Source organism: Sphingomonas gilva (assembly GCF_003515075.1).
Lineage (GTDB): Bacteria > Pseudomonadota > Alphaproteobacteria > Sphingomonadales > Sphingomonadaceae > Sphingomonas > Sphingomonas gilva.
In genome coordinates this window covers 504,683-560,940 of the sequence record NZ_QWLV01000002.1, presented here as the reverse complement: position 1 = coordinate 560,940, position 56,258 = coordinate 504,683, and the positions used below count along the sequence as shown (strand labels likewise).

The following is a 56,258-nucleotide window of genomic DNA, read 5'->3' as shown; positions in this document are numbered from 1 at the left end:
AGACGAGATTGGGGAAATGTTCGAGCGTGCGGGCCATGATCTCTCCTGTCGGCGGGCTCTGTGCGGCCTGCTCTCGTCCTATTGTTCCAGCGACGTGCCGATGCCGCGCGGGTCTGCGGCGCCGCGCCAGCCGTCCGCGGTGCGCTCCACCGCGTTGACCTTCGATCCGAGGTCGGAGGCGATCACCGTTCGGCCGAAGCGGGCGAGCTCGGGCAGGCGCTCGGCGAGCGGGGTGCCCGCCTCGACCTGCACCGCTTCCCCGGCGAAATAGATGTTGGGCAGCGCGATCGCCGCTTCCGCCGGCAGGCCCCAGTCAAGCACGCCGATCAGCGTCTTCGCCACATGCATGATGATCCGCTTGCCCCCCGCCGAGCCGAGCGCGAGGATCGGGCGGTTGTCCGCATCATAGACGATCGTCGGCGACATCGAGGACAGCGGCCGCTTGCCCGGCTGGACCCGGTTGGCGACGGGCGCGCCGTTCAGCTCGGGCGCGGCGGTGAAGTCGGTCAGCTCGTTGTTGAGCACCAGCCCGCGCGCGACGAGCTGGCTGCCGAACGGCCCTTCGACCGTCGAGGTCATGCTGACGACATCGCCCTCGCCGTCGACCGCGACAAAATGGGTGGTGCCGGGGACGTCGGGCTGGACCGCGGCGGTGCGCGGCTCGGCGCCCGGCGGCGTGCCGGCGTCATAGCTGGCGAGCGAGGTCTTGCGGCCGATCAGCTTCGATCGCTTCGCCATGTAACCGGGATCGAGCAGCCCGGCGACGGGCACGGGAACGAAATCGCGGTCGCCCAGATATTTCTCGCGATCGGCATAGGCGAGCATCATCGCCTCGGCGATCAGGTGCCACGCCTCGGGGCTGTCCTTGCCCAGCGCCTTCATGTCGAAGCGCTCGAGCATGCCCAGGATCTGGAACACCGTCGTCGCGCCCGATGAGGGCGGGCCCATGCCGCAGAGCTTGTACTCGCGGTAGCGGCTGCACACCGCCGGCCGGTCCTTGGCTTCATACGCAGCAAGATCGGCGAGCGTCATGTCGGCCCGGTTCATCGGCGCCTCGGCCACCGCCTCGACTATCTCGCGCGCGGTCTCGCCGGTGTAGAAGGCGTCGGGGCCGTCCTTTGCGATATCGCGCAGCAGATCGGCGAGCGCGGGATTGCGGATGCGCTGGCCCTGGCGAAGCGGCCTGCCGTCATCGGTGTAGAGCCTGGCGATCTCGGGGAAGTCCTCCCACTGCTTCACCCCCCAGGCGCTGATCCCGGCGAGCGGGCGGGTGACCTCGAACCCCTGATCGGCCAGGCGGATCGCCGGCTGGAACAGCGCCGCCCAAGGCAGCTTGCCCCAGCGCGCATGGACTCGCTCCATCAGCCGGATGTTGCCGGGGACGCCGACCGAAAGGCCGCCGGGGTAGCGATCGGGCCAGGGGATCGGCGTGCCGTCGGCGCGCAGGAAGCGTTCGGGCGTCGCCGCCATCGGCGCCTTCTCGCGCCCGTCCACCGTATCGGTGAGGCCGGTCGCGGCGTCGTGATGGACGAAGAAGCCGCCGCCGCCGATGCCGCTCGATTGCGGTTCGACCACGGTCAGCGCCAGCATCATCGCCATCGCCGCGTCGGCGGCGCTGCCGCCCTGGCGCAATATCTCCTGTCCTGCTTGCGTCGCGCGCGGATCGGCGGAGGAGACGACCCCCTGCGCGGCGAGCGCGGAGGGGAGGAGAAGCGCGAGGAACGCGAGCAACAGGCGGATCATGCGCGAGACACTATCGGCGCGCACGCCGTCCGCAAGCCGTTACGTCGTGCCCGCCTTGCGCCGGAACGGGACCAGCTCCCCGCGCCACGCCTTTTCGTGGAAGAAGAAGGCGACGGCGTTGAGGACGGGCTCGATCAGCGCGATGCCGCCGGCGATGGCGACCGAGCCGGTCAGCAGATAGGCGAGGCTGAAGGCGATCGTCAGATGGATCGCCAGATAGCTGAGCGTCTTGAACAGGTCGCGTGACATCGGATTCACCTTCCGCGCCATCAATGATCGAGCCGGTGCGATCGATCCATCCGATTATCGTAGAGACAGAGATCGCCGTCAGCGATGAGCAAGCCCGTGCGCGATCCGGCCGGCGAGGCCGGGGCCGTGGAACACCAGCGCGCTGTAGAGCTGGACCATCGCCGCGCCGGCGTCGATCCGTGCGCGCGCCTCGTCCACGCTGTCGATTCCGCCCGCCGAGATCAGCGGCAGCGCGTCGCCGGCGATTTCGCGCGCTTCGCCGAGCTTGGCCCGGGCGAGCGGCTTGAGCGGCGCCCCCGACAGCCCGCCCGCCTCGCCGGCGTGCCGCGATGCGAGCGGCGGGCGTGAGACGGTGGTGTTGGAGACGATCAGCGCGTCGACATGATGGTCGATCGCGGCGGCGATCGCGCCTTCGAGGCCGGCGCGGTCAAGATCGGGCGCGACCTTCAGGAACAGCGGTTTGCGCCGGCCATCCACGTGGCGCGCGGCGTCGCTCGCCGCAAGCAGATCGTCGAGCGCGGGGCGAGACTGCAGGTCGCGCAGACCGGGGGTGTTGGGCGAGCTGACGTTGATCGTGACGTAATCGGCCTGTCGGGCGGCCTTGCCGACGCCAAGCGCATAATCGGCGACGCGATCGGCCGAATCCTTGTTGGCGCCGACATTGATGCCGAGAACGCCCTTGCGCCGGGCGCGCGCCACGCGGGTAAGCGCCGCGTCGATTCCGCCATTGTTGAAGCCCATGCGGTTGATCACCGCCTCGTCCTCGACCAGTCGGAACAGCCGCGGCCCGGCATTGCCGGGCTGGGGCAGCGGGGTCAGCGTGCCGACCTCGACGCTGCCGAAGCCCAGGGCGAGGAAGCCGTCCACCCCCTCGGCGTCCTTGTCGAGCCCCGCGGCGAGGCCGACCCGGTTGGGGAAGGCGAGGCCGCCGATGGTGACGGGGTCATGCGCGCGGGCCGGGGCGAAGGGCGCGCCCGCCGTGCCCCAGGCGGCGACCAGCCGCACCGTCGCACGGTGAGCTGCCTCCGGATCGAGCGCGTACAGAAGGGGACGGGCAAGCGAATAGACGGTCACGGCGGCGCGGCTATGGCAGCGCCGGGCGGCGGGGTCAAAACCGTTCCATGACGGGCGATTTCATTGCAATTTTCTGACACTTACAAAATGTCGATTCCATCCAATACGAATCACCTAAACCGGTTCAAATCCCGACTTGCGACCCGAAGGGCTCCTTTTTCAACAGGGGGTTCTTTCACTTACGGCCACACCGGACTGCAAAGTCCGGTGTGGCCGCTTTTCTTTGCCCCCGGCGTGCGGTACAGTCGAGCCAATAGGGGCGCTAAGACAATGAGCGAGATCGCACTCGACTATGCGGTGCCGCCCGCCGATCTGGCGGCGTTCGTCACTGCCTTTTACCTTTTTCGCGCGGATGTGCCGCATTTCGAGGACATGGAGCGCGCCGACCACGCGCAGTTCCGCTTCAAGCTCGACGGCGGCGTCGCGAGCTATCGGTTCGCCGACGGCACCGAGCAGCCCGGGCCCGAGGTGCAGATCATCGGCCCCACCACGGGCGCGACGCGCGTTTCCGTCGAAGGCCCGGTGCGGGTGTTCGGCGCGGGGCTGCAGCCCGCGGGCTGGGCGGCGCTGATGCGGGTCGACGCGTCCGCGCTCGCCAACCGCGTGTTCGACGCGACCGAGGTGCTGGGACCGGCGGTGACCGCGATAGCCGACCAGCTGCGCGCGGAGACCAGGATCGAGGCGATGGTCGAGATCGCCGCCTGCCATGCGCGCGAGCTGCTCGCCGGGATCGACCGCACGCGCTTCGGCTTCGCCGAGGCGGTGGACGCGTGGCTCGCCGCCTCCGCCTCACCCGATGTCGAGGAGCTGGTGCGCATGACCGGCCTGTCGCGCCGCCAGCTCGAACGCAATTGCAAGGCGCTGTACGGCGCCCCGCCCAAGCTGCTCGCGCGCAAGTACCGCGCGCTGCGCGCCGCGCATGCGCTGGCGGCGGGAGCGCACCCCGCCGATCTGCTCGACGAGGGGTTCTACGACCAGTCGCACCTGATCCGCGAGGTCAAGCAGTTCACCGGCGCGACGCCCAAGCAGATGCACGATCATCCCGGCCTGCTCGCCCAGCTGACCATGAGCGGGCGCGCCGCGCTCGCCGGGCAGGTGCCGACATTGGTGAGCGACACCTGATGGAATAGCCAGGTTGACCGCGCGGCGCTTCGCCCCCACATGGCAATCGGACTGATTCGATCCGATTTGAGAACCGCTCGCAACAATGCGCCTGTCCAGCCTTGCCGACTATGCCGTCGTGATGATGACGGCCTCCGCGCGCCATTGCGGCGTCAGCGGGCGGCTCAACGCGACTCTGGTCGCGGGCGAGACCGGCATTCCGCTGCCGACGGTGCAGAAGCTGGTCAGCCGGCTTTCCGCCGCCGGGCTGATCGAAAGCACGCGCGGCACCGGCGGCGGCTTCCGCCTGTCGCGCCCGCCCGCGACGATCACGCTCGCCGACATCGTCGAGGCGATCGAGGGCCCGATCGCGATGACCGCGTGCGTCGATGCCGGCAAGCATGATTGCGCGATCGAGGCGGAATGCCAGGTCAAGCCGCACTGGAATGCGGTCAACGGCGCCGTTCGCGGCGCGCTCGCGGGGGTCAGCCTCGCCCAATTGTCTTCTGGAGCCACCCATGGCCACGCGTAACGCAGAGGCGCTCGCCGCCGCCAACAAGTCCTATGAATGGGGCTTTTCGAGCGACATCGAGCAGGAATTCGCGCCCAAGGGGCTCTCCGAGGACACCGTCCGCTTCATCAGCGCCAAGAAGGGCGAGCCCGAATGGATGCTCGACTGGCGGCTGAAGGCATACCGCGCCTGGCTGGAGATGGAGGAGGTCGGCTGGGCCAAGCTCGCCATCCCCGCGATCGATTTCCAGGACGCCTATTATTACGCCGAACCCAAGGCGAAGGAGAAGCTGGGCAGCCTCGACGAGGTCGATCCCGAGATCCTGCGCGTCTATGAAAAGCTCGGCATCCCGATCGAGGAGCAGAAGGTGCTCGCCGGGGTGGAGGGCGCGCGCAAGGTCGCGGTGGACGCGGTGTTCGACAGCGTCTCGGTCGCCACCACCTTCAGGAAGGAGCTGGAGGCGGCCGGCGTCATCTTCCGCTCGATCAGCGAGGCGATCCGGGAATATCCGGAGCTTGTCCGCAAATATCTCGGCTCCGTGGTGCCGCAGCGCGACAACTATTTCGCCTGCCTCAACTCGGCGGTCTTCTCCGACGGCACCTTCGTCTATGTGCCCGAAGGCGTGCGCTGCCCGATGGAGCTCTCCACCTATTTCCGCATCAACGCGGAGAATACCGGCCAGTTCGAACGCACGCTGATCGTCGCCGACAAGGGCGCCTATGTCTCCTACCTGGAGGGCTGCACCGCGCCGATGCGCGACGAGAACCAGCTCCACGCCGCGGTGGTCGAGCTCGTCGCGCTCGACGATGCCGAGATCAAATACTCGACCGTGCAGAACTGGTATCCGGGCGACGCCGAAGGCAAGGGCGGCATCTACAATTTCGTCACCAAGCGGGCGATGTGCGCGGGCGCGAACTCGAAGGTCAGCTGGACCCAGGTCGAGACCGGCAGCGCGATCACCTGGAAATATCCCAGCTGCATCCTGAAGGGCGACGGATCGGTCGGCGAATTCTATTCGGTCGCGGTCACCAACAACCATCAGCAGGCCGATACCGGCACCAAGATGGTGCATATCGGCAAGGGCACGCGCTCGACCATCGTCTCGAAGGGAATCTCGGCGGGCAAGTCGAACAACACCTATCGCGGCCTGGTGCGGGTGAACGCGAATGCCGAAGGCGTGCGCAACTTCACCCAGTGCGACAGCCTGCTGCTGGGCAGCGAATGCGGCGCCCACACCGTGCCCTATATCGAGGTGCGCAATCCCAGCGCGCAGATCGAGCACGAGGCGACCACCAGCAAGATCAGCGAGGACCAGCTGTTCTACGCCATGCAGCGCGGCCTGGATGCGGAAGGCGCGGTGGCGCTGATCGTCAACGGCTTCGCCCGCGAGGTGCTGCAGCAACTGCCGATGGAGTTCGCGGTCGAGGCGCAGAAGCTGCTGGGGATCAGTTTGGAGGGGAGTGTGGGATGACGATTGGTTTTCTGGCGTTGGCCTTGTGGGTCGGATCGGCGCAAGGCGTTGCTCTCGACATTCAGCAATCGGCGACGGCGCTCGCGAACGCCACGAAATTCAACCTTAGCTTCGAAGGCCGACGGGTGAATGGCTGTACCGTTACGGCTACAAGCGGCAATCCACAGGTAGATCATTATGTCTGTGAAGCGGCGCGATCCTGCGGCGACCGATATTCCAGCGAAGATCGCCGGGCTGACTGCATTTCCAGAAAGCGTGAAGAGCTTGCGGACCTGATCGTGAAATCCTCCAACCAAACAAAATGACATATATCATGCTCAAGATTGAAAACCTCCACGCCGAAGTCGACGGCAAGCCGATCCTCAAGGGCCTCTCGCTCACCGTGAACGCGGGCGAGGTGCACGCGATCATGGGGCCCAACGGCGCGGGCAAGTCGACGCTGGGCTATGTCCTCGGCGGGCGGCCCGGCTATGAGGTGACCGAGGGATCGGTCATGTTCGACGGGCAGGACCTCCTCGCCCTCGAACCGCACGAGCGCGCCGCCGCCGGGCTGTTCCTCGGCTTCCAATATCCGGTCGAGATTCCCGGCGTGTCCAACGTCCAGTTTCTCCGCGAGGCGCTGAACGCGCAGCGGAAAGGCCGGGGCGAGGCGGCGCTGTCGGGCGCGGAGTTCCTCAAGCTCGCCCGCGCGCAGGCGGACGCGCTGGCGATGCCGCAGGACATGCTCAAGCGCCCGGTCAATGTCGGCTTTTCGGGCGGCGAGAAGAAGCGCAACGAGATGGTCCAGATGGGCATCATCGGCCCCAGGCTGGCGATCCTCGACGAGACCGACAGCGGCCTCGACATCGATGCGCTGCGCGTCGTCGGCGACGGCATCAACCGCATCATGCGTGGCGAGGACAAGGCGGTGCTGCTGATCACCCATTACCAGCGGCTGCTCGATTATGTGAAGCCGGACTTCGTCCATGTCCTCGCCGACGGCCGCATCGCCCGCTCTGGCGGCGCGGAGCTGGCGCACGAGCTGGAGCGCGAGGGATACGGAGCGGTGGCGGCGTGAGGATGACCTTTCAATACCTCCCCGGAACGGGGAGGGGGACCATGCGAAGCATGGTGGAGGGGTTGTCCGGGCGGACAGCTTACCGCGCTCCAAAACCCCTCCACCAGCCTGCGGCCGGTCCCCCTCCCCGTGCCGGGGAGGTGTTGTCGTGACCACCCTCGTCCTCCCCGCGCGCAACGAGGAAGCCTGGCGCTGGGCCGACCTGTCCCGCTTGCCCGCCTTGGCCGAGGCCGCGCCCACGGCGATCCGCCCCGAGCCGCGCTGGATCGGGCTCGGCGGTCCGCACCTCGTCTTCGTCGATGGCGTGTTCGACGCCGCGGCCAGCGACCCCGGCCGCGTCGCGCTCGGCGCCGTCGATGCGGCGACCGGCCACCCGCTCGGCCGTCTCGCAACGGGCGAAGGCTGGACGCTGACCCTTGCCGCCGACGCCGTGGCCGATCCCGTCGAGATCGTCCACATCGCCACCGGCGGCGCCAGCCATCTGCCCGCCCGGATCGCGCTGGCCGACGATGCGGTGGCGCACGTGGTCGAGACCTTCATCGGCGCCGGCTGGTCCAACCGCCTCACCGCGATCAGCCTCGGCCGTTCGGCCCGGCTGATGCGGTCGGTGCGGTTGCTGCAGGATTCGGGCTTCGTCTCGCTCCGCGACGAGGTGCGGGTCGGCGAGGGCGCCAGCCACGTCGCGATCATGCTCGGCGCGGGCGGGGCCGACAGCCGCATCGACGCGCATATCGATTGCATTGGCGAGGCCGCCTTCGCCGAGATGGGCGGCGCGCTGCTTACCCGCGGCAAGCAGCGGCAGGAGGCGGCGGTGGTGGTGCGCCATTCCGAGCCTTCGGGCCAGTCGCGCCAGATCTGGCGCGCGGTCGCGGCGGACGCCTCGACCGCCAGCCTCGCCGCGCGCGTCGAGGTCGCGCGCGACGCGCAGAAGACCGATGGCGAGCAGAGCTTGCGCGGCCTGCTGCTCCAGCGCAGCGCGACGGTGAATTTGAAGCCCGAGCTCGAAATCTTCGCCGACGACGTGAAATGCGCCCACGGCGCGACGGTGGGCGAGCTCGACGCGCGCGCGCTGTTCTATCTCGAATCGCGCGGTATCGAACCCGCGCGGGCGCGGGCGCTGCTGACGCGGGCTTTCGTGGCGGATGCGCTCGACCGGATCGGCGAGGAGAAGGTGCGCGAAACCTTCGCCGCCGATGCCGATGCATGGCTGGCGGGGTTGTGATGGCCAAAACCTTTCCCAACCCCCACCGTCACCCCGGACGTGTTCCGGGGTCCATCGTGCCACAAGCGGCGATCCGTCGGGCGGACACGGAACAGGTCCGGGGTGACGAACACGGCGTTCATACATCGGCGCTGTCCTACATGGGCCGCATCCAGTATGATCCCGTTATGTTCTCGCAATCCTCCCGCCCCGCCACGCCTATTTTCCAGTCGCGGGGGTGGGGAAGCCAGGGTGTGCGTGTCCTCACTTTCCTCACCTTTGGAATGTCGGGTACGGCGCGACTCGGAAGCGGCGCATGACCGTCCTCACCGCCACCCGCCCGCTCGACACCCTCGCCGATTTCCCGGCGATACCCGATGGCTGGGCTTATCTCGACACCGCCGCCACCGCGCAGAAGCCGCGCCCGGTGATCGACGCGATCACGCGCGCCTACGACACGACCTATGCGACGGTGCATCGCGGCGTCTATGCGCGCTCGGCCGACATGACGATCGCCTATGAGGCGGCGCGCGAGCGGGTCGCGGGGTTCATCGGCGCGGCCTCGGCGAGCGAGATCGTCTTCGTGCGCGGCGCGACGGAGGGGATCAATCTCGTCGCGCAGGCCTGGGCGGCGAACCAGCTGAAGCCGGGCGACCGCATCCTCCTTTCGACGCTGGAGCATCATTCCAACATCGTGCCGTGGCAGCTGATCGCGGAGAAGATCGGCGTCGCCATCGACGTCGTCCCGCTGACCGACGATCACCGCATCGATCTCGACGCGATGGCGGCGATGATCCGACCCGATCACAGGCTGGTCGCGCTGGCGCATGTCTCGAACGTGCTCGGGTCGGTGCTCGATGCCCGCCGCGCGGCCGGCATCGCCCATGCCGTCGGGGCGAAGCTCCTGCTCGACGGCTGCCAGGCGGTGCCGCGCATGGCCGTCGACGTGCGCGATCTCGATTGCGACTTCTACGTCTTCTCCGGCCACAAGCTCTACGGCCCGACCGGCATCGGCGTGCTGTGGGCGCGGGCCGATCTGCTGGAGGCGATGCCGCCCTGGCACGGCGGCGGCGCGATGATCGACCGGGTGTCGTTCGCCGGCACCACCTACGCCCCGCCGCCCGCGCGGTTCGAGGCGGGGACGCCGCATATCGTCGGTGCGCTCGGGCTGCATGCCGCGATCGATTATGTCGAGGCGATCGGGCTCGATGCGATTCACGCGCACGAAGCCGCGCTGGTCGCCCGCACGCGCGACGCCTTGTCGCAGATCAATTCGGTGCGGCTGTTCGGGCCGGAGACATCGGCCGGCATCGTCAGCTTCGCGGTGGAGGGGGTGCACCCGCACGACATCGGCACCATATTGGACGAAAGCCAGGTGGCGATCCGCGCCGGCCACCACTGCGCCCAGCCGCTGATGGAGGCGCTGGGCGTCCCGGCGACCGCGCGGGCGAGCTTCGGGGTATATAACGGCGCGGCGGATGTGGATGCGCTGGTGCGCGGGATCGAACGGGTCACGAGGATATTCGGGTGAACGAGCAGACGAAAATTTCGGTCGAGGAAGTGGACGCCGTGGCGCCGCCGCCCAAGGCGCGCGTCGAGGACGCCCGTGACACCTTCGAACGCAAGCGCGACTATCTCGAAGGCTTCCTGAAGGCCAGGCCCGCCGAGCTGCCCGCCGGCGAGCCGGGCGAGGAAGTCTATGACGGGATCATCGCCGCGCTGAAGGACATCTATGATCCCGAGATTCCGGTGAACATCTACGACCTCGGCCTGATCTACAATGTCGAGGTCACCGACGCCGGCCATGCGGTGGTGACGATGACGCTGACCACGCCGCACTGCCCGGTGGCGGAATCGATGCCCGCCGAGGTGGAGCTGCGCGTCGGCGCGGTGCCGGGCGTCGGCGATGCCGAGGTCAACCTCGTCTGGGACCCGCCCTGGGACCCGCAGAAGATGTCCGACGAGGCGCGGCTCGAACTGGGGATGCTGTGAGGTTCGATCAAAGTGCTACTTTGATCGAGTTTGAAGAAGGCCGTTCGTTTCGAGCGAAGTCGAGAAACCTGTTCCTGGGCGCGGTGTCTCGACTGCGCTCGACACGAACGGGGAAGGATTGGGAATGACTACCGCCACCACGCTCCGCTCCCGCCCTGCCGCGATCATCCTGACCGCCGCCGCCGAACAGCGCGTGGCCGATCTGATGGCCAAGGCGCCCGCCGACGCGATCGGAGTGAAGCTCTCCACGCCGCGCCGGGGATGCTCGGGGCTGGCCTATTCGGTCGACTATGTCACCGCCGCGAACCCGATGGACGAACGGATCGAGACGCCGGGCGGCAGCTTCTTCGTCGATGGCGCGTCGGTCCTCTACCTCATCGGATCGACGATGGACTGGGTCGAGGACGAATTCGCCGCCGGCTTCGTGTTCAACAACCCCAACGCCAAGGGCGCGTGCGGGTGCGGGGAGAGTTTCACGGTTTGACGGCGCGGGAACGAATTGCCCGTCGCCCCTGCGCAGGCAGGGGCCGCTGTCGGCATACTCGGCGTTGATTGTGCCACAAATCCAGCGGCCCCTGCCTGCGCAGGGGCGACGAGATTGTGGCTATTCCTCCTCCGCCCGCTCGATCCGCACCAGCAGCGCCCCTTCGCTGACCTGGCCGCCGGTCTCCGCATTCAGCTCCGCGACGACGCCGTCGAACGGCGCGACGAGCGAATGCTCCATCTTCATCGCCTCCAGCGTGACGAGCTTCTCCCCCTTGGCGACCGAAGCGCCGGCCGCCACCTCCACCGCGATGATCCGGCCCGGCATGGGGGAGAGGATCGCGCCGTCGGCGGCGGCGCCGGTGGCGGTTCCAGCAGCGCGCGCTTCCGAAATCGCGAACACACGGCCATCGTTCACGCCGCTCAGGATCATATCGTCGGCCAGCTCGACCCATGCGTCCAACTGACCCCAGGGATTGTCGATCTGGACACTTTCAAGGTGCCCGTCGGCTAGCAGATGTATCACACGTTGGGGCACGGCATTGAGCCGAAAACCGAACGCACCTGTCCACGGTGTCGCCGCAGCGAGGTCACCGCCAATCAGCGTGTCACCAATCTGATGGGGAGTTACACCCAATGATCTTGTCGTGATCGCCATAGCGCCGGCCTGAAGGACGGCATCGGGAACGTCATTGGGCGGAATCAGCATCTCAGCACTGGCCGCCAGTAAGCCGGTATCCATCGTGCCTGCCAGAAACTGCTCATTGGCCAAGCAGCGGGCAAGAAAGGCGGCGTTCGTCTTGACCGGCCAGACGGCGGTCGTTTCACAAGCCTTCCTCAATCGATCGATGGCGGCGGGGCGATCGTTGCCGGTGGCGATAAGCTTCGCAATCATTGGATCGTAAAACGGCGTGACAGCGCCGCCTTCGTGGATGCCGGTATCAACGCGGACTTGGTGGTCCGGCAGCATCACATGCGTCAGCGGGCCAGTGCTAGGTAGAAAGCCGATTTTCGGATCCTCCGCATACAGCCGCGCCTCGATCGCCCAGCCGTCGATGCTGAGTTCATCCTGCCGCTTGGGCAACACCTCGCCCGACGCCACCCGCAACTGCCATTCGACCAGATCGACGCCGGTGATCTCCTCGGTCACCGGGTGCTCGACCTGCAGGCGGGTGTTCATCTCCATGAACCAGATGCGGTCCGCCCTCAGCCCATCGCTGGCGTCGGCGATGAACTCGATGGTGCCCGCGCCGACATAGTCGACCGCCTTGGCGGCGCGGACGGCGGCGGCGCAGATCGCCTCCCGCGTCGCCTCGTCCATGCCGGGAGCGGGGGCTTCCTCGATCACCTTCTGGTGGCGGCGCTGGAGGCTGCAATCGCGCTCGAACAGGTGGACGACGTTGCCGTGCGCGTCGCCGAACACCTGCACCTCGATATGGCGCGGCGAGAGGATGTATTTCTCGATGAGCACGCGATCGTCGCCGAACGAGGAGGCGGCCTCGCGCTGGCAGCTCAGGAGCGCATCGGCGAAGTCGGCGGCGCTCTCCACCCGCCGCATCCCCTTGCCGCCGCCCCCCGCGACCGCCTTGATGAGGACGGGATAGCCGATCGCGTCGGCCTCCGCCTGCAGCCGCTCGGGCGACTGATCCTCGCCGAGATAGCCGGGGGTGACCGGCACGCCCGCAGCGATCATGCGCGCCTTGGCGGCGTCCTTCAGCCCCATCGCGCGAATGCTGTCGGGGGCGGGGCCGACCCAGACCAGCCCGGCATCGATCACGGCTTGTGCGAAATCGGCGTTCTCGGATAGGAAGCCGTAGCCGGGATGGATCGCCTCCGCGCCGGTTTGCTTCGCGGCTGCGATGATCTTGTCGCCGACCAGATAGCTTTCGCGCGCCGGGGACGGGCCGATATGCACCGCCTCATCGGCCTGGCGCACATGCAGCGCCTTGGCGTCGGCGTCCGAATAGACCGCGACGGTGCGCACCCCCATCGCCCGCGCCGTGCGGATGATGCGGCAGGCGATCTCGCCGCGATTGGCGATCAGCAGCGATTGGATCACTGGCCGGGACAACCCGTCTTGCGCTGGGTCCAGGTGACGTTGAGTATCTTCCACGCACCGTCCTTGCGCACCAGGTCGAAATGGTTGGTGCCGCAGTGGGAGAATTTGCCGTCCAATGTGAACACATAGGGCGTCCACACCATCGCGATGTCGCCGTCGACATGGACGTGCGGATCGATGTTGCGCTCGACCGGAACGCCTTGGATCGCTGCGAGCCGCTTGGCGAATCCGGCCCAGTCGATGTGGCTGATGCGATGCTCGCCGGCATCGGTGCCGGTGGTGCCGGTGGCCTTCCCGGCCGGATCGGTGACGGCGAGGATACCAGCCTCGTCCTTCGCGGTGAGCGCGGCGAACATCGCGTCGATGGTCTTGAGCACCGCGGCGGAGTCCTCTGCCGAGGCGTGATCCTGCGCGGCGGCGGGGGTGGCGATGAGGAGGATAGGGAGGAGGAGGCTAAGGCGCATGACGCATTCCTTCTTCAATTCCTCCCCGAGCTTGTCTCGGGGAGGGGGACCATGCGAAGCATGGTGGAGGGGCTATTGCGATGTTCAAAGATGTTGCGCCGAAGCCGAAGCCGGGCGGCGTCAAACGGGCGCGGAAGTTTCGCAGAGAGATGACGTTGCCCGAGGTTCTTCTGTGGCGAGTCCTGCGCGAGCGGCCCGACGGGCTCAAGTTTCGCAAGCAGCATCCGAGCGGAAATTGCACGCTCGATTTCTATTGCGGCGACGCACGCCTGGCGATCGAGATTGACGGAGAGGCGCATTCGCGCGGCGACCGGCCGGTTCGCGACGCCGTACGCGATGCGTGGTTCGCGCAGTTCGGCATCGAGACGATGCGCATCCCCGCCCTCGAAGTTTTGCGAGATTTGGATTCCGTTGTACGAGGGATCGTGGCCAACGCGCGTTCGCGATTGCCCCTCCACCACCCGACTGCGCCGGGCGGTCCCCCTCCCCGAGACAAGCTCGGGGAGGAATTTTAGGATATGCTTCTCCATCACATCCGGAACACGCCGAACCTCGGCGTCTCGGGGATCGGCGCGTTGAGGCATGCCGCGAAGGCCAAGCCCAGAACGTCGCGCGTCTGCGCCGGGTCGATGATGCCGTCGTCCCACAAGCGCGCCGTCGCATGCCAGGGGTTGCCCTGGGCTTCGTAGTCGTCGCGGATGGGTTGCTTGAAGGCTTCGGCCTGTTCCGGCGTCCAGCCGTCGGCGTCGCGGTGGACCGTCGCGAGCACGCTCGCGGCCTGTTCGCCGCCCATCACGCTGATGCGACTGTTGGGCCAGGCGAACAGGAAACGCGGGGAATAGGCGCGGCCGCACATGCCGTAATTGCCCGCGCCGAAACTGCCGCCGATGAGGATCGTCACCTTGGGGACAGTTGCCGTCGCGACCGCCGTCACCAGCTTTGCGCCATGTTTGGCAATGCCTTCGGCCTCGTATTTGCCGCCGACCATGAAGCCGGAGATGTTCTGGAGGAACAGCAAAGGCACGCGGCGCTGGCAGGCAAGTTCGATGAAGTGCGCGCCCTTGACCGCGCTCTCGCTGAACAGCACGCCGTTGTTGGCGAGGATCGCGACGGGCATGCCCCAGATATGGGCGAAGCCGCAGACCAGGCTCGATCCGTAGAGCGCCTTGAATTCGTGGAACTCGCTGCCGTCGACCAGCCGGGCGATCACCTCGTGCACGTCATAGGGCGCGCGGACATCCTGCGGGATGATGCCGTAGAGGTCCTCGGCATCGAACCTGGGCGGGCGCGGGTCCTTGAGCGCGATGTCGGGCACACGGTTGGCGGGGAGGTGGCTGGCGATGTCGCGGACGATGGTGAGCGCATGCTCGTCATTCTCGGCGAGGTGATCGACCACGCCCGATTTCCTGGCATGGAGATCGCCGCCGCCCAAATCCTCCGCGCTGATCTCCTCGCCGGTCGCGGCCTTCACCAGCGGCGGCCCGGCGAGGAAGATGGTGCCCTGATTGCGCACGATCACGCTCTCGTCGCTCATCGCCGGCACATAGGCGCCGCCGGCGGTGCAGCTGCCCATCACGCAGGCGATCTGCGGGATGCCGAGCGCGGACATGTTGGCCTGATTGAAGAAGATGCGGCCGAAATGGTCGCGGTCGGGGAACACCTCGGCCTGGTGCGGCAGGTTCGCCCCGCCGCTGTCGACCAGATAGATGCACGGTAGCCGGTTGGCCTCGGCGATCTCCTGCGCGCGGAGATGCTTCTTGACCGTCATCGGATAATAGGTGCCGCCCTTCACCGTGGCGTCGTTGCACACGATCATCACCTGTCGGCCCGAGACGCGGCCGATGCCGGCGATCATCCCCGCGCCGGGCACCTCTCCGCCATACATGTCGCAAGCGGCGAGCTGGCCGATCTCAAGGAAGGGCGAGCCAGGATCGAGCAGCCACCCGACACGGTCGCGGGGGAGGAGCTTGCCGCGCGCGGTGTGACGTTCGCGCGCCTTGTCGTTGCCGCCCAGCGCCGCCTTTGCGACGTCGGCGCGGAGCTGCGCCGCCAGCGCGCGGTTATGGGCGGCATTGGCGCGGAATCCCTCGCTCTCGGCCGATAGCCTGGTATCCAGCACCGGTCCGCTCATGCCCTCTCCATTTGTTCGTTCTTGCGGAATCCGCCTAGCCACACGATCGGCGAAAGGAAAGGCGCTGGCCCGCACGCGGGTGCGGGTGTAGCGCTCACGTCACACACCTGTCGAGAAGGGTTTTCCCATGCGCCGTTCGTTTCTGCTGACACTATTTCTGCTGACCACCGCGCCCGTCTTCGCCCAGACCGGCACCGTCGGCGTCGACCTGGAAGGGCTCGACAAGACAGCGGAGCCGGGCGACAGCTTCGACATCTACGCCAATGGCGGCTGGCGCGAGCGGACCGAGATCCCGGCCGACCGCACCAGCATCGGCACCTTCGTCACCGTCGCCCAGCTGGTCGAGCAGCGCAACATCGACATCATCGCCAAGGGTGAGGGCAGGGCCGAGGCGGGCGCCGACGGGCAGAAGATCGCCGACTATTATGCCGCCTATCGGGACACCGCGGCGATCGAGCGGCGCGGCACCGAGCCGCTGAAGGCGCCGTTCGCCGCGATCGACCGGATCGCCGACCGGCGCGCGCTGTCGCTGGCGCTGGGCGCGTCGATGCGCGCCGATGCCGACCCCCTGAACGCCACCAATTTCTGGACCGAGAATCTGTTCGGCATATTCGTGTCGCAGGCGCTGCAGGACCCGACCGTGACGGTGCCCTATCTGCTGCAGGGGGGGCTGGGGATGCCAGAGCGCGACTATTACCTGTCCGATGCGCCCGAAATGGCGAAGGTGCGCGCCGCCTATCAGGGCTATGTCGCGGCGATGCTCAAGCAGCTCGGCTGGAGCGACGCCGATGCGCGCGCCGCGCGGATCATGGCGCTGGAGACGAAGATCGCCCAGGCGCACCTGCCCGCGGTCGAGGCGCAGGACGCGAAGAAGGCGGAAGGCTGGAGCCGCGCGGACTTCTCCGCCAAGGCGCCGGGGATCGACTGGGACGCCTTCTTCGAAGGGGCACGGCTGGGCGAGCAGCAGCAGTTCATCGCCTGGCACGCGGCGCCGACGACGAAGATCGCCGCGCTGGTCGGCAGGGAGCCGATCGAGGTGTGGAAGGACTGGATGAAGTTCCACATCGCCAGCCGCTTCGCCGGCGTGCTGCCCAAGGCCTATGACGATCTGCGCTTCGGCTTCTACGGCAAGGTGCTGTCGGGCGCGCAGCAGCCGCGCCCGCGCGACAAGCGCGCCATCTCCGCGACCAGCGGCGCGCTGGGCGACGCGGTCGGGCGGATCTATGTCGCGAAGCATTTCCCGGCGAAGTCGAAGGCGGACATCGAGGCGATGGTCGCCAACATCAAGGCGGCGTTCGACAAGAGGCTGCAGGGCATCGACTGGATGGCGCCGGCGACCAAGGCCGAGGCGCGGCGCAAGATCGAGACGCTGATCGTCGGCGTCGGCTATCCAGAGACGTGGCGCGACTATGCATCGTTCGAGGTCAAGCCGGGCGACGCCTTCGGCAACGCCTGGCGCGCGGGCGAGTTCGAGTATCGCCATCAGCTGGCGAAGATCGGCAAGCCGGTCGACAAGGCCGAATGGTGGATGTCGCCGCAGACGGTGAATGCGGTGTTCCTGCCGCTGCAGAACGCGATGAACTTTCCCGCCGGCATCCTGGAGCCGCCCTTCTACGATCCGGCGGCGGACCCCGCGTTCAACTATGGATCGATCGGATCGGTGATCGGCCATGAGGTGAGCCACAGCTTCGACAATCTCGGCGCCGATTTCGACGCCGACGGGCGCGTGCGCAACTGGTGGACCGAGGCCGACATGGCGCGGTTCAAGCAGGCGGGCGACGCGCTGGTGAAGCAATATGACGCCTATGAGGCGTTCCCGGGGCTCAACCTCAACGGCGAGCTGACGCTGGGCGAAAACATCGCCGACCTGGCCGGGCTGGCGGCGGCGTACGACGCCTATCACGCCTCGCTGGGCGGCAAGCCCGCGCCGGTGATCGACGGGCTGACCGGCGACCAGCGCTTCTTCCTCGCCTATGCCCAGAGCCGGCGCGAGAAGACCCGCGAGGCGACGCTGCGCGCGATCATCGCGGCGGACGGCCACTCCCCCGGCCGCTGGCGCGCGGAGACGGTGCGCAATCTCGACGCGTGGTACACGAGCTTCGGGGCGAAGCCGGGCGAGAAGCTGTACCTGGAGCCGGAGGCGCGGGTCAGGGTCTGGTAGGCTCACAATACCTCCCCGGCACGGGGAGGGGGACCGCGTCGCGAAGCGGCGTGGTGGACGGGGGCGGCCGCTGGCGCAGCGTTGATGGCGCTCCCCCTCCACCATGCTGCGCATTGTCACCCTCCCCATCTCGGGGAGGTATTTCGCTGCCTTCGTTACACCGCTTGCGCCCGAACCCCCGCATCGCCAGAGGCCGCCTCAGGCAATCCGGCGAGGCCAAGCATGACCACCTTCATCCTGCTGCTCATCTCCAACATCTTCATGACGATCGCCTGGTACTGGCATCTGAAAGGCGGGATGGAGAAGCCGATCCTGGTCGTGATCCTAATCAGCTGGGCGATCGCGCTGGTGGAATACTGCTTCGCGGTGCCGGCCAACCGCGTCGGCTATGCGAGCGGCTGGACGCCGGGCCAGCTCAAGATCACGCAGGAGGCGATCGCGCTGGTCGTGTTCGGCGTGTTCATGGTGACGGTGCTGGGCGAGCCGCTGCACTGGCGCCACCTGGCCGCCTTCGCCTGTATCATGGGCGGCGTCGGCTTCCTGTTCATTGGACGGTGAGCCGCTAGCCAACCGCCCCGATCAGCTCGCGGCCGATCAGCATGCGGCGGACCTCGTTGGTGCCCGCGCCGATGTCGAGCAGCTTGGCGTCGCGCATATAGCGTTCGACCGGCCAGTCTTTGGTATATCCCGCGCCGCCCAGCGCCTGGATCGCTTCCAGAGAGACCTTCACGGCATTTTCGCTCGCCAGCAGGATCGCGCCCGCCGCGTCGAAGCGCGTCGTCTTGCCGGCATCGCATGCCTTGGCCACCGCATAGACATAGGCGCGCGCCGAATTGAGCGCGACGTACATGTCGGCCACCTTGGCCTGGATCAGCTGGAAGCTGCCGATCGGCTTGCCGAACTGCTTGCGCTCGCGGACATAGGGCACGACCGTGTCGAGGCAGGCCTGCATGATGCCGATCTGGATGCCCGACAGCACGACACGTTCGTAGTCGAGCCCCGACATCAGCACCCCAACGCCGCCATTGGCCGGCCCCATGACGTTCTCTTCCGGAACCTCGCAATCGTTGAACACCAGCTCGGCGGTGGGTGATCCGCGCATGCCCATCTTGTCGATCTTTTGGCCGATCGAGAAGCCGGGCATGTCCTTTTCGATCAGGAAGGCGGTGATGCCGCGGCTGCCCTCGCCGGTCTTGGCATAGACCACCAAAGTGTCCGCATAGGCTGCGTTGGTGATCCAGAATTTGGTGCCGTTGAGGACATAGCCACCCTGGACGGCATCGGCCTTCAGCTTCATGCCGACGACGTCCGATCCCGCGCCCGCTTCGGACATGGCGAGGCTGCCGACATGCTCGCCGGAGATCAGCTTGGGCAGGTATTTGGCCTTCTGCTCGGGATTGGCCCAGCGGCGGATCTGGTTGACGCACAGGTTCGAATGCGCGCCGTAGGAAAGACCGACCGAGGCGGAGGCGCGGCTGACCTCCTCGACCGCGATGACATGTTCGAGATAGCCGAGGCCGAGCCCGCCATCCTCCTCCGGCACGGTGATGCCGTGCAGGCCGAGCGCGCCCATTTCGGTCCACAGATCGCGGGGGAACCAGTCCTCCGCGTCGACCTTCGCGGCGAGCGGGGCGATGCGATCGGCGGCGAAGCGCGCGGTCGTCTCGCGGATCATGTCGGCATTCTCGCCGAGCGCGAAATCGAGGTTCGCGGTCAATTGCGTCTCCTAAGTGATCGTCTCGTCTGTTACGAGCCGTCCTAAACGAGCGAACCGGGGGTGCCAATGTCCAGTCTGTTACGCCGCAAGACGATCACGACCGAGCCGGGGGAGGGCGAGCACGTCCTCGCCCGTACGCTCAGCTGGCCGCATCTGATCGCTTTGGGCGTCGGCGCGATCGTCGGCACGGGCATCCTGACGCTGATCGGCGTGGGCGCGGACAAGGCTGGGCCGGCGGTAATCCTCTCCTTCGCCATCGCCGGGCTGATCTGCGCCTGCGCCGCGCTCGCCTATGCCGAGATGGCGACGATGATCCCCGCGAGCGGAAGCGCCTATACCTACAGCTATGTCGTGATCGGGGAGCTGATCGCGTGGATCGTCGGGTGGAGCCTGATCCTCGAATACACCTTGGTGGTGTCGGCGGTCGCGGTCGGCTGGTCGGGCTATGCCGCGCCGCTGCTGCAGGCGTGGATCGGCGCGCCGATGGCGCTGATGCAAGGGCCAGAGCTGGGCGGCATCGTCAACCTGCCGGCGATCGCGATCATCGCGGTGGTCGCGGGCATGCTGATCCTCGGCACGCGGGAGAGCGCGACGGTCAACGCCATCCTGGTGCTGGTCAAGATCGCCGCTTTGGTGGTGTTCGTCGCGGTCGCGCTCCCCTATTTCGATCCGGCCAATTTCGAGCCGTTCAGCCCATTCGGCTTCGGCAAGAGCATCGCCGATGACGGCGTCGAGCGCGGGGTGATGGCGGCGGCGGCGATCATCTTCTTCGCCTTTTACGGCTTCGATGCGATCGCAACCGCGGCGGAGGAGGCGAAGAATCCCGACCGCGACCTGAAGATCGGCATCGTCGGATCGATGATTGCTTGCGTCGTCATCTACATGGCGGTCGCCGCGGCTGCGGTAGGCGCGGTCGCCTATACCCAGTTCGCCAACTCGCCCGAGCCGCTGGCGTTGATCCTGCGCCAGCTCGGCCAGCCGGCGGCGGCGACCTATCTCGCCGCCTCGGCGGTGATCGCGCTGCCGACGGTGATCCTCGCCTTCTTCTACGGCCAGAGCCGCATCTTCTTCACCATGGCGCGTGACGGAATGCTGCCCGCCGGATTGGCGAAGGTATCATCGCGCGGCACGCCGGTTCGGATCACGCTGTTCACCGCGGTCATCGTCGCGATCCTCGCAGGCGTGGTGCCGCTGGGCGAATTGGCGGCGCTGGCCAATGCCGGAACGCTGGCGGCCTTCACCGCGGTATCGGTCTGCATGCTAATCATGCGGAGGCGCGCGCCCGACGCCCCGCGCACCTTCCGCACTCCGCTGCCCTGGGTGGTCGGCGGCATCGCGATCCTCGGCTGCGCCTATTTGTTCATCAGCCTGCCGGTGAAGACGCAGCTGTGGTTTCTGATCTGGAACGTGGCGGGGCTGGCGGTCTATTTCCTCTATGCGCGGCGGCGGGCGCTGGCGACCTAAAGCGGATCGACATTTAGGCGCTGTGGCACCCGGACCATATAAATCTGCCGTCACCCCGGACTTATTGGAGGAGGCGTGAACGCCACGCTGGCGGCACGATGGACCCCGGAACAAGTCCGGGGTGACGGTGGAGAGAGCGGTGATTCCCTCCAAGAACGAAATGCCGATCCGGGCTAGAGCGGCCAAGAACGCCCGTCGACCCGGCGGACCTCGATCCCTTCGATCGCCGCCGGGTCTAACAGATTGGCGTTGATCCCCATGCGGTCCGTCGGCGTGTCGCCGATCGGCAGCCAATGGGTCACACAGCCGCACCGCGCGCATCGCCAGAGGGCCAGGCAGGGCGGCTCGATGTCGCTGCGGACATAGGATGAGAGGCCATCCTGCGGTGCATCGATTTCGACCTCATCGGGAGCGAAATAGACCCAGCGCGTGGCGAGCTTGGTGCATATCGAGCAATTGCAGACGGTCAGATAGGCGGGCAGGTCAGGGGTGGTTATGCGCACCGCCCTGCAATGGCATTGTGCCTCCATGAACCCGCCTTTCCGTTATGCCGCCAGCTTCCTCAACACATATTGCAGGATGCCACCGTTGAGGAAATATTCCAGCTCGTTGACGGTATCGATGCGGCATTTGGTCTGGAACGTCTCGACCGTGCCGTCGGCGCGGGTGAGGGTGACCTCGACGTCCTGACGCGGGCGGATTTCGGCGACCTTCATGATGGTGAAGGTCTCGCTGCCGTCCAGCTTCAGCGTCTCGCGCGTCACGCCGTCGGCGAACTGCAGCGGCAGCACGCCCATGCCGACCAGGTTGGAACGGTGGATACGCTCGAAGCTTTCGGTGATCACCGCTCGCACGCCGAGCAGATTAGTGCCCTTCGCCGCCCAGTCGCGCGACGATCCGGTGCCGTACTCCTTGCCGGCGATGACGATCAGCGGGGTGCCGTCCGCCTTGTGGCGCATGGCGGCGTCGTAGATCGGCATGGTCTCGCCCTTGTAGCTGGTCATGCCGCCCTCGACGCCGGGGACCATCTCGTTCTTGATGCGGATATTGGCGAAGGTGCCGCGCATCATCACGTTATGGTTGCCGCGCCGCGCGCCATAGCTGTTGAAATCGGCGCGGCTGACCTGATGCTCCTGCAGGAAGGTGCCGGCGGGCGAGTCCGCCTTGATGCTGCCCGCGGGCGAGATGTGATCGGTGGTGATGCTGTCGCCCAGGATCGCGAGCGGCTTCGCCTCGATGATGTCGCGCACCGGCGCGGGCGTCATCGTCATGCCTTCGAAATAGGGCGGATTGGCGATGTAGGTGGAGCCGGCGCGCCAGGTGTATGTGTCCGATCCGGCGACATCGATCGCGCGCCACTTGTCGTCGCCATTATAGACGTCGGCGTAGCGGGCGCGGAACATGCCCGAATCGATATTGGCGTCGATCAGCGCGCGCACCTCGTCGTTCGAGGGCCAGATATCCTTGAGGTACACGTCGGCGCCCTCGGTGCTCTGCCCGATCGGCGTCTCGATCATGTCCTCGGTCACCGTGCCCTTCAGCGCATAGGCGACGACCAGGGGCGGAGAGGCGAGGAAATTGGCCCGCACGTCGGCCGAGACGCGACCCTCGAAGTTGCGGTTGCCCGACAGCACCGAGGCGGCGACGATGTCGTTGCCGTTGATCGCGTTGGAGATCGGCTCGGCCAGCGGCCCCGAATTGCCGATGCAGGTGGTGCAGCCATAGCCGACCAGGTTGAAGCCGATCGCGTTCAGGTCCGCGGTCAGCCCCGCCTTGTCGAGATAGTCGGTGACCACCTGCGATCCCGGCGCGAGGCTGGTCTTGACCCACGGCTTGGGCTTGAGGCCGAGGGCCACCGCCTTGCGCGCGACCAGGCCGGCGGCGATCAGCACGCTGGGGTTGCTGGTGTTGGTGCAGCTGGTGATCGCGGCGATCACCACATCGCCGTCGCCGATGTCGTGCTCGCGCCCGGAGACCGGCACGCGCGCGGGCGCCTCCTTCTTGTAGAGCTTGGTCAGATCGCCGTTGAACACCTCGTCGACCTTCGACAGCGACACCTTGTCCTGCGGGCGCTTGGGGCCGGCGAGGCTGGGCTGGACGCTCGACATGTCGAGCTTGAGCGTATCGGTGAAGACGGGCTCGACGTTCGGGTCGGCCCACAGGCCCTGCGCCTTGCAATAGGCTTCGACCAGCGCGAGCGTCTCCTCGTCGCGGCCGGTCAGGCGCATATAGTCGATCGTCTTCGCATCGACCGGGAAGAAGCCGCAGGTCGCGCCATATTCGGGCGCCATGTTGGCGATGGTGGCGCGGTCGGCGAGGCTCAGCGCCGCCATGCCGGGGCCGTAGAACTCGACGAAACGGCCGACCACGCCCTTGGCGCGCAGCATTTGCGTAACGGTCAGCACCAGATCGGTCGCGGTGATGCCCTCGGCGAGCGCGCCGGTCAGCTTGAAGCCGACCACCTCGGGGATCAGCATCGAAACCGGCTGGCCGAGCATCGCCGCCTCGGCTTCGATCCCGCCGACGCCCCAGCCGAGCACGCCGAGCCCGTTGACCATCGTCGTGTGGCTGTCGGTGCCGACGCAGGTGTCGGGATAGGCGATCGTCGCGCCGTCCGCGGCGGTCGAGGTCCACACCGACTGGGCGATGTTCTCCAGGTTCACCTGATGGCAGATGCCGGTGCCCGGCGGCACGACCTTGAAATTGTCGAGCGCCTTCGATCCCCATTTGAGGAACTCGTAGCGCTCGCCGTTGCGCTGGTACTCCAGCTCGACATTGTCCTCGAACGCGCGCGGCGTGCCGAACTCGTCGACCATCACCGAATGGTCGATGACGAGATGGACCGGCACCTGCGGATTGATCTTGGCCGCGTCGCCGCCCAGGCTGGTGATCGCATCGCGCATCGCCGCCAGGTCGACCACGCAGGGCACGCCGGTGAAATCCTGCATCAGCACGCGCGCCGGACGATACTGGATCTCGCGGTCGCTGCGCCGCTCCTGCTGCCAGTCGATGATCGCCTGGATGTCGGTTTCGGTGACGGTCTCGCCGTCTTCGAAGCGAAGCAGGTTTTCGAGCAGGACCTTCATCGAAAAAGGCAGGCGGCTGACGTCGCCCAGCTTGGCCGCAGCCTTTTCGATGCTGAAGTAATCAAGGCTCTTGCCGCCCACCGAAAGCGTGGAGCGGGTGCCGAGGCTGTCCTGGCCGAGTGCGGTCATCGTGCGGGTCTTCCCTTCCAAAATGCCGGCGCGGCGGGGAGGCGGCGGGAGAGGGCCGCGCGGCGCACCGGAACGAATGCGAGATTCGGAGGCGGCCTTAGCAAGCGGCGCAGGGCGGGGGAAGGGGGCGGTCGGCGGCCGATCCCGCGGGTTTGCAGCACGCGAGTTGCGGCGTCTCATCGCGCGGAAGGCACGCTTCATCGCCGCCGCGCGGTTTTTGCGTTCGTTCATGCGCTATTCGGGTGCGCGCATTTATAACATATCTGTTAAGTTACGGAGAACGCTTGATGAAGTTGCTAATGACAGTTGCTTTCGGCGCATTGCTCACCGGCCCGCTGGCCGCGCAGACCGCCGCCCCCGCCCCGGTTGCCCAAGCGAGCACGCCGGCCAAGCCGACCCTCACCGTCGGCACCACCGTATATGACACCGCCGGCGGCGTCGTCGGCACGATCGAGGCGGTGAACGGCGATGCAGTCACGCTTTCGACGGGCACCGTCAAGGTTGCGATCCCCTCGGCGTCGTTCGGCACCAGTGAGAAAGGCACCGCGATCGGCATGACCAAGGTGGAGCTTGAGGCGGCTGCCCAAGCGGCGTCGGCCGACGCCCAGGCGGCGCTCAAGAGCCAGCTCGTCGCCGGCGCGCAGATCTACGGCCAGTCGGGCGCGACCCCGGTCGGTACGGTCAAGGAAGCGAGCGCCGACCTGGTGACCGTGACCACGCCGAAGGGCGACGTGCGCCTGCCCGTCGCAGCCTTCGCCGCGCGCGACGGCAAGATCATCATCGGCATGACCGCCGCCGAGTTCGACGCGGCGGTGGCCGGCGCGTCGGGCGCCAGCGCCGCTGCCACGACCACCGAAGCGGCGCCAGCGGCCGCAGCTGCGGACGGCGCTGCGCAGTAACGCCGCTGATCGGCAATGAGCGAGCCCGCGCCTCTTCTTGAGGTGCGGCTCGCTTCATATTGAGTGGGCGCGGCCGCTCAGACGGCCTCGTTCGCCCGGCGTCTGTCGAGGACGCCGGCGAGCGAGGTCCATTTCGCCATGCCGGCGCTGTTTTCGATCATCGCCTCGACGAAGGTCATCGTCCTGAGGCCGTCGGAAATCCCGGGAAACCAGCCTGCCACGCCGGGCGCGGGCGGGGTCGCTGTGCCCATCCGCACGGCGCGGCCGAAGCTCTGGTAAAGGTTGGCGAAAGCCTCGATATAGCCTTCGGGATGGCCCGCCGGGGTGCGCAGCCGCGCCAGCGTCCCCTCGCCAAGCCCCGGTCCGCCGGCGCGCACGATTTCCGCGGGCCGGTCGAGCCAGCGAAGCGTCAGCGTGTTGGGCTCCATCTGCGACCAGTCGAGCCCGCCCTTCTTGCCATGGATGCGCAGCCTGAGCCCGTTCTCGTCCCCTGCGGCGATCTGGCTCGCCTTGAGCACGCCGCGCGCGCCGCCTCCGAACCGGAGCAGCGCCGCCACGTCGTCGTCGAGCCGGCGACCCGGCACATGCGTGGTCAGTTCCGCGCTCAGTTCCTCGACCGCAAGGCCGGAGACATGCTCGGCAAGCTGAAAGGCGTGGGTACCGATGTCGCCCAGGCAGCCGCCCAGGCCGGCGCGCGCGGGATCGGTGCGCCACTCGGCCTGCTTGTTGCCGTCGCGATCGATCGGCAGGCTCAGCCAGCCTTGCGAATATTCGACCTGCACCAGCCGGATCGCGCCGAAATCGCCCCGGGCGACACGCGCCCGCGCCTCCTCGACCAGCGGGTAACCGCTATAGGTGAAGGCGAGGCCGTACAGCTTGCCGCTGCGCGCGACCGCGGCGTCGATCGCCAGCGCCTCATCGAGGTTGAGCGCCATCGGCTTTTCGGAAAAAACGTGAAAGCCGGCGTCGAGCGCCGCGATCGCCATCGGCGCGTGAAGGTGATTGGGCGTGACGATCGCCAACGCCTGCATCCGCTGATCCTCGGGCAACGCCGCCTCGGCCGCGAGCAACTCGTCGAGCGTCGAATAGGCGCGCGCGGGATCGAGGCCGAGCGCCTCTGCGCTTCGCCGGTTGCGCCCGGCATCGCTGCTGAACGTCCCGCACACCAACGCATAGTCGCCGTCGATCGCCGCCGCCATGCGGTGGACCGCGCCGATGAACGCTCCCTCGCCGCCGCCCGCCATGCCGTAGCGGATCTTCGACGTTACGCTCATGTTCATCCTGTCCATCCCATGTCTGATAAATGGTTGCGCCGTGCGCCCGTGAACGGTTACATGGGGCGACCGATCGTTTCCAGACCGGAGAGGATAATGAAATTTTTGATCGGGCTGCCGCCGGTGGCGGCGGTCGTGTTTGCGCTAACAGTCGCGCCGTCGCCATCCGTGCAGGCGCATCCCGTCGCCGATCCCGGCGCCCAGGCCTTCGCTGCATGCCGCGCCTGTCATACGCTTCAGGCCGGCGGCAAGAGCACCATGGGGCCCAATCTCCACGGTCTGTTCGGCCGGAAAGCAGGTTCTGCCGGCGGGTTCAGCTACAGCCCGGCGCTCAAGGCGTCGAACATCCGCTGGGATGAAAAGACGCTCGATCAATATCTCGCCGCGCCGACCAAGATGGTTCCTGGCACGCGCATGGTGATTCGGGTGCCGGACCCGGCGAAGCGCAAGGTGCTGATCGCCTATCTGAAGGCGCAGACGGCCAAGTGATGCGGGCATCTTCCGGGGGCGCCCGATGAAGGGGCCGGCGGTCTTCCTCGCCCAATTCATGGGCGATGCCGCGCCGTTCGACACGCTGGCCTCCGCCGCGCGCTGGATGGCGGAGGCGGGCTATGTCGGCGTGCAGATCCCCACCTGGGACAGCCGCTGCATCGATCTCGCGCGCGCCGCCGAAAGCCAGGACTATTGCGACGAGATCGCCGGCGCCTGCCGCGAGGCAGGGGTGGAGATCACCGAGCTCTCGACCCATCTCCAGGGTCAGCTCGTCGCGGTGCACCCGGCCTATGACGTGGCGTTCGACGGCTTCGCGCCGGAGGCGGTGCGCGGCAGGCCCGCCGAACGCCAGGCATGGGCGGTCGAGCAGTTGAAGCTCGCCGCCAAGGCCAGTCGGCGGCTCGGCCTCGATGCTCATGCGACCTTCTCGGGCGCGCTCGCCTGGCCCTTCCTCTATCCCTGGCCGCAGCGTCCCGCCGGGCTGGTCGAGGAAGCGTTCGACGAACTCGCGCGCCGTTGGCGGCCGATCCTCGATGCGTTCGACGACGCCGGGGTCGATCTGGCCTATGAGATCCATCCGGGCGAAGACCTGCACGACGGCGTGACCTTCGAACGGTTCCTGGCGGGCGTCGACGATCATCCGCGCGCCAACATCCTCTACGATCCCAGCCACTATGTGCTGCAGGCGCTCGATTATCTCGCCTTTATCGACATTTACCACGAGCGTATCCGCATGTTCCACGTCAAGGACGCGGAGCTGAACCCGACCGGGCGCTCGGGCGTCTATGGCGGCTATCAGGACTGGGTGAACCGGCCGGGCCGCTTCCGCTCGCTGGGTGACGGGCAGGTGGATTTCTCGGGCATCTTCTCGAAGCTGACCCAATACGGCTATTCGGGCTGGGCCGTGCTTGAATGGGAATGCTGCCTGAAGCATCCCGAGGACGGCGCGCGAGAGGGCGCGCCCTTCATCGCCGCGCATATGATCCGCAAGGCGGACAAGGCGTTCGACGATTTTGCCGGGGGCAGCGATCCGGCGCTCAACCGGGCGATGCTGGGCCTGAATTGAGCGCGCCGAAAACATAAGGGGAGCGGGAGTGGCGACGACATTGCACAAGGGACGGTTGTTCTGGCTGGGTGTGCTGGCCCTGTTCACCGCTGCGGCCAGCCTTGCGATCCGTGGCGCCATCGCCAGCGGGCTCAAGAGCGAATGGATCGATCCGATCGCGCCGCTGCAGGCGGGCGAGCTGCTCGCCGCCGCCCTGGGCGCGGCGTTCCTCAGCTTCGCGATCACGCTGTTCGTCGCCAGCGCGCTGCTCGACCAGATCGGCATGAAGCGGTGCCTGGCTGGAGCGGGACTGTGCTTCATCGTCGGGCCGTTGATGATCGTCACCGCGGGCAGCGTCGCGACCGGCATGACGATCTACACGCTGGTCTGGTTCGGCATGCTTTTGAGCGGCGTCGGCTGGGGGCTGACCGAGGCGGCGATCAACCCGTTGACCGCGCAGCTCTATCCCGAGGACACCACCCACCGGCTCAACGTGCTGCATGCCTGGTTTCCCGGCGGCATCATCGTCGGCGGGCTCGTCGGCTTCTTCTTCTCGGCGGCGTTGCCGTGGCAGGGCATCATGGCGCTGGTGATGATCCCGGCCCTCGCGACGGTGGTGATCGCCGCGACCACGACCTTCCCTCCCCCGCTCCGCAAGGAAAGCGGAGTCAGCTTCGGCGAGATGATGGGTGAGGTGTTTCGCCGCCCCAGCTTCTTCATCTGGTTCGGCGCGATGTTCCTCACCGCCGCGTCAGAGCTGGCGCCGGGCCAGTGGATCGACGTCGCCTTGTCGAACCGGGTAGGCATGCGCGGCATCCTGCTGCTGGTCTACGTCAACGCGCTGATGTTCGTATTCCGTCATTTCGCCGGCCGGCTGGCCAACCGGATCTCGAATCCGGGGCTGCTCTGGGTGTCGAGCCTGCTTGCCGCAATCGGCCTGTTCATGCTCAGCCAGGCGCAGTCGCCCGTCGCGGCGATCCTTGCCTCGACGGTATGGGGGCTGGGCGTTTGCGTGATGTGGCCGACGATGCTCGCCTCGGTCGCCGAACGCTATCCGCGCGGTGGATCCTGGGCGATGGGGCTGGTCGGATCGGCCGGCGCGCTCGCCAGCTTCTTCGTGCTGCCGCGGCTTGGTGCGATGTTCGACCAGGCCAAGATCGAGTTCGCCGGAGGCCCCGAGGCGTTTGCGGCGCTAACCGGCGCGGCGAAGCTGGCGGTCGAGGACGCGGCTGCGTCGGTGTCGTTCCAGCGGCTGGCGATCCTGCCGGTCATCCTGCTGGTGGTGTTCGGCTTCATCTGGCTGCGCGAGCGCGGCAAGTCCCGCGCGGCGCTCGCGGGCGAGACGGCATGAGCGTATCGCGTCGCACGGTGCTGGCGGGCGGCGCGATTGCCGCCGCGGTCGGCGCGACGACGGTGAATGGCGCCGCGCCCGCGCAGAACGCCGCGCGCTTCTCGCTCGGTTACGCGCCGCACGAAGGCAGCTTCAAGAGCCGCGGCGGCAGGCTCGAACAGATCGCCTATGCCGCCGATCAGGGCTTCACCGCCTGGGAGGACAATGAAGCCGCGGCCCGATCGGTCGCCGATCAGACTGCGATGGCGCGCGCGCTGCAGCAACGCAACATGACGATGGGCGTGTTCGTCGCCAGCATGCCGAAATGGGCCGATTTCCGTCCACTCCTGGGTGGCGATGACAACGCTGACCGGGAGGCGTTCCTCGCCGATATCCGCGCGTCGATCGAAGTCGCCAAGCGGTTGAACGTCAAATGGATGACGGTCGTCCCCGGCTTCCTCGACCGCAAGCTGCCGGTCGAGATCCAGACCGGCCGAATCGTCGACACGATGCGCCGCGCCGCCGATATCGTCCAGCCGCACGGGCTGGTGATGGTGATGGAGCCCTTGAACACGCTGGTGAATCATCCCGGCGTATTCCTCCGGACGATCCCGCAGGGTTTCGCGGTCGCCAAGGGCGCGAACAGCCCGGCGGTAAAGGTGCTCGCCGATCTCTATCACGAACAGATCCAGGCGGGGCACCTGATCAAGACGATGGAGACCTGCTGGGACGAGATCGCCTATATCCAGTTCGGCGACAATCCCGGCCGCAAGGAGCCGGGCACGGGCGAGATCAACTATCGCAACATCGTCCGCTGGCTGCGGGCGAAGAAGTTTGCCGGCGTGATCGGCATGGAGCACGGCAATTCGATCGACGGCCGCGCCGGCGAGGAGCGGCTGGTCGCCGCCTATCGCGAGATCGACGCGGCATGAAGGAGAGAAGGGTGAAGCGTATCCTATTGGCCGCCGCCGTCGCGGCGTCGGCGGGGAGCGGAGGCATGGCGCAGGAAAAGCCCGGTTTCCGCGACACGCCGATGCTGCCCGATGGCAAGTGGCGCGTGCATGACGCCGATCGGCCGCATCCGGCGGTGGTCACGCCGGGCGCGGAGCCGGGCGCGCCGCCGTCCGACGCGGTGGTGCTCTCGCCCGATGCGTGGACGCCGACCGGCAAGCCCTGGATCGTCAAGGACGGCGTGATGACCGTGCCGCCGCGCGCCGACGGCGAAGGCGAGAATGCGCTGGTCAGCAAGCGCAGCTTCGGCGACGTCCAGCTCCACCTCGAATTCCGCTCGCCCAATCCGCCGGAAAAAAGCTCCCAGGATCGCGGCAACAGCGGTATCTGGTTCATGCAGCGCTACGAGCTCCAGATTCTCGATGGTTATGAGAACCCGACCTATGCCGACGGCACCGTCGGCGCGATCTATGCGTGGAAGCCGCCATTGGTGAACCCCTCGCGCCCGCCCGGCGAATGGCAGAGCTACGACATCATATTCGAACGCCCGCGTTTCGCCCCTGATGGCAAATTGCTGCGTCCTGCCTATGCGACGGCGTTTTTGAACGGCGTGCTGGTGCAGAACCGCCAGCCGTGGCTGGGCAGCACGGTCTGGCGCAAGGTCGCCACATATGAAGCGCATGGCGACGCCGCGCCGATCCAGCTGCAGGATCACGATTCGGCGGTATCTTTCCGCAACATCTGGGTGCGCCCCCTGCCCGAAGCGGCGCTCAGCCATGACGCGACAGGAGGCGTCCAGTGATAGACCGTAGAACCGCCCTTGCGGGCATCGTCACCATGTTCGGCGCCACGCTATTCGCGCCGATCGCGCGCGCCGCGTCGGCCCAGGCCACGCCGATCAACGACGGGCCGCCAAGCGTCGGCGTCTTCACCGCCGAGCAGCGCGCATTGGTCACCGCACTCAGCGATCGGGTGATCCCGACCACCGACACGCCGGGCGCGGTCGCGGCTGGCGTTCCCTATTTCATGGAAAAGCTGCTCGCCGACTGGGCGCTGCCCGAGGACAAGGCGCCGATCCTTGCCGGCCTGGAAGCGATCGAGGCGCGAAGCCAGAAGGATTATGGAGCAGCCGCCGCAGCCGCCACGCCCGAGCAGCAGGACACCCTGCTGACGCTGGCGATGAACGACCAGCTTCCCGGCGGCGCGGACTTCTTCGACAAGTTCCGCCAGCTCGTCATCACCGGCTATTACACGTCGGAGATCGGCATCACGCAGGAGCGCGAATATCTGCCCGTGCCGGGCCAGTATGACGGCGCCTTCCTCTATTCCAACGTCAACAAGGTCTATTCGTCATGATGGTGAACCGGCGGCAATGGATGGCGGGAGGCGCGGCCTTGGCGACGACGCTGGCGGCGGGCCCGCTGATGGCAAGGCCCAGATTGGGGCCGATCGGCCTCCAGCTCTACACGGTTCGCGCGATATTCGAGCCCGATCCGATGGGCACGCTCGAGAAGGTGGCGGCGATCGGCTATCGCGAGGTCGAATATGGCGGTGGCGGTTATGACAAGATGGACCATGCCGCATTGCGCAAGGCCATGGACCGGCTGGGGCTGGTCTCGCCATCGATCCACCTGGGCTACGAAGCGCTCGCCGCCGATTTCGACGGGTCGGTGAAGATGGCGAAGACGCTCGGCGCCGATACCGTCATCGTGCCCTATATGGGCGAGACGCATCGCACCGCGGAGGCCTGGAAGAAGGCGGTCGCCGATTTCAACCGCTATGCCGAGCGGCTGAAGAAGGCGGGGCTCGACTTCGCCTATCACAATCATGATTTCGAGTTCACCGTGAAGCCCGGCGGGACCAGCCTGTTCGACACGCTGGTGGCCGATGGCGATCCGGCCCTCATAAAGATCGAGCTCGACCTGTTCTGGGCGATCGCCGCGGGCGAGGACCCCAAGGCGATCATCAAGCGCCTGCCGGGGCGCATCTACGCCTATCATGTCAAGGATCGCACCGCCGACGGCAAGATGACCAGCGTCGGCAAGGGCGTGGTCGATTTCGCCGACATCTTCACGCTCAACCAGACGGCGGGCGTGAAGCATTTCTATGTCGAGAACGACCAGTCCCCGGCGCCCTATCTGCCGGATATCACCACCAGTTTCACCACGCTCAGCCGTCTCGGCGCGTAGCAGGCATTCGAGGATCAAGATTCCATGGCAGCGACGGATCAATTCGACGCAATCGTCATCGGCTCCGGCGTAAGCGGCGGCTGGGCGGCGAAGGAGCTCACCGAAAAGGGACTGCGCGTCCTGATGCTCGACCGCGGCGTGATGGTCGAGCATGGCGAGGATTATACGTATGACGGCAAGGCGCCGTTCGAGATCCCCGCGCGCGACATGATGCCCAAGGGGCTGGTCGAAAGCGATTATTTCATCGCCAAGCACGGCTATATCTCGCCCGGCAACCAGAAATTCTACAACAATGACCGGCTCAATCCCTACGCCTATGACGAAGGCGAGAAATTCTACTGGATCCGCCCCGGCGCGGTCGGCGGCAAGTCGCTGATCTGGGGGCGCTGGTCGTTCCGCTGGAGCCCCGAGGATTTCGAGGCGAACAAGCGCGAGAATGTCGGGATCGATTGGCCGATCCGCTATGACGACCTCGCGCCGTGGTACAGCTATGTCGAGAAATATGCCGGCGTATCGGGCAGCCGCGAGAACCTGCCGCAGCTGCCCGACAGCGAATTCCAGCCGCCGATGCCGATGAACATCGCGGAGAAGTGGGTGAAGGAAAGGCTCGAGGCGACTTCGCCCGGCCGCAAGCTGATCCACACGCGCCTCTCCAACATGACCGAGGACAAGCCCGAACAGGGGCGGTCGAAATGCCAGTTCCGCTCGCAGTGCGGCCGCGGCTGCTCGTTCGGCGCCTATTTCTCGACCCAGGCGGTGACGCTGCCCGCGGCGCGCGCGACCGGACGGCTGACGCTCCGGTCGGACGCGGTGGTCAGCAACCTCGAATATGATCCCAAGAGCAAGCGGGTCACCGGCGTCCGTGTTGTCGACACCAAGACCAATCAGGCGGAGGTCATCCCGGCGCGGCTGGTGTTCCTCTGCGCCTCCGCCATGGCATCGACGCAGATCCTGATGAATTCACGCTCCGACGGCAGCGGCCGCAGCCATTTCAATACGAGCGGCACGCTCGGCCGCTATGTGATGGACCATATCTTCCGCGTCGGCGTCTCGGGCGAAATCCCCGGCATGACCGAGTATATCGAATATGGCCGGCGTCCCGGCGGCGTCTACATCCCGCGCTTCCGCAATGTCGGGGGCGAGGAGGGCGTCGGCTTCAGGCGAGGCTACGGCTATCAGGGCAGCGCGCGCCGCGATCCGGCTCCGCCGCAAGGCTTCGGCGCCGCGATGAAGCAGGGGATGCGGCAATATGGGCCGTGGAAGTTCGGCATGGGCGCGTTCGGCGAATGCCTTCCTTACGAGGATAACCACGTCTCGCTCCACCCCGACAAGGTCGACCGGTTCGGCATTCCGCTGATGCGTTTCGACGTCACCTTCCGCGACAACGAGATCCGCATGATGGACGACGCGCTGGTCGAGGGCGAGAAGATGCTCAAGGCCGCCGGCCTCACCAATGTGACGAGCGGGCGCAGCGAGCATGTGCCCGGCGATGCGATCCACGAGATGGGCGGCGCGCGCATGGGCGCCGATCCGCGCCAGTCGGTGCTCAACAAATGGAGCCAGGCGCATGACGCGCCCAATCTGTTCGTCACCGATGGCGCGCAGATGGCTTCGGTTTCATGCGTGAACCCGTCGCTGACCTTCATGGCCCTCACCGCCCGCGCTGCCGATCATGCGGTCAAGCAACTGAAGGCGGGCACGATCTAGCTATGCGTGCCACCGCCTTGTCGTGGGTCGCCGCGCTGCTGGCGGCGAGCGCGTGCCAGGCGCAAACGCCGCGAGACGAATCGGGACCGCTCGCTTTCCGCGACGTGACCGACACCCATGTGCCGCGCGCGCCCGACCTGCATGCGCTCGATATCGCACTGGCCGATTTCGACGGCGACGGTGATCTGGATGCCGCGCTCGCGGTAGAGGGAGACGTCAACCGGCTGTACCTGAACGACGGGCAGGGACGGTTCGCGTGGCGCGAGGGCGCGTTCGGAGAGCGCCCGCACGACACCGAGCATGTCCGCGCGGCGGACTTCGATCGTGACGGCCATATGGACGTGGTGTTCGTCGCCGAGGACGATCAGGTGCACCAGCTGTTCCTCGGCCGGGGCGACGGGCGCTTCGTCGACGCCAGCGACCGGCTGCCGGCGAAGAGCGAGGGCAACGGGCTGGCGGTGGGGGACGTGAACGGCGACGACCTGCCGGATATCGTCGTCGGCAATACCGGCATGCAGGGCGAAAAGGATGCGCAGGGCGGCCTCAATTTCCTGTGGCTGAACGAGCCCGGCCGCCCAGGGTGGTTCCGCGACGCCACCGCTTCGCATTTGCCCCCGATCGCCAACAAGGCGCAGGGTGTGGCGCTGGCCGATCTCGACGGCGACGGCGATCTGGATATGGTGGTCGCCACCGAGGCGCCGCCCACCCGGTTGCTGATCAACGACGGCAGGGGCCGTTTCGCCGAAGCGTCGGACAGGCTCCAACAGGTCACGCCGCTGGAAACGCGTGAGGTCCACGTCTTCGACGCCAATGGCGACAAGCGCCCCGACATCCTGCTGCTCAATCTGACGAGCAATGCCGGAGAGTGGGAGAAGGACCCGCAGGCGCGGCTGCTGATCCAGGACGGATCGGGCCGCTTCGCCGACGAGACCGCCGAGCGGCTGCCCGCCAACCGTTTTTCCAGCTGGGGCGGCACGATCATGGATTTGGGTGGCGATGGTCATCCCGACATGATCGTCGGCGCCATCGCGGTCCCCGGCTTCGAACCGCTCCAGGTCCGCGCCTATGCCAATGACGGCAAGGGCAAGTTCCGCGATGCCACGGCGGCGACGATCCCCGATGCAACCGTGGGCCGAAGCTGGAGCATGGCGGTGGGCGACGTGAACGGGGACGGCCGCGACGATCTGTTCATCGGCGGCTGGGGCACGCAGGCGCGGCTGCTGCTGGGACGGTGAACGCGGCCAAATAGCCGGACGGCCCGATGCGGCAAGCCGCGCTGCCATTTGGCGCGATCCAGCCTTGCCGGACCGGCGCACGGCGCGATTGGAGCGGGTGAAGGGAATCGTGTGTTACCATACCTGGCCGAAGGCAAGAGTATAGTGGCCTTATTGAGAGGCCTACAGTACTCGAGTGGAAAAGGGCATACCGCAGAATTGGACGGGGATATTCGATGGTCGTCGGAGCGGCACCTCTGAGGAAGGTCGATCGCGTGCGCCTGGATCGGTATTTCCATATTGGCCATGTCCAGTCGGCGGATGATCGCAATTAGAAGGTGAGCAAGTGGCCGTCTTCAGAGGCTAAAAGGTCTTTGAGCATTGCATCCCAGCCCTCGACACCTGCTGCCGTGAACCGCGAAGCAAGTTGCTCATCATATCGTGCATGGATTTCAAAGTGTTGGCCGAATAAGGCGTCGCAATGGGCGCAGCCGTTGCTCACATATGAACGAGCCAGCGTCCCGCTGTATCGCGACTTAAGCGCTCCAATATCTATCCTGCTCCGCAGGCTTGCCTCGATCGGCCGTATGAGCTGAGGGTAGGCGGTAAAGTCCGATACAGCGCACACAGCGCTAGTGTCGTTGCGGGATAGCTCGATCGATGAGACGATGCTCGTCTCGGCCCCGCAGGACCAGCAGACTACCGGCGCCGTTCGAACGAGGATGAGTACGTCTTCCATTCGGACCGGAATAAGCGTTGCGCATTTGCTCGCCAACCAATCAGATTATGGGGCTACAGGAATGGCTTCCTCTGGAGCCCATCGGGAGACTCCCGCAGGATCAAGCTCCCCCAATGGGAAAAACATATCCAGCGTCTCGGCGTCAATCTCCGGAACTAAGATCTTCTCGAAATCGAATATTTCCCGTCCGTTCAAAAAAAGCTTGCCGGATTCTGCGTTTGGCCAGCGCACCGCGATCTCGAGAGTCTTCAAATAAGGGTAGATTTTGAAGAGCTGCGGTGTGCCGCCTATCGGGCATTTCAGCGCCGCCTTCCAGGCTGTAAATTCTGAGTCGAGCAGCATCGTCGCCAAAGCAGAAAACGGCTCCATGTCGAATACAGTGCTCGAATCGTAGTCGATAAGCTTGCCAAGCGTGTCGTAGTAGCGGTTACTGATATCGCCGATGAGCGCGAATTGACCCGCTTTCTTGAGGCTATGGCTTTTCGAATTTGGAAATCGCGAAGATGCGGCAACGTACTTCTTTGGCCCCCCATCGTAGACGATTTTATTCACAATCGGACGCTGAACTTCCAGGGATGACTGCGATGATGAAGGAGGTTTCCAGCAATTCTGACCGAAGATCTACAGGGTCAATATACGATTCGAGGAATTTGTTGGCCAAGTCAGCGAGCCGCCTTGGCAGCTGCGTGCCATCGAGCGCGCGATCCAAATTTTTCTTGTAGTGACTAACATATGAAATGAATTGGTTGATGATCGGGTACGCGATCAACGTGCTTCCACAGAAGCCTACCGCAGCATCTTCGCGCGGGAGCGGGAAAATCTTTGGCAAACATCTATGTTGCCTCCCCCGCTGAGCCGGCTATCAGAACACAATACGATCTCTGAGTACCTCCCCAGTTTGCGTTCCCAAGCTACTGTAATCGTCATTACAAGACTGACTTTCATAGATTTGCAAGATGGCAGTCAGAACAATCGCATCCCGATGTCAGGCGCCCATCGCCGAAATGCGCTGAGGCCGCACTAGCGTTCGCTACCGCCTTGCGAAGCCAGTTGATCGACATGACGTCCAGAGCAGATGCCTCGGTCGCGAAGCCAAAGCCTGAAGCCCAACTCAAAGACGCACCGCAGCTGTATCAGGCGCTTCGTGCGCCCAGTATTCAATCGCGCCGAGATTCTCCATGTTCTGAGCGACATCCTGGGCTTGCGCGAGGGTCGGCGTCGCCGTAGATGAGGTAGATCGCGCGTTGGTAGCCGAACTCGTTGACGAAGAATGACAGCGTTTCGAGATCCTTCGCGATGCCGGCCTTGCCGGCGTGTTCGCACTTGACTTCAATCACCGCGAAGTTGCCCGCCATATAGCCGGGTCGATGTACAAGGAGATCGGGCTTAGGAAACCGATCGCGCAATTCAATCATTTTTGGGTGCCGAGCCTTATCAACCTCGCCATTCAGATAGAATGGCGTTTGCGCAGGCCAGCGCATGCGCATCTGATGATAGAGCTCGTAACAATAGACACGTTCACGATAGACCGGATCGCCACCGTCGAGGTTCAGATAGAAGTAGTCGGGAGCCACACCCGCGGTCGCCTGCTTCACGATAAACGTAAGTTCTTCCATGCTCGCGTCTGTAGCATGATGCGGTGGGCCGGTCGCGCCTTGACATCGGTGCCGGTAAGCATATCTTACCACTCGTAAGATGTGGAGACTCGCCATGGACGCCAATTTTGTCAAAGCCAAGCTGATCGAGGTGTTGCAAACCGTGCAGTCGCTAAGCGGTGAGGACTGTCCGGCGATCGATGGTGGCACGAAGCCTGCCGAGGCTCTGCCGAAATTTACCAGCAAAGTGTGGCCGGTCGCGGCCGGCATGCTAGGCATTGCGCTCGGCAAATCGATCCCTTGCGAAGCCAATATCTTCGTCGATGATGACACTAAGGTGCCACTCGCGATCAACCAGACCGTGGCGCTCGTCCTGAAGATTTTGGAAGAGCAAGAAGCTCAGGAAACCGAGGAGGTCTGCGCGGAATGAACGACGCTCCTTCTGACGAGACGGCGACGATTCCTGTACGCCTTCGCGCTGCGCGCGAGGCGGCTGGCCTCTCACAAGGGCAGGTCGCGAAGCTGATGAATATGCACCGCCCGACCATTTCGGAAATGGAAGCCGGCAACCGCCGGATCACTGCTGACGAACTCGCAAAACTTGCCGACCTTTATGACACCAAATTGTCGTGGCTGTTGGGTGACGCGCCCGAACGTGCCGCGACGGACGATCCCAAGCTGCAGCTGGCTGCCCGCGAGCTCAGCAAGCTCAAGCCCGATGACCTCGACCGCCTCCTGAAGCTCATCGCCGCAATGAAGTCCGACGATGACGAGAAGGGAGCCAACCCATGAAAGCGCTTGCCAAGACGATGATGCACAACCGCCGCGCCTTGGCAGACAAGGCCATGAAGGCAGCGATCACCGCGCGGCTGAAAGCCGGCAAGGATTTGGTCAGCCCGGTCTGCATCTATTCGATTGCAGAGGCGCACGGGGTTCGCGTGACTTTCAACGACATCAATATGGAGGGGATGTACCAGCGCGGCTCACCCCCGCGCATCCATCTCTCCAGCAAGCGCCCGCTTCCCCGCCGTGCCTATAATTGCGCACATGAGCTTGGCCACCACCTGCTCGGGCACGGTTCGTCGATCGATGAGCTGCGCGAGAACCAGCTGGTGCGGCCGTGGGACGTACCTGAGGAATATAGCGCCGACACGTTCGCCGCCTATGCGCTGGTGCCAACCTTGGGCCTGCGCAACGCCTTCGCCATTCGTGGCCTCAAGCCGGAGGCAGCGACCCCGATCGAAATCTACCGGATCGCTTGCCAGTTCGGGATTGGATACTCCACGCTGGTCACGCACCTTCTCTGGGGCGAGGCGATGATCAGCCGCGCGCGCGCTGATGCGCTGCGCAAGTTCACGCCGCGCACGCTGCGGGCTCATATTCTGGGATCGCTGACGCCCAACCCGCTCATCGTCGCCGATGAGGCTTGGGGTGGTTATGCGATCGACGCTGAGGTCGGCCATCTGCTGCTTCTCCCATCCGGCACGGTCGCGCACGGCGATGCCATCATTCCGGTTGCCGATCTTGCCGCCGGGCGGTTGTTCGAAGCGAAGCGTCCGGGCCTGGTCCGCATTGACCGCCCGGGAACCGAGTGGGCCGCCTTCGGGCGTGTTGCGCGTACCGCCTATGTCGGGCGCGCCGAGTTCCGCCATTTGGAGGATGATGTCGATGACTAAGACGAGCTCGAAAGCCAGCGTTCCGTTGCTCATCGAAGGTCGCAATATCTCGGCCGCCTATTGCGGATTGCTGCTACACATAGCTGATAATCCCGGCGTAGAAGTGTCGCCACTTGTGCTTACTGTTGATGGATTTACGGCCGATTATTCCATCCCTGAGGATACGGCGGTGCGCAGCACGCTTGATGCCTTACTTGCCAAAAAGGGAAAGACGAGCGTCGAAGATGTCGCGTTCACGATCTTTCCCGAACAGCTATGGATTATGTCCCAGGGTGATCGAGCTAAGCTCTTCCAATTCTACCGCTGGTCCTTCCCATTTTATCGCGCAAGGCACAAAGCCAACAGCCGCGGCCTCTACTTTGAGCGATTAACGATGTTTGGCAGTGGCCCGTGCGACGGCAATCAGCTGGAGTGGATCCTGAGCGAATGGAACAAGCGGGACGGCGTAAGAGATTCCATGGCGCAAGCAACGACTTTCGATCCGGCGCGAGATCATACCGCAAGTGCGCAGCTCAAGTTTCCATGCTTGCAGCACGTTAGTTTCGTGCCGACGACAACCGGCTTGGTCGTTAACGCTTTTTACGCAACGCAACAAATCTTCGACAAGGCATATGGCAATTATCTGGGGCTCGCTCAGCTCGGTGCCTTCATGGCGCATGAAATGAAGATGCCGCTGGCTCGGCTGAACGTGAATGTTGGAGTCGCAAAGCTCGAGCGGATCGGCAAGACCGATAGCGCTATGACTCCACTTATGAACGCTGCCCGCGCATGCGTCGCGCCGCCTCCATCGGCCGGCCTAGTGTCGACGCCCACGTCACTGCCTGCTGCCTGACGCATAATGGTCAAGACGAGTATTCCGAGCGGGCGCAAACGCGGCCGCCCTACCAAGATTCCCGCCGCGACGCCGCGGACCCTTGAGTTCGATTACCCCGCTGCCTCCGCGCCCGTTGCGCCTATGATCGTGTCCAACCATCTCGCGCCGGCCAAGACGACTGACGTCTATGACAGCTACTGGCGCTTCGCCGCCGAACGGCAGCGCGTGTTTTATCGCCGTGCTCTGGGCTGCCCTTGGCCGTGGACCGATAATCCGGTGATGGCCGTCTATAAATTCACCAACGCGTACAGGGCATCGGACCGCGTCAGCCAATATTTGATCCGCAAGGTTATCTACCGGGACGACCTGCCGAACTCGGTCGATGAAGTTGTCTTTCGCATTCTGCTGTTCAAGCTGTTCAACAAGATAGAGACTTGGGAGCGGCTCGAGCGGGCGCTCGGCCCGATCAGCTTCGCAGACTATCGTTTCGACAGATACGATAAGATCCTGACCAAGGCGATGACCGAGGGCCACAGGGTTTATTCGGCCGCCTATATCATGCCACCGGGCAGCTCGGCCTTCGGGTGCAAGGCCAAGCACCAAAATCATCTCAAGCTCCTTGAGATGATGATGGCACAAGCGCTGCCAAAGAAGCTCGCATCGACCCGCACCATGCAAAAGGGTTTCGAGTTGCTGCGCGAATATCCGACTATCGGGGATTTTCTCGCCTATCAGTTCGTAACCGACGTCAACTACAGCGAGGTAACCGACTTTTCGGAAATGGAGTTCGTGATCCCGGGGCCTGGCGCCCGCGATGGCCTGCGTAAATGTTTCGCCGATACCGGCGGTCTGAGCGACGCTGAACTGATACGGTTGATGGCCGACCGGCAGGAGCAAGAATGCGCGCGGCTGAGCGTGGATTTCCCTTCGCTCTGGGGGCGGCCATTGCAGCTCATCGACTGCCAGAATTTGTTCTGCGAGATCGATAAGTACGCCCGGGTAGCCCACCCCGAAGCTGCAGGCCTGACTGGCCGCACGCGCATCAAGCAGAAGTTTTCGGCACAAGTGCAGCCCATCCAATTTTGGTATCCTCCTAAATGGGGGATCAACGATCGTGTAGCTGCTGGAGCGGTGCCGAACGAAGCCCTCGGGACGTCTCGCCCTGGCGCCCCACCTGCACGAGACGAAAGCGCCTAGGCTGGGGAGCACGTCGATGGAAATCAAGACATATCACGAACAGGCGCGACCTACCGATCAGGTGCCAAAAATGAGTGACGGCGAGGCTGCCGCCCTGATCGTACCGATGCTCGGGCGATCCACCATCGCGGCGCCTCCTAATCGGCCAGACCAATCACGCTCGCAATCGCCATGTTGGCTTCATGGCTAGTGCTGACGAGCCATGAACTTATCCCGAGTAGTTTAGCACGGCGCCGCGCCTCGCCGTGCAGGACAATGCTGGGCGCGCCTGACGCCAACGTGATGGTTTCGATATCGAGAAAACCTATGCCTTCTCCAAAGCCTGTGCCGAGGGCCTTCATTACCGCTTCCTTTGTAGCGAAGCGGCCGGAGAGCCGGTGGGAGCGATCAACGCCGTTGCCGGCGCTGGCTTGCTCGTTTGCCGTGAAGCACCGCGTCAGGAACTGGTCGGCGGGATCAGCGAGCAGACGAGCCGTCGAGGAAACGTCAACTAGGTCTATTCCGTGTGCAATCATCAAAGATTTCACTCCGTGGTTTTATGATCATCGATGCAAAAGGTTCGACGATAAAACTGTGAAAAAAGTGCGATCCGATCCGAAACGGTTTGAATTTCCTCAATCTCTTTTCAATTCTTGTCCGATATCTTAGCTAGAACAGATATGTGGATTGATGTTTAAAGGATTTGCTTCGTTGGAACCACGTGACGATGAGTGCGAGCCCATGTTGGTCGCCGACTATGATCGATTTGTAGTCGACAGCGACCAGTCGGTCGATAAGCCAGAAGACCAGCGCGTTGAAATCGCCATCTATGGGCTTGGTGCCGAAATCGGTTCGGTCGTCGCGGCGGTAAAAAAGAGGCTGCTTGGGGAAGGGGGCGCGGAGAACTGGAACGCCCCTAACGACGAGATCGTCGAAGAACTTGGCGATGTTATGTGGTATTGCTTCTCGCTCGCCAGACACGCCAATCTCGCAAAACCCATAAATATCTTCGCTCACGACATCGCGAAGCTTCGCCAAGAGATAGGCGCTGAGGACGAGCGCGCGCGTCGCATCCAGGGCGCCCTAGATCGTTCAAAGCGCGACGCCTTCTTGGCGGCCGCGGAATCTTTCCCGAAAAAGACCAAGATCATGACGTTCGAGGACTATCAAAATCTGGCGTTTCTGACCGCGAGGACCAAGGATAAAACACTTGTAGAGGTGTGCCTCGCAGTACTCTGGCAGTTGAGCGCCGAGCTTTTCCGGCAGAAGCTACCGGACTTAGAACTCGAACTCAATCGAGCCGTAGCCGACCGGCCGGTAAATGACATCCTCGGGGAAATCGCTTGGCACGTTTCCGCACTTGCCAGCACCTACGGTCTGACCATGAGCCAGATCGCGCGTCGAAATATGGTGAAGGTTGCTTATCGCCAAAACCGGGATCATCCGACACCCCTCCACGACGAGATTTACAAGCCTGCGGAGCAATTTCCGCGGCAGATGGAAGTGTCGTTCGTCACGGTCGGCAGGGGCCGGTCGCGCATGTACTATCAAGGCCGGCAACTCGGCGATGAGCTAACTGACAATGCCCATGACGATGACGGCTATCGGTTTCACGACGTTATGCACCTCGCAAATCTCGCCAAGCTTGGCTGGTCGCCGGTGGTACGCGGGCTACTAGGCCGCAAGCGCAAGTCTGATCACGTTGTCGACCAAGTGGAGGATGGTGCTCGCGCCAAGATCGTCGAGGAAGCAGTAATAAAGGCAATCCATTCTGAGGGCGATCGGCTCGCACGGCTGCGCGGCCCTCAGCCAGTGCAGAAGCCGGTGCGATTATTCCTCGGACCGCGGGATATCACCTTCCGGTTTTTAAAGTTTGTGCAAAGTCTCGTCAGCGGACTCGAAGTCGAAGCCAATCGTTACTGGGAGTGGGAAGAAGCGATTATCGAGGGTCACGAGATCTTCTACCGGTTACGCTGCGAAGGTCAGGGGACGGTCAACATCGACCTCGAAAAACGAACGATCGCTTTTCGGCCGGAGGTTTCTGTCGATCTTGCCGGTCGCGTAGCTGGCATTGGATCTGCGACGGCGCGGATCGAGGACAAGGATCAGGCCGCGGCACGGGAACTTTCGCAGAAAATTGCAGTCCTTGACGCGCTTGACCTCTCGCCGTCTGAGGAAGCACTCGACGAGTTTGTGCTGACGGAACTTGGGGGCGGCCGAATCTGTGTCAAAGCAGCTGGGACTGTCCGTCAAGCAATGTGGGCTAAAGAAATTGTCGCATTCAAAACCACTATCGTTCCCGTTGGGGCGATGGAATTGCATGCTACCGCTCTGGTGCTGTCGGACGGCTGACGGTTATTCTAGCGCTGTTCCGAGCGCAATATGAATGATTGCTCTTCGATTCTCGGCGCCAATCGAGTTGGTGTCAGCTTCATGAATTGGCTGCCTATAAGCTGTCAGTCGGCAGACGGCACAATCTGCCAAGCAGCTCAGTGTCCTAAACGTATACTAGACTGGCGAAATTGCCCAGTCGCGAGTCCAGACAGTCCCCGCGATGCAGGTTGCGAGAGTTCAACGAGCGCGTTGGAGCATCGCACCTGTCGAGGGAACGCTAGCGTTTGGATCAAAATCAAGCATCCGTAAGAATGCCACAAGCTCGCGAACCTCCTGATCGGTGAGTTGAGCTGGCAGTGTTTCGCGCGCCGCCACGCCAAGCCTCTGGTAAAGATCGGCGCGAGCACGCGCGCTCATCTTCTTGGTATCTACCAATCGCAATGGGTCAAAATGCGAGACAATCGCATCTTCAATCCGGACAATGGAACCCGAATGCGAATAGGGCGAGGTCTTGGTAACATTGTACAGCGGCGGCGTGCGGAACAGAAACCGATCATCCGGATTCAGCGTGACATTGAAACGCCCCTCATCAGTTCCAAAGCCGTTTTTGCCGAAACCGACTTGTGGGAAAGCCACCGCGTGGGATTCGAAGTCGCTGAAATACGGCCCGTTGTGACAGGCCGCGCACCGGCCACGGCCATAGAATAAGATACCACCATTCAATTCCGTTCGGCTGATCGGTCCGCGATCGAAGACGAAACGGTGCAGTCGCGTAGGTTGAATTCGAAACCTATGACGGATGAACTGGGCGAGCGCGTCGCTTATTTGTGCAAACTCCATCGCATCGCGACGAACACCGTAGGTGCGCGCAAGCTGCTGGCCTATGGTCGCGTCCGCACCGAACCGGCGCGCAATCGTTTGGTGGATCTGTGCTGCTATATCTACGCTTTCGTCTACCAGTCCGTCACGTACCTGCGGATTGTCGGCGATCATTTCGCGGACTTCGACCGAAGGAAGATGCACGGCGACGATCATAGGATCGTTTGAAGGGGCACGATCGCCAAACTGGCTGATCACCCTGCCGTCGACCAGGCGGACACGGCTGTCCCAAAAGAAGGTGTCGAACCCCTTGCTACCTCGACCCCAAAACGGGAGCACATTGCGCGGAAGGATGCCGCCGCCACTGCGCATGCGCGCAACACCATGGCCGGTGCCGCCCACGCCGATTGCATTCGGCAGGCCGTCGGCCGAGCCGAATTGGTCGAGATGACAATCCTGGCAGCTGATCTTGCCGTTGAGGCTCATCAATGGGGAAGCAAAGATGAGACCGCCGACCGCTTGACGCGCAGGATCACCGGGAATTTCGAGACTTTCGGCCGGGACGAAGCCATTTTTGAGCGCGGCTTCGCGTAGCACCGCGAGTCGCATGCCATCCCCCGCCAGATCGTGATCCGACATCTCGATCGGCGTGCTGCGTAGCTGTTCGTCAGATCTCCTCGTCGGATCGCAGGCCGACACCGTGACCGATACGAGCAAGAGCGCACCGCTTACCGGCAACAGAAACCTAGAAGCGGATTTCATGTGTCGCCACTACCTCGTCCAGATCATCGGCACGCGCTTCGATCGCTTTTAGGCGCATCTGCGCGAGTTCGTTTTCAGAGAGTCCCCATTGCAACAGGCGCTTCTGATAGAGATCGTAGTCCTGACATACGATCAAGCCAACCTCGCCAGCGTAGAGCGCCATGCCAGTTTCGCGCGACGGCGCATTGGCGGCCTGCAATTTGGCTTGCAGGTGGTCGCGCATCGCGCTGTCGCATTGCTCGACGAGCAGGCCGTAGCGCTGCTGATGCCAAGTCATTAGACCGTCACGCCATAGCGGAAGCGCAAGCCAGCCGATCGCGATTCCCGCGATCAGCACGGCGCCATGGCTCAGCCATTTATTGCGCAGCAATTTTGAACGCATCGAGAACTTCAGGGGTGATCGTCCCCGTTACCTTCAAGCTAAAGTCGGTCTGGAAGCGGACCAGGGCCGCGCGCGTATCCTTGCCAACAACACCGTCGATCGCGCCATGATAATATCCATAGCTTTGCAACCCGAGTTGCACCCGTCGCACCACCGAACTGATCGCATCGTTGCTCGGCGAGGAGAAAAGTCGGCTCGGAGCGATCGCAGGTGATGAGGGCAGGACCGAACTTGGTGGCGTACTGCGGGTGTTGCGGGAGCTTGGGCGCGGCGATGGCGTTGGTGTCGCCTTTGGCATCTTGCGCGCAGGCGGTGTGTAGACGGGAGCCCGAACCCTGCCGCTGGAACCGGATCGATGGCTGCTGTGCGAGGCATGGCTTGAGTGCGAACGGTGCTGCGCCAGCAGGAAACGATGATCTTGCGCGAAGCGTTGGACAAAAGCGTCGCCCTCCGGATCGTCGGATCCTTTGCCATTGATGCCGTCGCTTGTCGCCGCATGCAGCGGCGGCACCGGTGCGATGCCTGCCATCAACAGGCTCGACACTAGGAAACGTCGCGCTTTCACAAGCTGACTCATAGCGGCTCTACCTCATCGAGCAGATGTGCGGGGTGCCATTCGAAGAAGCCGCTGCAGTCCGATCGTGCCCGGCATGACGCGCATCCAGCCGCAAAGCGCTGCTTCCAGTCGGAGATCGACGCGACCGCATGATGGCGAAAAGCCGAAGGGACATGACATAGCGGGAGATTGAACAGCCGCGCAGGCAGACCATGCAGCGTAGCGATATCGAGCGCTTCACCGAGCGGGCCGAACTGCGTACGCAAATCGACGTAAAGCTTGGCCCAGCGGCTGCGCGCGAAGCCAATATTTTCGAGTCCCATGAGTGACCATTGTTCGACGTGCGAAAGCAGGACGACTACATGCCGCGCGAGATATGGCAGCCGGTCGAGCGCGTTGGCGAGCAGGACGGTTCGCAACTCGACACGGGCGCCCGCGAGCAACAAATGATCAAAGCTGTCATGGAGGCGTTCGAACGCACCAGCTTTACCGACAATGCGATCGTGCAGATCGGCATCATCGGCATATAGCGGGATTCCCCACACCACCCGGCGGTAGTGCGGCGCGCGGAGCCGCTCAATATCGCCACGCTCGAAATGCTGACCATTGCTGAGCACATGGAAGCGAAGGTCCGGCCGTTCGCTCAGGACCGTCTCGATCATGCCCAGAAGGGCGTGCTTGAACAGCGTCGGTTCGCCGCCGGTGATGCCGATCACAGCATCCCGTTCGGCGAGCAAACATGCCTCCGTCAGAAGCGCAAAACGATCAGTATGAGTCTTTTTCGGCGGTTGCGAGCACATCGTGCACAGCTGGTCGCAGCGCTCGGTGACGAGCAAAGAATTGTGCCGCGACCCCGCGCGTAACATTCTTTCCGCGCGATCGGCGCCCGGATCAACGAGCACCACGTCGCCGTCGAGCGAAGCTGCGGGGCAATCGAGCTGAATTAGCCCGCGCAATCCACACCAGACGCTCTGTGCTGTTGTCGTCGCAACGCACCAGCTGTCATGGGGATGGTCACTCCGGGCGCGGCGCAACCGTGTGACAAACGGGGCGGGCGCATCGCACTGCGCCGTGAGGGCGAGGGGGATCATCGCTCGAGCCCCAACCGGACACTATCGCCTGCGAGGCCAAGCCAGCATCGCAGCGAATATTGCGTTGCTTCGTCGGGCGAATAGATGAGCCGGAACGCCAGGTCGAACAGATGCATGTGGCGACGACAGAATTCGGTCTCGTGCCGCGGAAGATCGATACGGCCGTAGCGCGCGATATCGTCGACCAGATCGCGCCCGCAATAGGGTTGGTATGCACACGCCTCACAAGCCGGGTCGCCCGCATTGGTAGAGGCCGCGTCGAGGGCCGCGCGCGCCGGTGTATTCCAACCGGAAAAGACATCGCCGATTGAAAGGTCGATGATGCCGGATCGGCTCAACATGCGCGCTTCGTCAGTCGGATAGACGCGGCCATCATGGTCGATGACGACATAGTCGCGGCCCATGGGGTTGGGATTGCGCAGATCGACATGGCGATCCTCGCCGGGACGAAAGATCCGTCGCAGGATGTGGCTGAAATAGCTTTCCTCGAGAATGCGGCCGGCGCGATTCTCCCAGTTGCGCAGGATTAGCGCTTCGATGAAACGAGTGTGATATGCACGCCAATCGTCGTTCTGGGTGCGGGCATGGGGATGGCGTTTGCGGGCAAATCCCTGATAGTTGATCGGGCGCAGATAGATGCTGTTGAAACCACGGCTCGCATAGGTTTCGATCAGCGCATTGATAGTGGGTGGTGACCGCGGATCGATTGTCGGGAGTGCAGAGATTTTGTCGGGGCCGTAGCGCTGCAACAGAAAGTCGAGATTGGCGAGGAAGCGCATGGTGGCGGCCTCGTCGCCCTGACGTTGCTGAACATGGGTGAGGAAGTCGCCATCGAGGGAGGTGCTGATCTGGACATCCGGCCGGTCGAATATCTCGAGCATCGCATCGTCGACAACCTGGAGGTTGGTGCAGATGACATAAGTGATTTCGGTCGTTGCTGGGGCTGCGGCCATGACAGCGCGTATCAGATCAGGTCGGAGGGTCGGCTCGCCGCCTTGAAATTCGATCTTGGCAACGGGAACGTTGAGCGTTGAGACTAGATGATTGACCGCTTCGAGTGTTTCAGCACTCCAATCGTAATTGAGGGCGTGTTCGGCTGCGTGCGAAACCTGACAATAGGCGCAGGCCAGATTGCAGCGTAGCGTCGGTACAAGGATAAGATAATCCAAGCCGGAGACCTGGGTCTGCCGCTGTGCGCGGGTGAACATGCGCGCGTGTCGCGCTAGCGCATTCTTGGCTAGATGACCCTGCGAATGCAGGAAAGCATCATCGTCGGCCGTTCGTCCCGCAGCGAGGCGCATCGAAAACGCTTGGTCGGCGCGAAAGAACGCTCCGGTGGGCGCGACGTGAAGTATCTTCTCGCCAAGAGAGCGGCTGCGAAGATCGAGAACGTCAAACGGATCAGCCATGCGATGAGTCGCGGACAATAGTCGTCGCCGCCAATCTACCCGCACGGATTATGGATTTCGCCACATCCCATCCCCCCTTGCCGGGATAAGTCACGTTCTGGGGTATCTCAAGATCATAGTGCAATTAATCTGCCGATCCGGGGCGGGGCGTCAGTTCGTCTAAGGGGTCTCGCTGGACGATAGCTCGTCGAGCATCTCGAGCATCTCTCTCAGCTTGTTCTTCGTTGCCGTCACCTTCATCGTTACCAACAGGTCGTGATGGCCCGATAGCAGCAGCACTGCCTGCAGCACTTCCTGCGAGTTGTGCATCAGAATCACCAGATTTTCGCCGCTGGGACCGTTTTTCGCATCGAACCAATTCTTGACCGTTCGCTCATTGGTATTCGTCATCCTAGCGACGGTTTTGATCGTGCTCGGCGTGTTTCCGAACTCGATCCTGAGCGCTTCCGCGATCGCCTCCACAAAAGGCGGCAGTGATTCCGGTTCGCTCCGCGCCGGAAAATCTTTTCCGATTTTGGACCGAAATTTTCGGTCGTTCTTCGTAAGCGACATGCCGATCGCTCTCCGCCAAGAGAAAATCGAAATGGTCAGATTTCTGAGACATTAGCGAGTGCGGCAATGTGATGGGCTATTCAACAGGACCGGGTGACCCTGGAGGCCCACCAACGATCGTTCGGGCCGCACAATATGTTCGGATGTCGACCGACCATCAGAAATACTCCACTGAAAATCAGGCAGAAATCATCGCAACTTATGCCGCGCAGCGTGACTTCAATATCGTTCGGACCTATGCCGACGAAGGGCGCAGCGGATTGAACATCGCCGGGCGCGGCGCGCTCCAGCAGTTGATAGAGGACGTTCGCAGCCATTCTGCCGATTTCGAAGCGGTCCTCGTGTATGACGTCAGTCGTTGGGGTCGGTTTCAGGACGCCGATGAAAGCGCCTATTACGAGTTCATCTGCCGGGAGGCCGGTATCACGGTCCACTATTGTGCCGAGCAATTCGAGAATGATGGCAGCCTGAGCACGACGATCATTAAGAACATGAAGCGTGCAATGGCTGGCGAGTATAGCCGCGAGCTTTCGGCCAAGGTCTTTACCGGCCAATGCCGTCTCATCACACTCGGTTACCGCCAGGGCGGTTCCGCCGGCTATGGGCTCCGACGTCATCTAGTCGATGAATATAACCAGCCCAAGGCGCCGCTCGAACGAGGTGAGCACAAGAGCCTGCAGACCGACCGAGTGATCCTGGTCCCGGGGCCGCCCGATGAGGTCGCGACGGTCCAGCGCATCTACAAGCTGTTCGTAGTTCAGCGGCGCTCTGAGCGCGAAATCGCCACGCTACTTAATGCGGAAGGGCTGCGAACCGATCTCGGCAGGACTTGGACGCGGGCGATCGTCCACCAAATCCTGAGCAATGAAAAATACATCGGGAACAACATCTACAATCGGGTGTCGTTCAAGCTGAAGCAAAAGCGCGTCGTCAACGCGCCAGACATGTGGATTCGTGGCGAGCAAGCCTTCGAACCGATCGTCGATCGCGACTTCTTCGAGGCCGCGCAGCGCATCTTCGCCGAGCGCGCGCGCCGCTTCTCGGATGACGAGCTTCTAAAGATGTTGGCCGATCTGCTCGGCGCGCGGGGTGCGCTTTCGGGGATGATCATCGACGAACTCGACGAAATGCCGTCCACCGCCACCTATAGGCACCGGTTCGGCAGCTTGGTACAGGCCTATCGGCTGATCGGCTACGAGCCCGAACGCGACTATCGCTATATCGAAACCAATCGGGTGCTGCGCCTGATGCATCCCGGCATCGTCGCCGCGACTAGCGAGGCGATCGAACGCGTTGGAGGGGCGGTCCAGGTCGATCCCACCACCGATCTTCTCATCATCAACGGCGAACTCTCTTTATCGCTTGTTATCGTGCGCTGCGCCGAAACCTCGGCCGGTAACCTGCGCTGGAAGTTTCGGCTCGACACCAGCCTGAGACCAGACATCACCGTTGCGGTCCGGATGGACGCCCGAAATAAAGCGGTGCGGGACTATTATCTGCTACCATGGATCGATGTCGGCTCCAGCGAACGCCTGGGCATGGCGGAGGAGAACGGCGTCTATCTCGACGCCTATCGTACCCATGACCTTAGCCCCCTCTATCATCTGACCCGGCGTCATCGGCTAGGCGCGGCAGCATGAGCAATGATGTTCCGGAAATTCGCATGATCCCGGTGGCCGAGATCGAGGTGCTCAACCCCCGGTCGCGCAATCGCAAGATATTCGACGAACTGGTCGCCAGCATCGCCCAGCTCGGGCTCAAAAGGCCCATCACTGTCAGTCCCAAATCAGGCGGCGCAGGCTATGAACTGGTGTGCGGCCAAGGCCGGATGGAGGCCTTCATCGAGCTCGGCCAGGCTTTGATACCGGCGGTGGTGATCGATGCTTCGAGTGACGACTGCTATGTGATGAGCCTTGTCGAAAATCTTGCAAGACGTAATCACAGCCCGCTCGAGCTCATCCGCGAAATCGGCGCGCTGCGCGACCGCGGCTATAGTCACGCCGATATCGGCCGGAAGGTAGGGTTCAGCGCAGAATATGTCTGGGCGATATGCTTCCTGCTCGACCATGGCGAGGAGCGGCTGCTCGATGCGGTCGAGCGCGGTATCGTACCGCACAGCATCGCCATGGAAATCGCGCGCGCGACCGACGAAGAGGTCCAGCGCGCATTGACCGAAGCCTATGAGAGCAAAACGCTGCCAGGCAACCAAGTGCTGGCGATCCGGCGGATCGTCGACGAGCGCAACCTCATAGGCAAGAGCGTGCGGAGCATCGGCCGCGTCGGGGCAAAAGCGGGCAAACCGTCCGCGACGGTGCTTGTGCGCGCCTATCAGAAGGAGGTCGAACGTCAGAAGCTGCTCATCAAGAAAGCGAACCTTGCCCAAAGTCGGCTATTCTTCGTCGTCAATGCGCTCAAGAAGCTGCTGGACGAAGAGCATTTCGTTACGCTTCTGCGCGCTGAATCGATGAATAGCTTGCCATTGCCGCTCGCCGAGCGGCTCGGTATTGCCGAGGCGTGAGATGAGGGAGGTGCGCATCGCCTTCGAGCGCGAGGTGATCGTTGTTCCGCTGGCGCAAATCGCGCCGCTGCGCAAACTCTCGCCCAACGTCGCCGCATCAAAGAAATATCAGCGGATCGCGACCTCGATCGCCGAGGTGGGCATTATCGAACCGTTGGTCGTGACGAAATCGAACGCCGACGGCCTCCACCTGCTTCTCGATGGCCACCTCCGATATTATTCCCTCCTCGCGCGGGATGAGTTCGAAACCCGCTGCATCGTTTCCGACGACGACGAGTCCTTCACCTACAACAAGCGGGTCAACCGGCTGGCGACCATTCAAGAGCATTATATGATCGTCCGCGCGATCGAGCGCGGCGTCTCCGAGGACAAAATAGCGCGGGCCTTGGGCGTTGACACCAAGCTCATCCAACGGCGACGGTCGCTACTCGACGGCATTTCGGCCGATGTCGTCGAATTGCTGCGCGATCGCTCGGTCAACCCCCAGACCTTCGAAATTCTGCGCAAGCTCAAGCCGCTGCGACAGATCGAAGCTGCTGAACTGATGGTGTCGGTCGGGAATTTCACGTCGAGCTACGCCAAGGCACTACTCGCCGCGACAAAACAGGGAGACCTCGCCAAACCTGACCACCCCAAGCAGGTCGACGGCATGACGCCCGAACAAATGGCGCGGATGGAACGCGAAATGGAAACGCTCAACCGTGATTTCAAAGCCGTTGAGGAGACGTTCGGGGATGACGTACTCCAGCTCGTCCTCGCTTCGCGCTATCTCGCGCGACTGGTCGGGAACAAGGAGATCGCCGGCTATCTCGAACGGCGGCACCCCGATATGCTCTCCGAGTTCCACACGATCATATCGGCGGCGTCGCTCGACCAGGCGGCGTCGCCCTGACCCTCCACGGTTGCCGTCGTAAGAATATTCGGCGAGACGGCATCATGCGATCCCGCTTGCGCATCATCGTGTTGGCGTTCTTTGCCGCGACGCTGGCAGCGTTCTTCGCCATGCCGCTGCTGCGCGGTCACAAATGCATCAAAGCCGGCGGGCAATGGGACCGCGCCTCGCTAACTTGCATGCACAGTCGTCCGGCACCTCGGTAACAGCCGCGGCGTCGCGCGGCGCCGGTCAAGGCTTGCGGCGAAATGACCAGACGAGAGCCGCGCAACTGCCGACAAGCGCAGCGAACGCGAACAGGATAGACGCGTCGATGACAACCATATTCCATAACTCCTCGCTTTCATATATAACCTATTTGGTTTGTGTAGGACAGCGTGTATGAGCATGTTTGCGGATGACGCCTTTGGCCGTTTCGCCGAGACAATTGCCAGCCTCTCTGATTCCCGACTGCGCAAGAGAGCTTGCCTCGTGGGGCATTGGTCGCCAGGCTCGGTTGCGATGCGTCGTTCCTCGCTATGCCTTGCGATCCTCACCCTCGCGCTGGCACCGGGGTGTCAGCCTCGGCCAGAGCTATCCGAGCGGACCGAACCGCAAACGCTGAAGATCGTCAGCTGGAACCTTGAGCATCTCGCCGAGGCCAACGGTATGGGATGCCATCCCCGCGAGGACGCGGACTATGCGGCGCTGCGCGGCCATGCCGACCGGCTCGACGCCGACATCATCGCCTTCCAGGAGGTGGAAAACGTCGCAGCGGCCGCACGAGTATTTTCGCCGGATCGCTATACTATCGTGATGTCGCAGCGACCGGTCAGCCGGCGCGGCGGCGCCTGCTATGGGCGTCCGGGCAAGACCATTCGCAACCAGGCGGTGGGCTACGCCATTCGCAAAGCCCTGCCGTTCATCCGCAACCCGGACCTCTCCGCGCTCGGCCTCGGCAATGCCGATCTGCGCTGGGGCGTCGATGTGACGATCGGCACGGCCAGGCCGCTGCGCTTGCTCGCGGTGCATCTCAAATCAGGCTGCAACACCGGATGGGCGGCGACCGACCGCGATTGCGACACATTGTTCGCGCAGCTGCCGGTGCTCGAGCGCTGGATCGACGCGCGCGCGGCCAGCGGCGAAAGCTTCGCCGTCCTTGGCGACTGGAATAGGCGTCTCGCGCGCCGCAGCGATGCATTCTATGCCGAAATCAACGATGCCGATCCACCGGGCGCCGACCTCGATCTCGCCGCGGGCGACAAGCGCGCAACCTGCAAGGCGCGCTACAGCGAATTCATCGACCACATCGTTACCGGCCGCGCGGCGACCGCACGAATCGTCCCGGGATCCTTCGTCGAGTTCACCTACGGCCTGCCTGAGAGCGCACACCCTTCGGACCATTGCCCCGTCGCTATTCGCGTAGCGAGCTAACCGGCGCGGTCGATCCGATCGACATCCAACAGGTCGAATCCCGACCTGGCGCCCTCGACGGTCACCCGTTGCCCGATCAGCGGCTTCGCTTTGCGACCCACATCGAGCAACCATGTGCCGCCGCCATCGACTTCGAGCACCAGCCCACGCCGCGAGTTCAGCAGAAGACCGGTCAACCGATAGCGCTTGCCCACCGGCATCAGTTGGGACGGCCTTCGGACTGGGTTGATTCGAGCTGGCCGATCCGTTCGGCAATCAAGGTGAACACGCGTTCGCCACGCGTCTCGCCGCGCTGCGCAAGCTCGGCCGCGCGAGAGGCGGCACGCCGCCGGGCATCCGGGCCATGAATGCGCAGCAGCATGTTGGCGCAAGCCCAGATCTCGCGGTCATCGACCATGCGGTTCCTTCACAATGTGGCGATGCATATCGCAGCGAATGGCGTTCTCAAAGGGTCCGCGTCCGCCGATGTCCTATCTATCAAGTTCGGAATTCTGAAGCAGATGTTAGGGCTTGGCGAGGCATTTCAGCATGAGATCGCGGCCGCGTGCGGTGATGCTCAGCCATATCCGACGCAGGTCGTCGGGATCGGACCGGCGCTCGACCAGGCCGCGGTCTTGCAGCGCGTCGATATGGTGAAGCTCCGTGGTGGTGGGCGAGCCCGAGGAGATGCACGCCGACGAGACCGCGATGTTGGTCCCGGTCTTATGGGCGACGAATAGGTCGAGCAGAACGTCCCAGGAAAGCTCACCAAAAATGTTCATGCCGTTAAAGATGTGATCACGCCGCCGTCGCCGCTCGTAGATCCGCCGCGCGGTGGCCAAAGCTGAGAGAGCGTCGGGAAGCGGCAAGGATCTTTAATAGCGCAGCGCGTTGTCGAGCGAGGACGGGCGGCCGGCGCGAGCGTTGGCCGCTTCTCCAGATCGAGTCAGCAGGCGGACCATTCGGTCGCATCGAAGATGCGCTAACGCTCGCGGAGGGCACCGAAGTCTGAAAATCTCCCGACTCGTGTTCAAATGCGAGGAGCCGGACTTCCATCATTCTTCGTGGTTGATCGCATCGGCTCGATAGGCCAGGCATCCAGTCTTCGGATCACGGCATCGCCGCGCCGCGCGGTCGCGCTCCATCGGAGCGGGCCTTTTCCGGGAAAGAAGCGATCGGTGATCGTGCGGGTGCCATCGGCAGCATAGAGTTCGACGATCGACCGATCGACCAGCAACCGCAGCGTTATCGTCCCCTTACCCGGCGGCAGGGTCGCAACGTGCCGGTCGGCAAAGGCATCGTGGAAATGCGGCCCCGCACGGGTGCGGTCGATGAAGACCTCACGTGTCTCGGGGGTGTAGCCGATCAGCAATTCATGGCCCTGCGCGTCCGTGAGCGTCAGGCCGACTTGCGAAGCCCGGAGCGGATCGATGGTGACGAGCAAATCGACACTGTCTCCGAGCTCCAAGGGCGTTGGCGTCTCCGTCAGCCGCACATTCTCGACCCGCCGCAGCGGCCCGCGGCGCTGCTTCAGCTCGCGGACCGGCGCCTGCGCGATCCGCCAGTCGTCTCCCTCCCGGCGCAGCGAAAGGCTGCGCGCCACCGTCATCAGTCCACGCGACGGATAGGTGGGAATGGCATGGGCGTAGCGCAGGTCGGTGGCCCAGCCGATCCAGACACGGCGCCCGTCCGGAACCTCGTTCCAGGAGGAGGCGGCGTAGAAGTCCGCACCGTGATCGACCCAGTGCGGTGTGTCGGGCCAGCCGGGCTCCAGCGTGAACCGGCGTCCATCGAAGGCGCCGACGAACCATTGTTCCCCCGAACCCCCATCGGGACCGTTGTCGCCCTGACTGACGGTCAGAACCCAGCGCGTTTCGCCGGGCCGTCCATTCTCCACGGGCAATTCGAACAGATCGGGGCATTCCCAGTTGACGCTTCGGCTGGATGCCGTCGGCCCGAAGTCGCTTTCATGGGACCACTGCTTCAGGTCCGGGGACGAGTAGATCGCCGCTTTCTTCTCCTTTGCCTTGACGACGATCATCACCCAGCGACGCGTGGCTTCGTGCCAGAACACCTTGGGATCGCGAAACTCGGTAGAGCCGATGTCCAGCACCTTGCCGTGACGGGTGAAGGTGCGGCCGCGATCGTTGCTGTAGGCGACATACTGCGCCTGAATCCGGGATTTCGGGTCAAAGCCCGTGTAGATCGCGACCATCGCCGGTTTGCCGCCGCGACCGAACCCGCTGGTGTTTTTCCAGTCGATCACCGCGCTTCCGGAAAAAGCCATGACCTCGGTTTCCGGGAGGGCGAGGGGCAATTCCCGCCAGCTGACGAGATCGGGACTGACGGCATGGCCC

57 protein-coding genes (2 of these 57 running past the window's edge) are annotated in these 56,258 nt (G+C 64.1%); 33 read left to right on the top strand and 24 right to left on the bottom strand.

Translation table 11 applies throughout. From position 1 onward, the window contains the following. The 4 genes from D1610_RS07315 to D1610_RS07300 form a co-directional block, all read right to left on the bottom strand. Positions 1-37: the 5' end (the start) of an AMP-dependent synthetase/ligase gene (locus D1610_RS07315; protein WP_118863462.1), read on the bottom strand. The gene continues 1,754 nt to the left of window position 1, outside the view; 37 of the gene's 1,791 nt are visible here — the first part of the coding sequence; it begins with the start codon at positions 35-37; its stop codon lies beyond the left edge, outside the window. Between the two features lie 41 nt (positions 38-78). Continuing rightward, on the bottom strand, positions 79-1,743 hold the full coding sequence (ggt, locus tag D1610_RS07310; protein WP_118863461.1) for a gamma-glutamyltransferase: 1,665 nt from the start codon (positions 1,741-1,743) through the stop codon (positions 79-81). Between the two features lie 39 nt (positions 1,744-1,782). Next, positions 1,783-1,992, bottom strand: a complete 210-nt coding sequence (locus tag D1610_RS07305) for a DUF2061 domain-containing protein (protein ID WP_118863753.1) — start codon at positions 1,990-1,992, stop codon at positions 1,783-1,785. A gap of 78 nt (positions 1,993-2,070) precedes the next feature. Beyond that, a complete protein-coding gene (locus tag D1610_RS07300) occupies positions 2,071-3,066 on the bottom strand; it encodes a quinone-dependent dihydroorotate dehydrogenase (RefSeq protein WP_118863460.1) in 996 nt (331 codons plus the stop codon). A gap of 270 nt (positions 3,067-3,336) precedes the next feature. On the opposite strand from D1610_RS07300, the gene D1610_RS07295 reads away from it, so the two are divergent. The 9 genes from D1610_RS07295 to D1610_RS07260 all read left to right on the top strand — a co-directional run bounded on the left by D1610_RS07295 (position 3,337) and on the right by D1610_RS07260 (position 10,883). Continuing rightward, positions 3,337-4,188, top strand: coding sequence for a helix-turn-helix domain-containing protein (locus D1610_RS07295; RefSeq protein ID WP_118863459.1), 852 nt, complete (start codon positions 3,337-3,339; stop codon positions 4,186-4,188). An 85-nt stretch (positions 4,189-4,273) separates the two neighbouring features. After that, the gene (locus D1610_RS07290) at positions 4,274-4,699 is read left to right on the top strand and encodes an SUF system Fe-S cluster assembly regulator (protein ID WP_118863458.1); all 426 of its coding nucleotides are present in this window, start codon (positions 4,274-4,276) and stop codon (positions 4,697-4,699) included. Beyond that, the gene (sufB, locus tag D1610_RS07285) at positions 4,686-6,149 is read left to right on the top strand and encodes a Fe-S cluster assembly protein SufB (RefSeq protein WP_118863457.1); all 1,464 of its coding nucleotides are present in this window, start codon (positions 4,686-4,688) and stop codon (positions 6,147-6,149) included. Before D1610_RS07290 ends, sufB begins: the two co-directional genes overlap by 14 nt. Further along, positions 6,146-6,454: a hypothetical protein gene (locus tag D1610_RS16840; RefSeq protein WP_147414289.1), complete on the top strand. Its 309-nt coding sequence runs from the start codon at positions 6,146-6,148 to the stop codon at positions 6,452-6,454. Before sufB ends, D1610_RS16840 begins: the two co-directional genes overlap by 4 nt. A gap of 8 nt (positions 6,455-6,462) precedes the next feature. Then, complete coding sequence (gene sufC / locus D1610_RS07280) at positions 6,463-7,206, top strand: Fe-S cluster assembly ATPase SufC (RefSeq protein WP_118863752.1); 744 nt, start codon at positions 6,463-6,465, stop codon at positions 7,204-7,206. 148 nt (positions 7,207-7,354) lie between these two features. Further along, complete coding sequence (locus tag D1610_RS07275) at positions 7,355-8,428, top strand: SufB/SufD family protein (protein ID WP_245942027.1); 1,074 nt, start codon at positions 7,355-7,357, stop codon at positions 8,426-8,428. A 295-nt stretch (positions 8,429-8,723) separates the two neighbouring features. Next, complete coding sequence (locus tag D1610_RS07270; protein WP_118863455.1) at positions 8,724-9,938, top strand: cysteine desulfurase; 1,215 nt, start codon at positions 8,724-8,726, stop codon at positions 9,936-9,938. Next, complete coding sequence (locus D1610_RS07265; RefSeq protein WP_118863454.1) at positions 9,935-10,399, top strand: SUF system Fe-S cluster assembly protein; 465 nt, start codon at positions 9,935-9,937, stop codon at positions 10,397-10,399. The genes D1610_RS07270 and D1610_RS07265 overlap by 4 nt, the downstream gene beginning before the upstream one ends. Positions 10,400-10,523: 124 nt before the next feature. After that, positions 10,524-10,883, top strand: coding sequence for a HesB/IscA family protein (locus D1610_RS07260; RefSeq protein ID WP_118863453.1), 360 nt, complete (start codon positions 10,524-10,526; stop codon positions 10,881-10,883). A gap of 120 nt (positions 10,884-11,003) precedes the next feature. Here the strand turns inward: D1610_RS07260 and D1610_RS07255 are convergent, their stop codons facing one another. Further along, complete coding sequence (locus D1610_RS07255; RefSeq protein WP_118863452.1) at positions 11,004-12,941, bottom strand: acetyl/propionyl/methylcrotonyl-CoA carboxylase subunit alpha; 1,938 nt, start codon at positions 12,939-12,941, stop codon at positions 11,004-11,006. After that, entirely contained in the window at positions 12,938-13,405 is a 468-nt protein-coding gene (locus D1610_RS07250) for a nuclear transport factor 2 family protein (protein WP_118863751.1), read from the bottom strand. The genes D1610_RS07255 and D1610_RS07250 overlap by 4 nt, the downstream gene beginning before the upstream one ends. 80 nt (positions 13,406-13,485) lie before the next feature. Here D1610_RS07250 and D1610_RS07245 point away from each other — a divergent pair, with 80 nt between their 5' ends. Further along, positions 13,486-13,920, top strand: coding sequence for an endonuclease domain-containing protein (locus D1610_RS07245; RefSeq protein WP_118863451.1), 435 nt, complete (start codon positions 13,486-13,488; stop codon positions 13,918-13,920). Positions 13,921-13,934: 14 nt separating this feature from the next. Here D1610_RS07245 and D1610_RS07240 read toward each other — a convergent pair whose 3' ends face one another. After that, positions 13,935-15,536, bottom strand: a complete 1,602-nt coding sequence (locus D1610_RS07240; RefSeq protein WP_118863450.1) for a carboxyl transferase domain-containing protein — start codon at positions 15,534-15,536, stop codon at positions 13,935-13,937. Positions 15,537-15,663: 127 nt separating this feature from the next. Here D1610_RS07240 and D1610_RS07235 point away from each other — a divergent pair, with 127 nt between their 5' ends. Together D1610_RS07235 and D1610_RS07230 are read left to right on the top strand one after the other, a co-directional pair. Next, on the top strand, positions 15,664-17,697 hold the full coding sequence (locus D1610_RS07235; RefSeq protein ID WP_118863449.1) for a M13 family metallopeptidase: 2,034 nt from the start codon (positions 15,664-15,666) through the stop codon (positions 17,695-17,697). 222 nt (positions 17,698-17,919) lie between these two features. Beyond that, a complete protein-coding gene (locus tag D1610_RS07230) occupies positions 17,920-18,255 on the top strand; it encodes a DMT family protein (protein WP_118863448.1) in 336 nt (111 codons plus the stop codon). Positions 18,256-18,259: 4 nt separating this feature from the next. Here D1610_RS07230 and D1610_RS07225 read toward each other — a convergent pair whose 3' ends face one another. Next, positions 18,260-19,372, bottom strand: a complete 1,113-nt coding sequence (locus D1610_RS07225; RefSeq protein WP_118863750.1) for an isovaleryl-CoA dehydrogenase — start codon at positions 19,370-19,372, stop codon at positions 18,260-18,262. A gap of 108 nt (positions 19,373-19,480) precedes the next feature. On the opposite strand from D1610_RS07225, the gene D1610_RS07220 reads away from it, so the two are divergent. After that, positions 19,481-20,878: an amino acid permease gene (locus D1610_RS07220; RefSeq protein ID WP_118863447.1), complete on the top strand. Its 1,398-nt coding sequence runs from the start codon at positions 19,481-19,483 to the stop codon at positions 20,876-20,878. Positions 20,879-21,051: 173 nt separating this feature from the next. Here D1610_RS07220 and D1610_RS07215 read toward each other — a convergent pair whose 3' ends face one another. Together D1610_RS07215 and acnA are read right to left on the bottom strand one after the other, a co-directional pair. Then, the gene (locus tag D1610_RS07215) at positions 21,052-21,408 is read right to left on the bottom strand and encodes a GFA family protein (RefSeq protein WP_484378251.1); all 357 of its coding nucleotides are present in this window, start codon (positions 21,406-21,408) and stop codon (positions 21,052-21,054) included. 15 nt (positions 21,409-21,423) lie between these two features. Then, on the bottom strand, positions 21,424-24,093 hold the full coding sequence (acnA, locus tag D1610_RS07210; protein WP_118863445.1) for an aconitate hydratase AcnA: 2,670 nt from the start codon (positions 24,091-24,093) through the stop codon (positions 21,424-21,426). Positions 24,094-24,380: 287 nt separating this feature from the next. Between acnA and D1610_RS07205 the strand changes: the two genes are divergently transcribed. Continuing rightward, complete coding sequence (locus tag D1610_RS07205) at positions 24,381-24,992, top strand: hypothetical protein (protein ID WP_222926958.1); 612 nt, start codon at positions 24,381-24,383, stop codon at positions 24,990-24,992. 77 nt (positions 24,993-25,069) lie between these two features. Here D1610_RS07205 and D1610_RS07200 read toward each other — a convergent pair whose 3' ends face one another. Then, positions 25,070-26,266, bottom strand: coding sequence for a Gfo/Idh/MocA family protein (locus tag D1610_RS07200; RefSeq protein ID WP_118863749.1), 1,197 nt, complete (start codon positions 26,264-26,266; stop codon positions 25,070-25,072). Positions 26,267-26,284: 18 nt separating this feature from the next. Here D1610_RS07200 and D1610_RS07195 point away from each other — a divergent pair, with 18 nt between their 5' ends. The 9 genes from D1610_RS07195 to D1610_RS07155 are packed head-to-tail and all read left to right on the top strand — an operon-like array spanning position 26,285 to position 35,215. Continuing rightward, positions 26,285-26,755, top strand: coding sequence for a c-type cytochrome (locus D1610_RS07195; RefSeq protein WP_245942026.1), 471 nt, complete (start codon positions 26,285-26,287; stop codon positions 26,753-26,755). A gap of 25 nt (positions 26,756-26,780) precedes the next feature. Further along, complete coding sequence (locus D1610_RS07190; protein WP_118863443.1) at positions 26,781-27,824, top strand: sugar phosphate isomerase/epimerase family protein; 1,044 nt, start codon at positions 26,781-26,783, stop codon at positions 27,822-27,824. A gap of 28 nt (positions 27,825-27,852) precedes the next feature. After that, positions 27,853-29,154 (top strand): MFS transporter, encoded by a 1,302-nt coding sequence (locus tag D1610_RS07185; protein WP_118863442.1) that lies wholly within the window; start codon positions 27,853-27,855, stop codon positions 29,152-29,154. Beyond that, entirely contained in the window at positions 29,151-30,065 is a 915-nt protein-coding gene (locus tag D1610_RS07180) for a hydroxypyruvate isomerase family protein (protein WP_118863441.1), read from the top strand. Before D1610_RS07185 ends, D1610_RS07180 begins: the two co-directional genes overlap by 4 nt. An 11-nt stretch (positions 30,066-30,076) precedes the next feature. After that, on the top strand, positions 30,077-30,886 hold the full coding sequence (locus tag D1610_RS07175) for a 3-keto-disaccharide hydrolase (RefSeq protein ID WP_245942025.1): 810 nt from the start codon (positions 30,077-30,079) through the stop codon (positions 30,884-30,886). After that, positions 30,883-31,440, top strand: a complete 558-nt coding sequence (locus D1610_RS07170) for a gluconate 2-dehydrogenase subunit 3 family protein (RefSeq protein ID WP_118863439.1) — start codon at positions 30,883-30,885, stop codon at positions 31,438-31,440. Before D1610_RS07175 ends, D1610_RS07170 begins: the two co-directional genes overlap by 4 nt. Further along, complete coding sequence (locus D1610_RS07165) at positions 31,437-32,273, top strand: sugar phosphate isomerase/epimerase family protein (RefSeq protein WP_118863438.1); 837 nt, start codon at positions 31,437-31,439, stop codon at positions 32,271-32,273. The genes D1610_RS07170 and D1610_RS07165 overlap by 4 nt, the downstream gene beginning before the upstream one ends. Positions 32,274-32,297: 24 nt before the next feature. Then, positions 32,298-33,980, top strand: a complete 1,683-nt coding sequence (locus D1610_RS07160; protein ID WP_118863437.1) for a GMC family oxidoreductase — start codon at positions 32,298-32,300, stop codon at positions 33,978-33,980. Between the two features lie 2 nt (positions 33,981-33,982). After that, positions 33,983-35,215: an FG-GAP repeat domain-containing protein gene (locus D1610_RS07155; RefSeq protein WP_118863436.1), complete on the top strand. Its 1,233-nt coding sequence runs from the start codon at positions 33,983-33,985 to the stop codon at positions 35,213-35,215. A 763-nt stretch (positions 35,216-35,978) separates the two neighbouring features. Here the strand turns inward: D1610_RS07155 and D1610_RS07145 are convergent. Together D1610_RS07145 and D1610_RS16835 are read right to left on the bottom strand one after the other, a co-directional pair. Then, entirely contained in the window at positions 35,979-36,485 is a 507-nt protein-coding gene (locus D1610_RS07145) for a hypothetical protein (protein WP_118863434.1), read from the bottom strand. 605 nt (positions 36,486-37,090) lie between these two features. After that, positions 37,091-37,549, bottom strand: a complete 459-nt coding sequence (locus D1610_RS16835) for a hypothetical protein (protein ID WP_147414288.1) — start codon at positions 37,547-37,549, stop codon at positions 37,091-37,093. 94 nt (positions 37,550-37,643) lie between these two features. Between D1610_RS16835 and D1610_RS07130 the strand changes: the two genes are divergently transcribed. From D1610_RS07130 to D1610_RS07110, 5 genes are read left to right on the top strand one after another with little or no spacing between them, the layout of a single operon-like run. Continuing rightward, positions 37,644-37,958 carry a hypothetical protein gene (locus tag D1610_RS07130; RefSeq protein WP_118863748.1) on the top strand — a complete coding sequence of 105 codons (315 nt, stop codon included), beginning with the start codon at positions 37,644-37,646 and terminating at the stop codon, positions 37,956-37,958. Further along, entirely contained in the window at positions 37,955-38,320 is a 366-nt protein-coding gene (locus D1610_RS07125; RefSeq protein ID WP_118863431.1) for a helix-turn-helix domain-containing protein, read from the top strand. The genes D1610_RS07130 and D1610_RS07125 overlap by 4 nt, the downstream gene beginning before the upstream one ends. Then, on the top strand, positions 38,317-39,204 hold the full coding sequence (locus D1610_RS07120; protein WP_118863430.1) for an ImmA/IrrE family metallo-endopeptidase: 888 nt from the start codon (positions 38,317-38,319) through the stop codon (positions 39,202-39,204). The genes D1610_RS07125 and D1610_RS07120 overlap by 4 nt, the downstream gene beginning before the upstream one ends. Next, on the top strand, positions 39,197-40,036 hold the full coding sequence (locus D1610_RS07115) for a thymidylate synthase family protein (protein ID WP_118863747.1): 840 nt from the start codon (positions 39,197-39,199) through the stop codon (positions 40,034-40,036). The genes D1610_RS07120 and D1610_RS07115 overlap by 8 nt, the downstream gene beginning before the upstream one ends. 6 nt (positions 40,037-40,042) lie before the next feature. Then, positions 40,043-41,215: a nucleotide kinase domain-containing protein gene (locus tag D1610_RS07110; RefSeq protein WP_118863429.1), complete on the top strand. Its 1,173-nt coding sequence runs from the start codon at positions 40,043-40,045 to the stop codon at positions 41,213-41,215. Positions 41,216-41,352: 137 nt separating this feature from the next. On the opposite strand, the gene acpS is transcribed toward D1610_RS07110, so the two are convergent. Then, positions 41,353-41,730 (bottom strand): holo-ACP synthase, encoded by a 378-nt coding sequence (acpS, locus tag D1610_RS07105; protein ID WP_245942056.1) that lies wholly within the window; start codon positions 41,728-41,730, stop codon positions 41,353-41,355. A gap of 205 nt (positions 41,731-41,935) precedes the next feature. Here acpS and D1610_RS07100 point away from each other — a divergent pair, with 205 nt between their 5' ends. Beyond that, positions 41,936-43,546 (top strand): MazG nucleotide pyrophosphohydrolase domain-containing protein, encoded by a 1,611-nt coding sequence (locus D1610_RS07100; protein WP_182466732.1) that lies wholly within the window; start codon positions 41,936-41,938, stop codon positions 43,544-43,546. 219 nt (positions 43,547-43,765) lie between these two features. Here D1610_RS07100 and D1610_RS07095 read toward each other — a convergent pair whose 3' ends face one another. The 6 genes from D1610_RS07095 to D1610_RS07070 all read right to left on the bottom strand — a co-directional run bounded on the left by D1610_RS07095 (position 43,766) and on the right by D1610_RS07070 (position 49,099). Further along, the gene (locus tag D1610_RS07095; protein WP_222926957.1) at positions 43,766-45,064 is read right to left on the bottom strand and encodes a His-Xaa-Ser system-associated MauG-like protein; all 1,299 of its coding nucleotides are present in this window, start codon (positions 45,062-45,064) and stop codon (positions 43,766-43,768) included. A gap of 28 nt (positions 45,065-45,092) precedes the next feature. Next, the gene (locus tag D1610_RS07090; protein ID WP_222926956.1) at positions 45,093-45,491 is read right to left on the bottom strand and encodes a TIGR03982 family His-Xaa-Ser system protein; all 399 of its coding nucleotides are present in this window, start codon (positions 45,489-45,491) and stop codon (positions 45,093-45,095) included. After that, the gene (hxsA, locus tag D1610_RS07085) at positions 45,466-46,020 is read right to left on the bottom strand and encodes a His-Xaa-Ser repeat protein HxsA (protein ID WP_222926955.1); all 555 of its coding nucleotides are present in this window, start codon (positions 46,018-46,020) and stop codon (positions 45,466-45,468) included. Before hxsA ends, D1610_RS07090 begins: the two co-directional genes overlap by 26 nt. A gap of 44 nt (positions 46,021-46,064) precedes the next feature. After that, entirely contained in the window at positions 46,065-47,003 is a 939-nt protein-coding gene (hxsC, locus tag D1610_RS07080) for a His-Xaa-Ser system radical SAM maturase HxsC (protein WP_245942024.1), read from the bottom strand. 131 nt (positions 47,004-47,134) lie between these two features. Further along, entirely contained in the window at positions 47,135-48,547 is a 1,413-nt protein-coding gene (locus D1610_RS07075) for a radical SAM protein (protein WP_245942023.1), read from the bottom strand. A gap of 159 nt (positions 48,548-48,706) precedes the next feature. Next, on the bottom strand, positions 48,707-49,099 hold the full coding sequence (locus D1610_RS07070; RefSeq protein ID WP_147414287.1) for a transposase family protein: 393 nt from the start codon (positions 49,097-49,099) through the stop codon (positions 48,707-48,709). A 71-nt stretch (positions 49,100-49,170) separates the two neighbouring features. On the opposite strand from D1610_RS07070, the gene D1610_RS07065 reads away from it, so the two are divergent. The 4 genes from D1610_RS07065 (at position 49,171) to D1610_RS07050 (ending at position 53,922) form a co-directional block, all read left to right on the top strand. After that, positions 49,171-50,739 carry a recombinase family protein gene (locus tag D1610_RS07065; RefSeq protein WP_118863423.1) on the top strand — a complete coding sequence of 523 codons (1,569 nt, stop codon included), beginning with the start codon at positions 49,171-49,173 and terminating at the stop codon, positions 50,737-50,739. Beyond that, positions 50,736-51,617, top strand: coding sequence for a plasmid partitioning protein RepB C-terminal domain-containing protein (locus D1610_RS07060; RefSeq protein ID WP_118863422.1), 882 nt, complete (start codon positions 50,736-50,738; stop codon positions 51,615-51,617). Before D1610_RS07065 ends, D1610_RS07060 begins: the two co-directional genes overlap by 4 nt. Before the next feature lie 10 nt (positions 51,618-51,627). Beyond that, complete coding sequence (locus D1610_RS07055; protein ID WP_425453205.1) at positions 51,628-52,509, top strand: plasmid partitioning protein RepB C-terminal domain-containing protein; 882 nt, start codon at positions 51,628-51,630, stop codon at positions 52,507-52,509. 381 nt (positions 52,510-52,890) lie between these two features. Continuing rightward, entirely contained in the window at positions 52,891-53,922 is a 1,032-nt protein-coding gene (locus D1610_RS07050) for an endonuclease/exonuclease/phosphatase family protein (protein ID WP_147414286.1), read from the top strand. Here D1610_RS07050 and D1610_RS07045 read toward each other — a convergent pair. The 4 genes from D1610_RS07045 to D1610_RS07030 all read right to left on the bottom strand — a co-directional run. After that, positions 53,919-54,122, bottom strand: coding sequence for a DUF5818 domain-containing protein (locus D1610_RS07045; protein ID WP_118863419.1), 204 nt, complete (start codon positions 54,120-54,122; stop codon positions 53,919-53,921). The two genes, D1610_RS07050 and D1610_RS07045, sit on opposite strands and share 4 nt — an antisense overlap. Beyond that, complete coding sequence (locus D1610_RS07040; protein ID WP_118863418.1) at positions 54,122-54,319, bottom strand: DUF6961 family protein; 198 nt, start codon at positions 54,317-54,319, stop codon at positions 54,122-54,124. Before D1610_RS07040 ends, D1610_RS07045 begins: the two co-directional genes overlap by 1 nt. A 106-nt stretch (positions 54,320-54,425) precedes the next feature. Next, entirely contained in the window at positions 54,426-54,743 is a 318-nt protein-coding gene (locus D1610_RS07035; protein ID WP_147414285.1) for a helix-turn-helix domain-containing protein, read from the bottom strand. Positions 54,744-54,931: 188 nt separating this feature from the next. After that, positions 54,932-56,258 carry the 3' portion of a glycoside hydrolase family 32 protein gene (locus D1610_RS07030; protein WP_245942055.1) on the bottom strand. Its footprint extends 419 nt past the window's final position, so the window shows 1,327 of its 1,746 coding nt (coding positions 420-1,746); its start codon lies beyond the right edge, outside the window; it ends in the stop codon at positions 54,932-54,934.

Excerpts from the sequence above, each read along its gene's own strand:
- D1610_RS07180 (WP_118863441.1), top strand. The coding sequence starts at position 29,151 with ATGAGCGTATCGCGTCGCACGGTGCTGGCGGGCGGCGCGATTGCCGCC.
- D1610_RS07045 (WP_118863419.1), bottom strand. The coding sequence starts at position 54,122 with ATGCCGGTGGGCAAGCGCTATCGGTTGACCGGTCTTCTGCTGAACTCG.
- D1610_RS07050 (WP_147414286.1), top strand. The coding sequence starts at position 52,891 with ATGAGCATGTTTGCGGATGACGCCTTTGGCCGTTTCGCCGAGACAATT.
- D1610_RS07070 (WP_147414287.1), bottom strand. The coding sequence starts at position 49,099 with ATGTCGCTTACGAAGAACGACCGAAAATTTCGGTCCAAAATCGGAAAA.
- D1610_RS07290 (WP_118863458.1), top strand. The coding sequence starts at position 4,274 with ATGCGCCTGTCCAGCCTTGCCGACTATGCCGTCGTGATGATGACGGCC.
- D1610_RS07155 (WP_118863436.1), top strand. The coding sequence starts at position 33,983 with ATGCGTGCCACCGCCTTGTCGTGGGTCGCCGCGCTGCTGGCGGCGAGC.
- D1610_RS07245 (WP_118863451.1), top strand. The coding sequence starts at position 13,486 with ATGTTCAAAGATGTTGCGCCGAAGCCGAAGCCGGGCGGCGTCAAACGG.
- D1610_RS07215 (WP_484378251.1), bottom strand. The coding sequence starts at position 21,408 with ATGGAGGCACAATGCCATTGCAGGGCGGTGCGCATAACCACCCCTGAC.
- D1610_RS07160 (WP_118863437.1), top strand. The coding sequence starts at position 32,298 with ATGGCAGCGACGGATCAATTCGACGCAATCGTCATCGGCTCCGGCGTA.
- hxsA (WP_222926955.1), bottom strand. The coding sequence starts at position 46,020 with ATGGCAGGCATCGCACCGGTGCCGCCGCTGCATGCGGCGACAAGCGAC.
- D1610_RS07075 (WP_245942023.1), bottom strand. The coding sequence starts at position 48,547 with ATGGCTGATCCGTTTGACGTTCTCGATCTTCGCAGCCGCTCTCTTGGC.
- D1610_RS07200 (WP_118863749.1), bottom strand. The coding sequence starts at position 26,266 with ATGAGCGTAACGTCGAAGATCCGCTACGGCATGGCGGGCGGCGGCGAG.
- D1610_RS07165 (WP_118863438.1), top strand. The coding sequence starts at position 31,437 with ATGATGGTGAACCGGCGGCAATGGATGGCGGGAGGCGCGGCCTTGGCG.
- D1610_RS16835 (WP_147414288.1), bottom strand. The coding sequence starts at position 37,549 with ATGGAAGAACTTACGTTTATCGTGAAGCAGGCGACCGCGGGTGTGGCT.
- D1610_RS07125 (WP_118863431.1), top strand. The coding sequence starts at position 37,955 with ATGAACGACGCTCCTTCTGACGAGACGGCGACGATTCCTGTACGCCTT.
- sufC (WP_118863752.1), top strand. The coding sequence starts at position 6,463 with ATGCTCAAGATTGAAAACCTCCACGCCGAAGTCGACGGCAAGCCGATC.
- D1610_RS07120 (WP_118863430.1), top strand. The coding sequence starts at position 38,317 with ATGAAAGCGCTTGCCAAGACGATGATGCACAACCGCCGCGCCTTGGCA.
- D1610_RS07060 (WP_118863422.1), top strand. The coding sequence starts at position 50,736 with ATGAGCAATGATGTTCCGGAAATTCGCATGATCCCGGTGGCCGAGATC.
- D1610_RS07115 (WP_118863747.1), top strand. The coding sequence starts at position 39,197 with ATGACTAAGACGAGCTCGAAAGCCAGCGTTCCGTTGCTCATCGAAGGT.
- D1610_RS07225 (WP_118863750.1), bottom strand. The coding sequence starts at position 19,372 with ATGATCCGCGAGACGACCGCGCGCTTCGCCGCCGATCGCATCGCCCCG.
- D1610_RS07190 (WP_118863443.1), top strand. The coding sequence starts at position 26,781 with ATGAAGGGGCCGGCGGTCTTCCTCGCCCAATTCATGGGCGATGCCGCG.
- D1610_RS07240 (WP_118863450.1), bottom strand. The coding sequence starts at position 15,536 with ATGAGCGGACCGGTGCTGGATACCAGGCTATCGGCCGAGAGCGAGGGA.
- D1610_RS07260 (WP_118863453.1), top strand. The coding sequence starts at position 10,524 with ATGACTACCGCCACCACGCTCCGCTCCCGCCCTGCCGCGATCATCCTG.
- D1610_RS07205 (WP_222926958.1), top strand. The coding sequence starts at position 24,381 with ATGAAGTTGCTAATGACAGTTGCTTTCGGCGCATTGCTCACCGGCCCG.
- D1610_RS07110 (WP_118863429.1), top strand. The coding sequence starts at position 40,043 with ATGGTCAAGACGAGTATTCCGAGCGGGCGCAAACGCGGCCGCCCTACC.
- sufB (WP_118863457.1), top strand. The coding sequence starts at position 4,686 with ATGGCCACGCGTAACGCAGAGGCGCTCGCCGCCGCCAACAAGTCCTAT.
- ggt (WP_118863461.1), bottom strand. The coding sequence starts at position 1,743 with ATGATCCGCCTGTTGCTCGCGTTCCTCGCGCTTCTCCTCCCCTCCGCG.
- D1610_RS07195 (WP_245942026.1), top strand. The coding sequence starts at position 26,285 with ATGTCTGATAAATGGTTGCGCCGTGCGCCCGTGAACGGTTACATGGGG.
- D1610_RS07040 (WP_118863418.1), bottom strand. The coding sequence starts at position 54,319 with ATGGTCGATGACCGCGAGATCTGGGCTTGCGCCAACATGCTGCTGCGC.
- D1610_RS07295 (WP_118863459.1), top strand. The coding sequence starts at position 3,337 with ATGAGCGAGATCGCACTCGACTATGCGGTGCCGCCCGCCGATCTGGCG.
- D1610_RS07270 (WP_118863455.1), top strand. The coding sequence starts at position 8,724 with ATGACCGTCCTCACCGCCACCCGCCCGCTCGACACCCTCGCCGATTTC.
- D1610_RS07250 (WP_118863751.1), bottom strand. The coding sequence starts at position 13,405 with ATGCGCCTTAGCCTCCTCCTCCCTATCCTCCTCATCGCCACCCCCGCC.
- D1610_RS07130 (WP_118863748.1), top strand. The coding sequence starts at position 37,644 with ATGGACGCCAATTTTGTCAAAGCCAAGCTGATCGAGGTGTTGCAAACC.
- D1610_RS07230 (WP_118863448.1), top strand. The coding sequence starts at position 17,920 with ATGACCACCTTCATCCTGCTGCTCATCTCCAACATCTTCATGACGATC.
- D1610_RS16840 (WP_147414289.1), top strand. The coding sequence starts at position 6,146 with ATGACGATTGGTTTTCTGGCGTTGGCCTTGTGGGTCGGATCGGCGCAA.
- acpS (WP_245942056.1), bottom strand. The coding sequence starts at position 41,730 with ATGATTGCACACGGAATAGACCTAGTTGACGTTTCCTCGACGGCTCGT.
- D1610_RS07305 (WP_118863753.1), bottom strand. The coding sequence starts at position 1,992 with ATGTCACGCGACCTGTTCAAGACGCTCAGCTATCTGGCGATCCATCTG.
- acnA (WP_118863445.1), bottom strand. The coding sequence starts at position 24,093 with ATGACCGCACTCGGCCAGGACAGCCTCGGCACCCGCTCCACGCTTTCG.
- D1610_RS07220 (WP_118863447.1), top strand. The coding sequence starts at position 19,481 with ATGTCCAGTCTGTTACGCCGCAAGACGATCACGACCGAGCCGGGGGAG.
- D1610_RS07235 (WP_118863449.1), top strand. The coding sequence starts at position 15,664 with ATGCGCCGTTCGTTTCTGCTGACACTATTTCTGCTGACCACCGCGCCC.
- D1610_RS07090 (WP_222926956.1), bottom strand. The coding sequence starts at position 45,491 with ATGCGTTCAAAATTGCTGCGCAATAAATGGCTGAGCCATGGCGCCGTG.
- D1610_RS07100 (WP_182466732.1), top strand. The coding sequence starts at position 41,936 with ATGTTGGTCGCCGACTATGATCGATTTGTAGTCGACAGCGACCAGTCG.
- D1610_RS07065 (WP_118863423.1), top strand. The coding sequence starts at position 49,171 with ATGGGCTATTCAACAGGACCGGGTGACCCTGGAGGCCCACCAACGATC.